Below are 57,671 nucleotides of genomic sequence, written 5' to 3'. Positions count from 1 at the left end.
TCGCATACCGCCGAATGGTTTGAAAGCCGCGGGCTGGTGGACGTGTTATTCCAGCCGGGGGAAGCATTCACCGCCACGCGAACGTTCATGGATGTTTTGCGACCAAAACTCAACGGCATCCGGGCGATGATCCGCGCACGTCAGCGTGTGCTGCAATTATCACGTTCAGAACTGATGGATATTACGGAGGATTGGGTGGATGCAGCGTTTACGCTGGAGGAGAAAGACCTGAGTTATATGGAGCGTCTGGTCATGCTGCAAAACCGGCATACGGCGTCATTGCGTAAAACCGGCTAGCAGCAGGCAGAAGCAGCCCGTCACTGGCGCTATTTCTGTTTTGCTTTATGTTTAAAAACATTGGGTGAAGCAATCATTTTTTCCTCAAGCCAGTGCTCCAGTTCATTTGCTGGCATTGGCTTGGCATATAAAAATCCCTGTTTGCTGTCCACACCGATTTCGTCAATCCGCTTCTCTTCTTCCGCCGTTTCCACACCTTCCGCGACCACTGTCAGTTGCAGCGTTTTGGCCACCGCCACAATCGCCCGTACCAGCGCCTGAGACACCGGATTATCATTGATTCCACGAATAAAGCTTTGATCCAGCTTGATGCAGTCGAGGGGGATTCTCGCCAGTTGTGACAGCGAAGAATAACCGGTGCCGAAATCATCCAGATGTACCTGTGCGCCCAGTTTATGCAACTGGTTAATCATGGTGATCGCTGCACCTTCGTCTTCCACCAGGCAACTTTCTGTCAGTTCGAAATCCAGCAGGCAGCCTTTCATGCCGGCATTTTTCATGGCATCCGACAGCGTCGTGATGAATGCACTATTGTTAAGCTGTCGTCCGGAGAGGTTTACCGCCACCCGCAAATTCAGCCCTTTTTTCTGCCATTCCGTCGCCTGACGGGTCGCGGTTTCGATCACCCATTTACCGACTGGCGTGATGAGACCGGATTCTTCGGCATAGGGAATAAAGCTCTGAGGTTGGATCAGACCGCGTTCCGGAGAATTCCAGCGCAGCAGTGCCTCCACGCTTTGCACGGTACCGTAAAGCGATACTTTCGGCTGATAGTGTAAGACCAGCTGATCTTTCTCAGACAAGGCTTTGCGTAAATGTGTATCTAACCACATGTATTCAGAGGCTTTCTCATTCATCTCTGGTGAGAAAACACAGTGTACATTTTTGCCCTTTTCCTTGGCTGCATACATGGCAGTATCGGCGTTTTGCAACAGTATATCGCCGTCGGTACCGTGTTCCGGGCAAATCGCGATACCGGCTGAACAGCCGGTATACACTTCAATCAGCCCGATGCGGAATGGCAAACTGAGCCTGCGCAAAACGCGCTGACTCAGCGCTTCCAGCGCTTTTATTTCAGCATGCGTGCTGAGAATAATGAATTCATCCCCGCCGAGCCGCGCCAGTTTATCGTTGGGCGACAGGCAATCCTGAATGGCATCAGACACCGCGCGCAGCAGGTGATCACCAAACATATGTCCGTAGGCGTCGTTAACTTTTTTGAAGTTATCCAGATCCAGATAAATCAGCCCGACGTTGTTTTCACCACGCTCGATAAGTGCTCGGGCAAGGGACTCCTGCAAGGCATTACGGTTAGCGAAACCGGTGACCAGATCAGTATTTGCCAGCACGCGCAAACGCTCCTGCGCCTTGCGTTCGTCAGTGATGTCAGAGCCGGAGCAAATCAGATATTTTTGCTGTTTGCCGCTGCCGCTGTGGACGAATTTATTGCGAAACAGGAACAGGCGCTGGCCTTTGACGGTGTTGATCCAGCGTTCCACTTCATAAGATTGCTGATGCTGGAAAAAACCATTGATATTCTGACGTGAGGCCAGGCCTTCTTCCATCGACATAAAAAGGTCATAGGCGCTGCGTCCGATAACATCTTCTTCGCGCAGGCCGGTATATTCCTCGCTCAGACGGTTAAAACGATGGATTTTGCCTTCCTGATCGATAATCACGATCACGGAGTTGGCTTCAGAAACCACCTGCTCAGCAAAGGTCAGACCGACTTCAAGGTCATGGGCGACAGACTCAGTGTCCTGATAGGCGGAGGCCGTACCGGCCCAGGCTTTACTGTCGATTTTTCGCCCGACAAGATACAAACGCGCAGGGGATCCGAATAGCGTGATATCCAGGGTAAAACTCGAGGTGATCCCGGTGAGTTGCCTTATTTTCCCTGCCTGCCACTGCGTCAGAGAGATAGCAATATTGACGACGCCTTTCTCTGCGGATAACTCCAGGGCATTGCTGTCTGAACCCAGTCGCCAATATGGGCGTGGTGTACCAAAGTGCAGGTACAGGAGGGAAGCATCTTGAGAGTCGACCATGAATGTTTCTCCGCAAAGAACGCTATACGCCGCCAGTGTGGCGACGGGCGACAGTCAGCACAGACGGAGCTTACTCTGTTCAGCACATTCGCCACGTTCCGTAAAAAAACGGACAAGGGCGGAATGGCGTAACACATTGAATTTAAGGTTAGCCACTGCCAGTTATATATCCAGTTACCGGACAGAAATTACTGCTCAGAACAGGCGGTCTCCGTTACCGGAATACCGCCTGAGAGAGAAGGTTTTTGATTCTCTTCCGGGCCTGATTTCAGGCCCGGAAAGTTATTTCAGCAGGAAACTGGTTTGTTTCACATCCTGAGAATCTAACCCCACGAATACATTGAACTTTCCAGGCTCTGAAGCCCATTTCAACTTATCGTTGTAGAAGCGTAAATCTTTTTCGGTGATCGCAAAGGTAACAACTTTCTCTTCGCCCGGCTGCAGGTTGATTTTCTCAAAATTCTTCAACTCTTTAACCGGACGACTGATCGACGCCGTGACATCCTGCAGGTACATCTGGACGATCGTCGCACCGCTGACTTTGCCGGTGTTTTTCACCGTCACGCTGGCGGTGAGCGGGTGTCCGGCATCCATCGTGGTGGATGACAAACTCACGTCAGACACACTGAAGCTGGTGTAGCTCAGGCCATAACCGAACGGGAACAGCGGGCCGTTGGTAATATCAAAATAACGGGTAGTGTATTTATCTGGATGCTGAGGATTAAACGGACGGCCGGTATTGAGCACGCTATTGTACAAAGGAATTTGCCCGACTGAGCGTGGGAAGGTCATCGGCAGTTTGCCTGATGGATTGTAGTCTCCAAACAGAACGTCGGCAATCGCATGTCCGCCTTCGGTGCCGCTGAACCAGGTTTCCAGCATGGCATCAGAAATTTCGTTTTCCCACGACAGGGTCAGCGGACGGCCATTCATTAACACGACAACCAGCGGTTTACCGGTGGCTTTCAATGCCTTGAGCAGGTCACGCTGGCTTTGCGGAATGTTAATTTCGGAACGGCTGGACGCTTCGTGCGCCATGCCTTGTGCTTCGCCGACTACGGCGACCACAACGTCAGCTTTTTCTGCTGTTTTCACCGCTTCGTCGATCATATCCTGCGGTTTGCGTGGATCGTTGATCACCTGTTTCTCGTAAGAGTTCAGGAAATCGACCAGAGCCTGATCGTTGGTGACGTTGGCACCGCGGGCATAGAGGATAGTGCCTTTATCACCGAGCACATCTTTCATCCCCTGCAACACAGTGACTGCCTGCGCTGCCTTACCGGCTGCCGACCAACTGCCCATCACGTCACGCTTGCTGTCAGCCAGCGCGCCAACGACGGCAATCGTGCCTTTTTTATTTAACGGTAACGTTTGATTGTTATTTTTCAGCAGCACCAGCGAAGTACGTGCCACTTCGCGCGCCTCCTGACGATGCAGACGGCTTTCGGCGTTGGTGTCAGCCGGATCGCTCGACTGCGGGCCTAAATGACGATATTCATCAACAAACAGCCCCATATCCCATTTCGCGGCCAGAACATCGCGAACGGCGCGGTCAATGTCTTTCTGGCTCACCATGCCGTCGGCAAGTAATCCTTTCAGGTACTTACCGTACATATTGTCAGCCATGTCCATATCGACACCGGCTTTCAGCGCCATCGCGGCAGCCTGACGATCGTCTTCGGCTACGCCATGTTTGACCAGTCCGCCAATGGCGCCATGGTCGCTGACAGTCAGGCCCTTGAACTGCCAGTCATCGCGCAGAATATCTTTCAGCAGCCAGGTATTCGAGGTGGCAGGAATACCGTTAACGCTGTTCAGTGCCACCATCACACCGCCGGCACCCGCATCGACTGCCGCTTTATAAGGTGGCATGTAATCGTTGAACATGCGGGTCAGGCTCATGTCCACAGTGTTGTATTCGCGGCCGCCTTCGACAGCACCGTACAACGCATAGTGTTTGACGTTTGCCATGACGGCGTCAGGGGCAGACGGATCTTTGCCCTGATAACCGGTAACCATTTCATGCGCGAGGCGCGAGGTCAGATAGGTATCTTCGCCGAAACCTTCAGAAACACGGCCCCAGCGCGGATCACGGGTGATATCGACCATCGGTGAGAACGTCATGTTCAGGCCATCGGCTGCCGTTTCCTGGGCTGAAATACGTGCGCTGGTCGCCACCGCCTGCATATCCCAGCTCGCCGCCAGACCGAGGCTGATAGGGAAAATCGTGCGCTGCCCATGCACCACGTCATAGGCATAAAACGGAGGAATTTTCAGGCGGCTGTACTGCACCTGATCCTGCATACGGCGGATATCGGGCTTAGTTACCGTGTTAAACACGCCACCGACTTTACCAGCGCGGATGTCAGCCATGATGGCTTCTTTTTGGTACTCAGGCCCCACAGTGACCAGATTCAGCTGACCGATTTTTTCATCAAGGGTCATTTTTTTCATCAAATCGGCAATGAACGCGTTGCGCTCTTTCACCTGATCCTGAGGAATGCCCGTTGTTTCAACGGCGAGAGAAGAAGCAGAACTTACCAGTAACACTAACGCGCCAAGCATGTGATGCGTATTCATCGGAATTCCTTCAACCATAAGCAGGGGAGCCAAATCAGAGAAAATTCAGCAGCCTGAAGCAAACAAAGCAATGATCATTCTAAGAAAAGTATAGAGTGAGAATCTAATACGTCCCTTCAACTATTAGCAATGAATAGTTTAGACGCCAGCACAATATCTTTTTACCTTTCGGTACATCCCGCAATTTACAGGTAATCAGGATGATAGATACAAAAAGACATTCGATGCGTCACGCAAATTTTTATATTTAGGATTACATGACATCCGGCTGAACAAATAATCATCAGAAGTAACACGGGGGAAAGCGCGGGATAACAAAAAGGGCAGAACATGCGGTTCTGCCCTTTAATAATCTGGAATATCCGCTAAGGAAATCGGATTAATAGTAGTAAGACATATCGGTCGGGGTTTTGCTCATGACATCAAAGAAAACGTCTTTGGTGTTTGCCCAGAATTGCGCGACGGCAACGGCGTTGTAGCTCATGCCCATCAGGCTCATGACAAAGAAACAGGTCACGGTGAGGCCGATACCACTGCAAACGAATGCCATGGTATTGCGGCTGGACTGGCGACAAACAATATTAAGCTGACTGGTGCAGAACATCAAAAAAGCGCTCAGCAATTCCCAGCGCATCATTAAAATCCCGGCAGTTAATGTACCCATCGATAAAATCCTTACTTACTACAGCCACTTGCACGAAGCCAAAATCAGCCGGAAGGCTGCTACGACGGGCGGGCAATGGGCTTTACAGAAGAAATGGTGAATTACAATTATGTGACGACGGTCACATTATATCACCGGATTTTATTTTTGAGTAAAAAATGTTCGCTAATAAAAAATAGGCATAACACATCAACTTATTTTGACGATGTGTTATGAAAAGCGGAGAAATCGTGATGTATTTTGAAGAGATAATTACGCGCCGTAACCCATCACTTGTAACAGGTGCTGAGCCTGCTGCACCGCTTCCTGACGGTGCGCAACACCCAGTTTCTGATACAGATTACGGATATGGGTTTTGATGGTCGTTGATGCAACGTCCAGCTCACCGGCAATCTGGTCATTACTGTAGCCGGAGTAAATCAGCCCCAGAACCTGCCACTCGCGCTGCGTCAGCGGGCTGGTACGGATTAGCTCCGGCACTTGCGGATGGGTCAGCAGTTTGTTCACAAAGCCTTCGTCGAAATGCGCAAACTTGTGACGGTGATGCTGGTTAATTTCGCGCAAAATCTGCTGGGCGCGGCGCTGTTCCAGTTCCGGTAGCAGATTAAGCTGGATCAACTGGCGCAGTTGTTGCGCCATCATTTCCCCTTCGATGACGAAATGACTGACAAAACCGGTACGGTTCGCCAGCGCCAGCGCTTCGATCAATGCTTTTTGGGCGTCACTTTTGCGCCCGGTTTGCCAGTAAAGTAAGTTACTCAGCAGCAAATTGCGGTTCAGATCGCTGGTCAGGCGCAACTGCCGGGCATTCTGATTCAGTTCATCGAGCACCACTTCAGCTTCATCAAACTGTTCCAGCAAAATCTGTACGCGGGCAATATTTCGCCACTGACCTTGCTGGAAATGGTTATCTGCCATGTCCGGTTTACGCGCCTGTTGCAGCCACTGGCGTGCAGCGTTTTTATCGCCAATCATCTGCCAGTAAATCACCCGCGGCTTATCGGTATTGGTCAGCCAGTCAATGTGATACTGACCGGTTTTCAGCAATGCTTCACAGCGTTGTAAATGATGATGGGCGTTGTCGAGCTGACCGCGTGCCAGCGAACATTTCGCCAGCATCGCCAGGCATTGCAACTGCTGTTGCGGCTGGAAATTGCTCAGCACATTAAGCCCTTCACGCGCAGCTTCTTCTGCATCATCGAGCCGCGACCATGACCACAACAGTTGGGAACGTAAGCGCAATAAAAATTCGTGCATCGGCAACTGTTCAAGATGCTGTTCGCGCACCAGTTCAAAAGCGCGATCCTGCATCTCAAACGCGGCCTGCAAAAAGCCCTGAGCAATCAGAATTTCACTCTGTTGCAGCAGCGCCCATAAGGCGTAGTGATAGGCTTCATAACGGCGGGCGATTTGCTCGGTCTGCTGCATCAGCGGCAGTGCGCGGGTGAGATCCCCTTTGCAGTGCTGGATTTCACCGGTCACGGACGTGGCCACAATGCGGCTGTAATAGCTTTCATAAGGCAGATAGCGCAGCGCCTCAGTGGCCAGTTTTTCCGCCTCATCCTGACGTCCGTCGTTGATAGCCACCTGTGCCCGCAGGGCATCAAACTCGGCCGCCAGTGCCTGTTCCATCACAATATTATGCTGTTTCATTTCGCTTTCAGCGCGGGCCAGCAACACCTCGACTTCAGCATAACGGTGCTGACTTTGTGCGAGCCATGCCTGCAACAACACCAGTTTAGGATTCTGAATCAGCCGGTCATAAGGCAGAGCGGCAAGACATTCTTCCAGCAACGCCAGCTCGCTTTGATTAAACAGGGCCCAGGCATGTTGCAGCAGAATATCGCGCAGCAAATTGGTGTCTTCGGCACCCAGCGCATGATGAATGGCTTCGGCCGGAAAACCTTGCGCCAGCCAGCCTTCGGCGGCAGCGCGGTGAATGGCAGGCAGCTCAGATGCCAGTTCCCACTGACAACGCTGACGCAGGAATGTGGCAAACAGCGGGTGGAAGTTAAACCATTCGCCGCTGTCATCCATACGGTTGATGAATAATCCCTGACGTTCCAGTTCTTCCAGCCGTTGCTGACCATTTTCGCTGCCGGTCAGGCGCACAATCAGCGCGTCGTTCATTGAGCGTAACAGCGAGCAGCGCAGGAGAAAATCACGCGTCGGGGCATCAACGCGATCCAGCACTTCATCCACCAGATATTCAGAAAGATGGCTGGCATTCAGCCCGGCCAGTTTGCGTGCGGACTGCTGCGTCGAATGCTGTGAAGGGTGGGAAGACTGCCGCGCCGATAACGCGATCAGTTGCAAGGCGGTGGCCCAGCCCGCGACTTCGTCGCACAGCCGGCTGCTGTCTGCCTGATCAATCGGGTCTTTCAGCCGGTTGTCGAAAAATTGCTGTGTTTCCGGATGCGTAAAGGCCAGATGCGAGGCGTTGAGTTCCAGCAGTTGATCCCGCACACGCATATTGGCGATGCCCAGCGGCGGCAGGGTGCGTGAAAGCACCACCAGTGACAGGTTTTCCGGCTGATGGCGCAGGAAAAAACGCATCCCTTCATGAATGGCGTCATTAGAAATCAGATGGTAATCGTCGATCACCAGCAGCAGCGGGCTGTGCCAGTCGGAAAGTTCCACAAAAAGCTGGGCAAACAGCGCAGGTAAACTGGCGTACTGATGCTTGAGACTCAGCGCTTCGCTTTTGATGCAATGCCCGCCGCAGGCCTGCTGTACAGCAGCAATCAGATAGCTGGCAAAGCGCTCCGGCTGATTGTCGCTTTCATCAAGAGAATACCAGCCCAGATCACTTTTACCTGCAGCCCAGTGCGCCACCAGCGTCGTTTTCCCATAACCCGCCGGACTGGCGACCAGGGTCAGACGATAATTTGGCGCAGTCGAGAGCTTCGTCAGCAGACGTTCCCGAACCACTGTATTTTGCTGCCGCACCGGGCGGCTCAATTTTGAAGGGATCAGCATTTTTTTCGATTCTTTTGACAGAAGGACAGAGGGGACGTTATTTATTTCACAGCGTGTAATTAATCACTTTTTCTAAAGTCCTCCTTTGAAACATTGATTGCAAGAATGTTACGTTTTTACATGCCGTTAAGTTGCTCTGCATCACACTTCTTAATACAAATTTTCAGGCATCTGCCCTGAACCTCCGTCTCCTCCGGCTACGCCCCGTTTCTCCTCCCTGCCTAATCTTTTACGGGAGGATGCCGCTCACCGACATACGCGTCAGCATAGTGATAATCAACACCAGACTTTCCCTACAAATTTCCGGATAAAGAGGCATGTGATGCAGGTGACTTTAGATAAGACGCAGTTTTTAGCCGCGCTGAAACGCCAGTGGCAAGGGTTCGGTTTGCAGCAGGCACAGGATATGACACCGCACCAGTGGTGGCAGGCCACCAGTGCCGCATTATCTGAACAACTGAGCGCGCAACCGGCACCGGCGGCGGCGAAACAGCCGCAACGGCACGTTAACTATATTTCGATGGAATTCCTGATCGGGCGCCTGACCGCGAATAATCTGATCAATCTCGGCTGGTACGACACGGTCAGTCAGGCGCTGAAAGAGCAGGGTGTCGAGCTGGCCGACGTACTGGAGCAGGAAACCGATCCTGCGCTGGGCAATGGCGGATTAGGCCGTCTGGCTGCCTGTTTCCTCGATTCCATGGCGACCGTCGGGCAACCGGCGACCGGCTACGGTCTGAACTATCAGTACGGTCTTTTCCGCCAGTCGTTCAGCGAAGGCAAACAACAGGAAGCGCCGGATAACTGGCATCGCGAATGCTATCCGTGGTTCAGCCACAACAGCTCACTGTCCGTCGATGTGGCGTTTGGTGGCAAACTGACAAAAAACGAAAAGGGTGCTGAACAGTGGCATCCGGCGTTTACCCTGCGCGGTGAAGCCTGGGATCTGCCGGTGGTCGGTTACAAAAATGGCGTTACCCAGCCGCTGCGCCTGTGGCAGGCCACTGACGTGCATCCGTTCGATCTGACGTTGTTCAATGACGGTGAATTTCTTAAAGCCGAGCAAAAAGGCATTGATGCGGCCAAACTCACCAAAGTGCTGTATCCGAATGACAATCACGACGCTGGCAAACGCCTGCGCCTGATGCAGCAGTATTTCCAGTGCGCCTGCTCGGTGGCCGATATCCTGCGCCGCCATCACTTCCTTGGCCGTAAAATTGAGGATTTACCGAAATTTGAAGTCATCCAGCTCAATGACACGCACCCGACCATTGCCATTCCAGAGCTGTTGCGTATTTTGCTCGACGAACACCAGCTTGAATGGGACGCCGCCTGGGCGATCACCCGCCAGACGTTCGCGTACACCAACCACACGCTGATGCCGGAAGCGCTGGAGTGCTGGGATGAAAAACTGGTGCGCAGCCTGCTGCCGCGCCATTTCTCGCTGATCAAAGCCATCAACGCCCGCTTCAAAAAAGTGGTCGAAAAACAGTGGCCGGGTGACAAAGCCGTCTGGGAAAAATTGTCTGTCCATCAGAACAAACAAGTGCGGATGGCAAATCTGTGCGTGGTCAGTGGTTTTGCGGTGAACGGCGTGGCGGCGTTGCATTCCGAACTGGTGGTCAAAGACCTGTTCCCGGAATATCACCTGTTATGGCCGAATAAATTCCACAACGTGACCAACGGCATCACACCGCGCCGCTGGCTGAAACAGTGTAACCCGGCGCTGTCATCGCTGATTGATGACACCCTGAAAACCGAATGGGTGAATGACCTGGACGCGCTGAAAGGGCTGGAAAGTTCTGCGGATAATAAAAAATTCCGTCAGCGTTATCAGGCCATTAAGCGTGAGAACAAAATCAAACTGGCGCATTACGTGAAGCAGGTGATGGGGCTGACCCTCAACCCTGACGCGATTTTCGACGTACAGATCAAACGTCTGCATGAATACAAACGCCAGCATCTGAATCTGCTGCACATTCTGTCGTTGTACCGTCAGTTGCGCGATAACCCGGAAATGGATCTGGTGCCGCGTGTGTTCCTGTTCGGCGCGAAAGCGGCACCGGGTTATTACCTGGCGAAAAACATCATCTATGCCATCAACAAAGTCGCGGAAAAAGTGAATAACGATCCGCTGGTGCGTGACCGCATCAAAGTGGTGTTTATTCCGGATTACCGCGTGTCCGTGGCTGAACTGATGATCCCGGCGGCTGATGTTTCCGAGCAAATTTCTACCGCCGGTAAAGAAGCTTCCGGCACCGGCAACATGAAACTGGCGCTGAACGGCGCGCTGACCGTCGGCACGCTCGACGGCGCGAACGTTGAGATTGCTGAAGAGGTCGGGGAAGACAATATCTTCATCTTTGGTAACACCGTCGATCAGGTCAAAGCCTTGCAGGCGAAGGGCTACGATCCGCTTAAAATTCGCAAGAAAGACAAGCACCTGGATAAGATCCTCAAAGAACTGGAAAACGGCTTCTTCAGCAATGGCGACAAACAGGCCTTCAGCCTGATGCTCGACAGTTTGCTGGGCGGCGGCGACCCGTATCTGGTGCTGGCTGACTTTGCCGATTACTGCGCGGCACAGCAAAAAGTCGACGCGTTGTATCGCGACCAGGATGAGTGGACGCGTAAAACTATCCTCAACACGGCCCGCGTAGGGATGTTCAGTTCCGACCGCTCGATCCGCGATTATCAGCAACGGATCTGGCAGGCGAAGCGATAAGGAGCCCGCATGGAGAACAAAGCACTGGAGCAGGCCGCCAGGGAGGCGGGGATTGCTTCTGGTTTTATTAATGCGCACGGCAAACAACAGGCAATCGCTTCCGAGACCAAGCGTGAACTGTTATCGGCGATGGGCTGGGTGGCGGGCAGCCGCCGCCCGGTTGCCACGCCGGTGCCGTCGGTCAAAGTGTTTGTCACCGGCAGCCGCCTGGCATTGCCGGTCGGCGGTGAAGGCGAATATGCCTGGACTCTGAAACTGGAAAGCGGCGTGACCCAAAAGGGGCGGATCAGCGGCAAAATGACGCTGGCGCTCCCGGGTAAAATTCCTGCCGGTTATCACCAGCTGACGTTGACGCAGGACGCGCAACAGTGGGAGTGCCGGGTCATTGTCGCGCCGAAACGCTGTTACGAACCGGATGCACTGCTGGCCGGTAAAAAACTGTGGGGCGCCTGCGTGCAGCTTTATACATTGCGCTCGGAAAATAACTGGGGCATCGGTGATTTTGGCGATCTCAATCTGATGCTGAAAAACGTTGCCGAACGCGGCGGCGCGTTTGTCGGGCTTAATCCGATCCACGCGCTGTATCCGGCGAATCCGGTGGCCGCCAGCCCTTACAGTCCGTCATCCCGCCGCTGGCTGAACGTGATTTATATCGACGTCGGCGCGGTGGAGGATTTCCGTCTCAGCGACGCGGCGCAACAGTGGTGGCATCAGCCGCTGACGCAGCAACGTTTGCAGGCGGTGCGCGCCAATGACTGGGTGGATTACGCCAGCGTTATGCCGCTGAAATTAGAAGGATTACGGCTGGCTTACGCACATTTTCAGGGGCGTAAGGCGCAGGATCCACAGGTGAAATCCCTGCGCAACTTCGTCAAACAGGGCGGTGAAAGCCTGTATCTGCAGGCTGCGTTTGATGCGCTTTACGAGCATCTGGCGAAAGAAAGTGATGTGGCACTTGGCTGGAACCGCTGGCCTGAAAAATATCATGATGCCCGTGGCCCGGCCGTGCGGGCGTTCTGCGAGCAACATGCTCAGGATGTGGAGTTTTATCTGTGGCTGCAATGGCTGGCGGAAACCCAGTTTACGCAGTGTTATCACACCAGCCAGCGGCACGAGATGCCGATGGGGCTTTACCGTGATCTGGCGGTCGGCGTGGTGGCAGGCGGATCCGAAACCTGGGGCGACGGCGAGCTGTATTGCCTGAAAGCCTCGGTGGGTGCACCGCCGGATATTCTCGGCCCGCTCGGTCAGAACTGGGATCTGCGCCCGATGGATCCGCATGTGATGGTGAGGCGCGGCTATCAGCCTTTTATCGATCTTCTGCGTTCCAACATGACCAGCTGCGGCGCGTTGCGCATCGATCATGTGATGGCGTTACTGCGCCTGTGGTGGATCCCGGCGGGTGAAACGGCGGATAAAGGTGCGTACGTGCAATATCCGGTGGATGATCTGCTGGCTATTTTAGCCCTGGAAAGCCAGCGTCACCGTTGCATGGTGATCGGCGAAGATCTGGGCACCGTACCGGTCGAGATCGTCAGCAAACTGCGCGAAAGCGGCGTGTATTCCTACAAAGTGCTGTATTTCGAGCGCGACGAGGAAAACAACTTCCGCGCGCCGCAGTCCTATCCGGTTCAGGCGATGGCCACGATTACCACGCACGACCTGCCGACGCTGCGCGGCTACTGGCAAAGCGACGATCTGGCGCTGGGAAAATCCCTCGGTTTGTACCGCGACGAGGCTGTTTTACAGGAGCTGTACGCCGACCGCGCCCGCGCACGTCAGGGGTTGCTTGATGGTTTGCATCATTACGGCTGCATCCCGAAGAAAACCGGGCATAAAGCTGCACTGATGGAAATGACGCCAATACTCAACCGTGGTCTGCAACGCTACGTTGCTGACAGTGCCTGTGCCTTGCTCGGCCTGCAACCGGAAGACTGGCTGGACATGGGCGCACCGGTTAACGTGCCCGGTACCAGCGATGAATATCCGAACTGGCGCCGTAAGCTTTCCCATACGCTCGAAGAGATGTTTGCCGACGAGCAGGTGAATAAGCTGATTAAAGACCTCGATAAACGCCGCCGGAAAGTATCGGTGAGCTGAAGCTGAAAGGAAGGAAGTGAAAAGGGGTTCTGCCTTAGGGCAGGACCCCTTTTTTATGGGCAACCGTTGGGATCGGATGGCCTGTATATGAATACTAAGGTGGTCTGGTGATCGCTATACAGTCCATTGCCTCTTGTGAGCTCGCTGATACCTTTGCACCGACTATTTGGTTATTCCCGATCCCTCCATGCATAAAAAAAGGCGGCTTATTCAGCCGCCCAAGACACAGGGAATTGATCAAGTATTACAAAGCGCATTAGCCTTACAGTTAACCTTTCACACCGCCTGCCGTTAAGCCGCCGACCAGCCAGCGTTGAGCAATCAGGAACACCGCCGTAATCGGGATAGCCGACAATATGGCTGCCGCCGCGAAATCACCCCACAGGTAATTTTGCGGGTTAAGATATTGCTGCATACCGACCGCCAGGGTGTAGCTGTTGACGTCACGCAGCAGTAACGACGCCACCGGCACTTCGGTGATGGCCGCGATGAACGACAGAATGAACACCACTGCCAGAATTGGCACAGACAGCGGCAGCAGCACCAGACGGAATGCCTGCCACGGGCTGGCACCGTCCAGCGCAGCGGCTTCTTCCAGCGAACCGTCGATGGTTTCGAAATAGCCTTTGATCGTCCAGACGTGCAGGGCGATGCCGCCCATATAGGCGAAAATCACGCCGCCGTGGGTGTTCAGCCCGAGGAATGGCACGTACATGCCGAGACGGTCGAACAGGGCGTATAGCGCCACCAGCGACAGCACCGCCGGGAACATCTGAAAAATCAGCATCCCTTTAAGCAGCGAACTTTTACCGCGGAATTTCATGCGGGCAAAGGCATAGGCGCTGGTGGTGGAAAGCGCGACGATGCCGACGGCGGTGATCACGGCGATCTTGATCGAATTCCACAGCCACAGCATCACCGGGAACGGCGGTGGCGTAACGCTGCCGTCGCTGTTGTTGACGGCAATGCCGAGCGCCAGTTTCCAGTGATCCCACGAGACCTGATCCGGGATCAGGCTGCCGGTGGCGAAGTTACCCGGACGCAGCGAGATGGCGAACACCATCAGCAACGGGAACAGGATCAGCGCCAGAAAGCACAGCAACAGCAGGTGTGTGACCAGCAATCTGACTTTCTGCGACTTCGGTTTAACCATAGGCATTGTTTGTTTCTCCTCAGTCGAATTTCATACGTGATGCTTTCAGGTTCACGACAGCCAGCGCTCCCACCAGCAGGAAGATTAGCGTGGCAATCGCTGCCGCCAGCCCGAAGTCCTGCCCGCCGCCGCCTTCAAAGGCGATGCGATAGGTGTAGCTGACCAGCAAATCGGTATGACCCGCTGGCGTGGTGGTGCCGAGCATGTCCGGCCCGCCGTTGGTCAGCAACTGGATCAGCACGAAGTTATTAAAGTTAAACGCGAAGCTGGCGATCATCAGTGGCGTCAGCGGTTTGATCAAAAGCGGCAGCGTGATGCGGAAGAAGTTCTGCATCGGCGTCGCGCCGTCCATAGCGGATGCTTCGTAAAGATCGTCCGGGATCGCTTTCAGCAGGCCCATGCACAGGATCATCATGTACGGATAACCGAGCCAGGTGTTGACGATGATGATCATGCTTTTGGCCGTCCATGGATCGCTGAACCACGCCGGTTTGATGCCAAACAGCGCGCTGAGCATCAGGTTGATCTCACCAAAACTCTGGTTGAATAACCCTTTGAAAATAAGAATCGAAATAAACGCAGGCACGGCGTAGGGCAGGATCAGCAGGATGCGGTACGCCGCTTTCCCTTTCAGTTCTTCCCACTGCACCACGCAGGCCAGCACCATACCGACAGCCACGGTGAGCACCACAGTCAGCAGGGCGAATACAACGGTCCAGACGAAAATCGACAGGAACGGTTTCTGGATCCCTTCGTCATGTAACACGCGAAGGAAGTTGCCCCAGCCGATGCCGACGGTAAAGCCGGGGCTGAGTTTTTCTGCCTGCCATTCCCCCTGAGCGTTCACTGCCTGATAGAAGCCGGTGTCCATGTTCGGGCGGTAAATCGTGCCGGTTTGCACATTGGTCAGTTGCTTCTTATCTTCACCGAGTTTGTACAGCGGCTGAGTGCCGGAGAACTGGCGCAGGGAACTCATGCGCAGCGTTTCGCCGTCGGGTAATTTCGCTGAGATCTGACCGAGGGCCAGACGGTTTTGTGTCACTACCCGCAACCCGGCTTTTTCAGCCGATGGCGCGGTTTGCGGCAGCATGTCCAGCGTTTGCGGCGCGGAAGCGTTGAAAGCAAAAGGCGGGGAAACCAGGGTCTCGCTGTTATCCGCCGACGTCAGTGCCAGTTGCCATCTATCGCCCGCAGGGAAGAGTGCGAAATTCAGCACCTTGCCGCCCTGAAATTCACGTCCCATGAGAACGGACTGCGCACGTTCAAAGGTCAGCTGGTTGGTGCTGCTGTAGTTAGTGAAGGCAATCGCGATGGTGCAGATCAGCGGGAACAACACAAACAACGACATCCCGGCCAGACCGGGGTACACGTAGCGCCACGAATACGCGCGGCGGTTGCCATAAATGTATAAGCCGACACCGGAGAGGATCAGGGTTAGAACGGCAAAGAGGTATTCACCCTGCGCATACATCAGCACGATCAGATAACCGGTAAAGCAGGCGAGCAGGGCGATGATCAGCCACTTAAGCGCATTGCTGAACGGCCTTTTTTTGGCTACTGGCATAGGGACAATCCTTGTAGTGGCGGTACGGAGCAGGTTGGCTCCGTACCGTTCATTGAGCTAAAACGCAGGCATTACTTGGTAATGCGGGTTTCTACATCTTTCAGTGCTTGCGGAACGGTCTGACGGCCATTCACCGCGTTGATGATGGCGCTGCGTTCTGCGTACCAGAAGGCGCTCATCTGCGGGATGTTTGGCATGATTTCACCGTTCTTCGAGTTCGCCATGGTGGCAGCAATGCGCGGGTCTTTTTCCAGTTTCTCCTGATAAGACTTCAGCGCCACGGCACCCAGCGGTTTGTCCTTATTCACGACGGCCAGACCGTCGTCGGTGATCAGGTAGTTTTCCAGGAACTCTTTCGCCAGCTCTTTGTTCGGGCTGGCGGCGTTGATACCGGCTGTCAGCACGCCGACGAACGGTTTAGACGGCTTGCCGTGGAACGTTGGCAGCAACGTCACGCCGTAGTTGATTTTGCTCTTGTCGAGGTTTGACCACGCCCACGGACCGTCGATAGTCATTGCGGTCTGGCCTTTGTTAAAGGCGGCTTCAGCGATGGAGTAATCGGTGTCGGCGTTGATGTGTTTGTTTTTCACCAGATCGATGATGAATTGCAGGCCAGCCTGTGAACCTGCGTTATTCACGCCGGTGTCTTTGATGTTGTATTTGCCGTTTTCATACTTGAACGCATAACCGCCATCAGCGGCGATGATTGGCCAGGTGAAGTACGGTTCCTGCAGGTTCCACATGATGGCGCTCTTGCCTGTGGCGCGCAGCTCTTTGTCCAGCGCCGGGATTTCTTCCCAGGTTTTTGGCGCTTCTTTAATGATGTCTTTATTGTAAATCAGTGACAGTGCTTCAACCGCGACCGGATAGCCGATCAGCTTGCCGTTGAAGGTGACCGCATCCCAGGTGAACGGGAACAGTTTGTCTTTGAAGGTCTGGTCCGGGCTGATTTCAGCCAGCAGACCGGATTGTGCGTAGCCGCCAAAACGGTCATGCGCCCAGAAGATGATGTCAGGGCCGCCGCCTGTGGCTGCCACTTGCGGGTATTTTTCTTCCAGCTTGTCCGGATGTTCTACCGTGACTTTAATGCCGGTGTCTTTTTCAAATTTCTTACCGACTTCCGCCAGGCCGTTATAGCCCTTGTCACCGTTGATCCAGATGACCAGCTTTCCTTCTTCTATTTTGGCGAACGCGGAAGATGACAACACCAGCGTAGCCAGCGCCGAGAGTGCCAGTGTGTGTTTAACAATCTTTTTAATGCTGAGGGTCATAATCCAATCCTTTTGTAGTCGGTTTTTTTATCGTCTGAGACGGAAAAGACAGGGTACGACGCCAGTGTGGATTTAACCTGTCACAGCTTCATCATCCCCCCCTCTACGCCCCCACCTCTCAGAATGTGATCCCACCGACACTCTCAGGCGTTATGTGGTTCATCACTCAAAAATATGGTTCGTTTTTTGCCATTCAGATCACGAATTTGATTTTTGCTGTGAACTTTCATCCGGTTGCGGTGAATCGTCATCCTCCCTGCTCCTCCCCCATGAAAAACTTTGTTACGGATGATTACGGTTACCGGCTAATCCTTCACTCTTCGTTGCATTGAGTTTTCTCGCTGGCAGCAAGTACAGGAGTTCAGGATGGCGAGCGTTTCCCTTAACAGCGTGTACAAAGCCTTTGGCGACACCGTGATTTCCAGCGACATCAACCTGGAAATAGAAGAAGGCGAGTTTGTGGTGTTCGTCGGGCCGTCGGGCTGTGGTAAATCCACTCTGCTGCGCATGATTGCAGGCCTGGAAGACATCACGTCCGGTGAATTGAAGATTGGCGATAAACGCATGAATGAAGTGCCGCCCGCCGATCGTGGTATCGGCATGGTGTTCCAGTCTTATGCGCTGTATCCGCATCTGTCTGTGGCAGAAAACATGTCCTTCGGCCTGAAGCTGGCGGGGGCAAAAAAAGCCGAGATCAATCAACGGGTGAATCAGGTTTCCGAAGTGTTGCAACTGGCGCATTTGCTGGACAGACGCCCGAAAGCGCTTTCCGGCGGACAACGTCAGCGCGTGGCGATTGGCCGTACGCTGGTTGCCGAGCCGACGGTTTTTCTGCTCGATGAACCGCTTTCTAACTTAGATGCTGCGCTGCGTGTGCAGATGCGTATTGAGATTTCACGTCTGCATAAGCGCCTGAAACGCACCATGATTTACGTGACCCACGATCAGGTCGAAGCGATGACGCTGGCCGACAAAATCGTGGTGCTCGATGCCGGGCATATCGCGCAGGTCGGTAAGCCGCTCGAGCTGTATCACTATCCTGCCAACCGCTTTGTCGCCGGTTTTATCGGCTCACCCAAAATGAATTTCCTGCCGGTGAAAGTCACCGCTGCTGAACCTGCGCGCGTACAGGTCGAATTGCCGAACCGCCAGCAAGTCTGGCTGCCGGTGGAAGGGACCGACGTGAAAGTCGGCAGCAACCTGTCACTGGGTATTCGCCCTGAACATCTTCTGCCAAGCGACGTCGCTGAAGTGACGCTTTCCGGCGAAGTGCAGGTCGTCGAGCAACTGGGTAACGAAACACAGATCCACATCCAAATTCCGGCAATTCGTCAGAACCTGGTGTACCGCCAGAACGACGTGGTGCTGGTAGAAGAAGGTGCAACATTCGCCATCGGTTTGCCGCCACACCGCTGCCATCTGTTCCGCGAAGACGGAACGGCATGTCGCCGGTTACACCCCGAACCTGGTGTTTGAAAGCACGCGATCCCCTACAGGAGAAAATGATGATCACAATGCGTAGTTCTTCCCTGGCGCTGGCAGTGGCTGCTGGCATCCTTTCTACACAAGCGATGGCGGTGGATTTCACAGGTTATGCCCGTTCGGGTATTGGCTGGACCGGCAGCGGCGGCGAGCAGCAATGTTTCAAAGCGACAGGTGCAGACAGCAAATACCGTCTCGGTAACGAATGTGAGACGTATGCAGAGTTGAAACTGGGTCAGGAAGTGTGGAAAGAAGGGGATAAGAGCTTCTACTTCGACACCAACGTGGCGTATTCCGTTTCTCAACAGAACGACTGGGAGTCAACCGATCCGGCTTTCCGCGAAGCAAACGTGAAGGGTAAGAACCTGATCGAATGGCTGCCGGGTTCGACTATGTGGGCCGGTAAGCGTTTCTACCAACGTCATGACGTTCACATGATCGACTTCTACTACTGGGATATTTCAGGTCCTGGTGCGGGCCTGGAAGATATCGATCTGGGCTTCGGTAAACTGTCTCTGGCCGCCACCCGTAACACCGAAAGCGGCGGTTCATACGGTTATATCGCTGACCAGCGTAATGAAGTGCCTACCTCCAACGACGTGTTCGACGTGCGTCTGGCAGGCCTGCAAACTAACCCGGGCGGTGTGCTGGAGTTAGGGGTGGATTACGGCCGTGCTAACGCGCGTGATGGTTATTCACTGGCTGACGACGCGACCAAAGACGGCTTCCTGGTCACTGCGGAACATACGCAAAGTATTTACAACGGCTATAACAAATTCGTGCTGCAATATGCCGCAGATTCCATGACGGATCCGGGCCAGGGCGCGGCGAACGGTCACTCGAATGGTGCCGCCATCAACAACAACGGCAGCATGGTGCGTGTGCTCGACCACGGTGCTATCGACTTCAACGACACCTGGAGCCTGATGTACGTGGCGATGTATCAGGACGTTGACCGCGATAACAACAACGGCACCACCTGGTACACCGTCGGTGTCCGTCCGATGTACAAATGGACCCCGATCATGAGCACCTTGCTGGAAGTCGGTTACGACAACGTGAAATCCCAGCGTACCGGCGACAAAAACGGTCAGTACAAAGTCACCCTGGCGCAACAATGGCAGGCGGGCGACAGCATCTGGTCACGTCCGGCCATCCGTGTGTTCGCAACCTATGCGAACTGGGATGAGAAATGGGGCTACGACACTGACAGCGGCGCAAGCAATGGCTTAGCGATGAACGATACCAGCACCCGTACCTTCAGCCGTGGTAATGACGACGAAGTCACCTTCGGCGCCCAGATGGAAATCTGGTGGTAAATTTTTCCTTCCTCCTTCGCGCTGCCGATGCGTTGGCTGCGCATCCTCGCCCCGGTCACGTAGTTGTCTACGCTCCCGGGGACTTGGACGCTTGCCGCCTTCCGGCAACCCGAAAGAGTTTGGAAAAATGGCAATGTAAGCTTTAAAAAAACGCAGTAAAGAAGATGTGCTGGCTGGCGGATTATCGCTGATGACCGCCAGCCTTCATGGTGATTTCAAAGGAAACAATAATGAAAAAGAATCTGCTGTCACTGTGTTTGTCGCTGAGCCTGTTGGCTGCTGCCCCTGCGGTGGTGAACGCTGCGCAAAATGATGCGAATACGGCACCGGCTATTTCCAGCCAGACCTTACGCAACCTTTCATGGACGCCGCTGGTTCCGCCAGTGACGCAGGATGTAACGCTGGGTACGTCCAGCGCTGAAATTAATCAGGGTGAGATTCAGGGCGCCGTCGGGGCATTCGCTTTACCTGCTGACCGGGGTTCGCTTGAAATTACGCTGACCAGTATTGCGACCGGTAAAACCGTGTATGCGCCAAATGTTCTGGTGCTGGATGAGCAGATGCGTCCGGCTGCGTTTTACCCTTCCAGCTATTTCCCGTATCAGAAACCGGGTATCGTCTCCAGCGACCGTCTGGAAGGCACACTGAAACTGACACCGGCACTGGGTCAGAAACAAATTTATCTGCTGGTGTATACCACCCGTCAGGACTTAGCTGAGACCACGCAGATGGTGAACCCGGCGAAAGCCTTCGCCGCTGGCGTGGGTAACGCGGTGCCGGATATCCCGGATCCGATTGCCCGTCATACCCCGACCGGCACACTGAGCCTGAAAGTCACTGCCGAGCAGAAAACCGGTAACGTGATGATTGGTCAGATCTTCCCGTCTTCCGCACCGGCAGCGGCAGCACCCGTGGTGGTCGGCAGCACACAAGCGCCTGCACCTGCGGCGGCTCCGGCCAAACCGAGCGAGCCAATGCTCAGCGATTCAGAAACCTACTTTAACGATGCGATTAAGAAAGCAGTGAAAGCAGGGGACGTCGATAAAGCCCTGAAACTGCTGGACGAAGCCGAACGTCTGGGTTCCAAAACCGCCCGTAAAACCTTTATTGAAAGCGTGAAGCACTGAGTTTTCTTAGCGCCTCCCCCGAGAAGAAGCTGGCAGTTTTTTCAGCTCCTTCCCCTGCGAAGGGGAGGCCGGGAGGGGGTTTTAATGGCTAACCCCTTGTTGAAGAAAACTTTAACTTTTTGATTTTGAACTTAATACCCCACCCCAGCCCTCCCCTTCGCAGGGGAGGGAGCCGCCCGAGTTTTATTCACTCCGCCTATTTGTTACCCTGTTGTTAATTCATTCAGCGGGGGATGTATGGCGTCTGCAAACTGGGTCGACTTATCGAAAGATAAAGACAGCGGGATCGAGACGATCCACGCCCATTTCGAAGGCCATGCGTACGATCCCCACTGGCATGACAGTTATCTGGTCGGTGTCACTCAGTACGGTTTGCAGCAGTTCAGTTGTCGCCGCCAGAAACATCAAAGCCTGCCGGGCAAAGTCTTTATGCTCGAACCGGGCGAAATCCATGACGGCGATGCGGTGCAGCCCGGCGGTTTTACCTATCACATGTTGTATCTCGATCCGCAATGGCTGAGCCGCGAGCTGGCGGCACGGCGCGATTCCCTTTCTCCGGCCGGTGATCCGAGTTTCGAAAATACCTTAGCGCAGGATCCGCAACTGGCGCAGGCGACGTCACGGGCTTTTCAGGCGCTGCACGGCAAAGACCTGCGCATTGTCCGCCAGACCGCGCTCGACGGCTTGCTCTGTGCACTGGGTGGCCATCTCACCTGGCAGCCACCGCGACTTCAGGGGCATGCGCCCTGGTCGCGGGTGGCGCATCAGGCGCGGGAATATCTGCATGCCCACTTGCACGAAGACATCGGCCTCGAACAACTGGCAGCGGCGACCGGCGAAAGCCGCTTTGTGGTCAGCCGTGCGTTTAAAGCTGAATTCGGATTGCCGCCGCACGCCTATCTTATTCAGCTGAAACTGACGCGCGCCCGTGAAGGGCTGGCGCTCGGGCGCACACCGGCTGACGTGGCGGCTGATTTAGGTTTTGCTGATCAGAGCCATCTCGGGCGCTGGTTCCGCCGCGCCTATCAGCTCACGCCAGCACATTACCGGCGTCTGTGCACAAATCTTCCAGATTGAGAAAAAGTGACGGGTTAAGCTCATGTTTCAACTGAACCGGAGCCTGCCATCATGAATACGCCTGTAACCATTCTGCCTTCGTCACCGGAACGCTGCGTGATTGTCATCAACCAGCAACTTGCCGCCGGACATGCCGCCAATGCCGCCGCCGTGCTGGCCCTGACGCTCGGGCAACGCCATCCGTCGCTGGTGGGCGAGCCGCTGATTGACGCTGATAACCGCGTGCATCCGGGGCTGATCCCGATTGGCATCAGCGTGCTGGTTGCCGACAGCGAACAGCTCACGCACCTTCATCAGCACCTGCTTAATGATGACGAAATGGACGGGATTATTTTTCCGGTCGAAGGACAGCAAACCACGGATTACGCCGCGTTTCGCGAAGCGGTGTCTGTTGTGCCGACGGACAACCTGCAACTGCTGGGGATTGCGCTGGCGGGTAAAAAGAAAGTGGTGCGCAAGCTGACCGGAAAACTCGGTTTGCTCGGCTGATGTTTGTCATTTAAGCGTCACACTTGTTCTCTACTCTCCTGATATTCAAACTAATATCAGGAATTTTCCCGTGCGTAAGTCCCTCGTTGCTCTGCTGCTTTTCACCCTCGGTTCCACTTTTGTCGTTCAGGCGGCTGACGAAGCCAAACCCTTTATCACCAGCCAGGAACTGGATCTGACGAAATATCTGCCCGCTCCACCGGCGGATGATTCGGCGCAGACCAAAGCGGAACTGAAAGAATTGCTGGAAATTCAGGCCACCCGTACGCCGGAGCAGGAAAAAGCGGCGATTGCTGATGCTGAAGAAAACGTCTGGCGTTTTGCCGATGTGATGGGGCCGGACTTTGATGCTGCGAAACTGCCGAAAACCGCTGCGCTGTTTGATCGTATTGTGGCGACCGAAGACGTGGTGGACGATCACGCCAAGAAAGCCTTTAACCGCCCGCGTCCTTATATGCTCGATGAACAAATTCATCCGCTGCTGAAAAAATCCAAATCCGGCTCATGGCCTTCCGGTCATTCCACTATCGGCTATCTGATGGCGACGGTGCTGGGCGAAATGGTGCCGGAAAAACGCAACGCGCTGTTCACCCGGGCGGCCGGTTACGCCGAAAACCGTCTGGTAGCGGGTTTCCATTACCGTTCTGATACCGTGATGAGCCGCACCGGTGCTGCACTGATCGCGCAAAAAATGGAAGAACAGCCAGATTTCAAAACCGAATTCGACGCGGCGAAAGCGGAACTTCGCGCACAGTTGGGCCTGAAATAATTTTCGTCAGTTCCTGCCTTTCCGGTAAAGTGTGGGGCGTAAAACTTGCAGAGGAAGGGACTGATGGAAAACAGATTCAAGCGGATGGCATCGCCGGTCGGGTTACTCACACTGGCGGCGAAAGGCGATAAGCTGACCGCCATTTTGTGGGAATGTGAAATCGACGGGCGCGTGCCGTTGGGCGATATGATTGAAGACCCGTCGTTTCCGATCTTGCTGAAAACCGAACAACAGCTGAACGAATATTTTGCCGGTAAGCGTACCCGTTTTGAGCTGGAACTCGATTTCACCGGCACCGAATTCCAGAAAGAAGTCTGGGCGGCGTTGCTGGAAATTCCGTTTGGTGAAACGCGCAGCTACGGTGAGATCGCCCGTCGTATCGGTCGCCCGAAAGCGGTTCGTGCCGTGGGCGCGGCCAATGGCCGCAACCCGATTTCTATCGTGGCGCCGTGTCACCGGGTGATTGGTGCTTCCGGGAAATTAACCGGCTTTGCTGGCGGACTGGACAACAAGTTGTTGTTACTGAAGCTGGAAGGTCGTAAATCTTAGGGTTTTTATTGGGAAATAAATTGCTTGATGTCCGCTTGTCAGTCGATGCATAGTCAAAAAATAAGCAGTAAATAAAAAAGACAACATCACTTACAAACGGAGTTTTACCTTAATGGATCAGATTCAATCCCTCGAACAGTTCTTATCCTCAGTTCAGCAACGCGACCCGCATCAGGTCGAATTCTCCCAGGCCGTACGTGAAGTTATGACCACGCTATGGCCTTTCCTCGAACAAAATCCGCAATACCGCCGTTCTGCTTTACTCGAACGTCTGGTGGAGCCGGAACGTGTCATTCAGTTCCGTATCGCGTGGGTGGATGACAAAAATCAGGTGCAGGTGAACCGTGGCTGGCGTGTACAGTTCAGCTCGGCCATCGGCCCGTATAAAGGCGGCATGCGTTTCCATCCGTCGGTCAATTTATCGATTCTTAAATTCCTCGGTTTTGAGCAGACCTTTAAAAATGCCCTGACCACGTTGCCAATGGGCGGCGGAAAGGGCGGCAGTGATTTCAATCCGAAAGGCAAAAGCGAAGGCGAGATCATGCGTTTCTGTCAGGCGCTGATGCTGGAACTGTACCGTCATCTCGGGCCGGATACCGATGTGCCTGCGGGGGATATCGGCGTCGGCGGGCGTGAAGTGGGATATATGGCGGGGATGATGAAAAAACTCTCCAACAACACTGCCAGCGTGTTCACCGGCAAAGGGTTGTCGTTCGGCGGCAGTCTCATCCGCCCGGAAGCCACAGGTTATGGCCTGATCTATTTCACTGAATCGATGCTTAAACGCCATGGCCTGGATTTCGAAGGCATGCGCGTGGCGGTATCCGGCTCCGGTAACGTCGCGCAATATGCGATTGAAAAAGCCATGTCACTGGGCGCACGGGTGATTACGGCGTCAGATTCTAACGGTACTGTCGTCGATGAAGCAGGCTTTACTCCTGAGAAACTGGCGCTGCTGACCGAAATCAAAGCCAGCCGCGATGGCCGCGTAGCCGATTACGCGCAAAAAATCGGGCTGACCTATCTCGAGGGCCAGCAGCCGTGGAACGTGCCGGTGGATATCGCGCTGCCTTGCGCCACGCAAAATGAACTGGATGCGGATGCGGCACGCGTGCTGATCGCCAATGGCGTGAAAGCGGTAGCCGAAGGCGCGAATATGCCAACGACGATTGAAGCGACGGATTTGTTCACCGACGCGGGCGTGTTGTTCGCACCGGGCAAAGCGGCGAACGCCGGTGGCGTGGCAACGTCAGGGCTGGAGATGGCGCAGAACGCTGCGCGTCTGAGCTGGAAAGCCGAAGAAGTGGATGCGCGTTTGCGTCACATCATGCTGGATATTCACCAGTCGTGTGTCGAATACGGCGGCGAAAGCCAGCAGACGCAGTATGTCCGTGGCGCCAATATCGCAGGCTTCGTCAAAGTCGCTGATGCCATGCTGGCGCAGGGCGTGCTGTAAGCCCAAAGTCAGGTTTCAGAAACAACAAAGCCACCTTTGCAGGTGGCTTTTTTTATGCGGGCAACATACTCAGAAGTGCGTATTCAGGCTCATATAGAACGTGCGGCCCGGCTCGTTGTAGGTGGCCGCGCCTGCTCCGTACATATAGGCGCCGGTGGTGGCATTACCCACAGTCTGGGCATTACCCGCACGGAACTGGCGTTTGTCGAAGACGTTATCAATACCCGCCGTGACGCTGACATTTTTGGTCGCGGTGTAGGTGCCGCTCATGCCGACCACAGAATACGGGCTGACTTCATTCTTCTCACTGCCGGTGACGGCTTCACCCTTGTAGTTGTATTTCTTCGGCTTCTGACGGCCATACCAGGTCAGGGTAGATTGCAGAGAGAGATCTTCCGTCGCCTGCCAGCTCAGCGTGGAGTTGATGGTAAATTCCGGGATGATCGACAGATAATCGCCGGTCTCTTTGTCTTTACTTTCAATCATGTACGTGCCGTTGTTATTCCAGGAAACGGTGCTGCTGACCGGAATATTCAGCGTGCCCTCCAGCCCCTGAACCACGGCTTTCGGCACGTTTTCCCATTTATATACATCAGTTGTGCCGGTGGAGGACGTGCCGGTTGGCAGATAACCGGATTCGATTTTGTTGCGATAATCGTTGCGGAAATAGGTCACGCCCGCCTGATAACCGTTGCGGTGGAATTCCAGTCCGATCTCTTTGTTAACGCTGGTTTCCGCATCCAGATCTTTATTCCCCACCAGATAACAACCGCCGCCGCTGGCCGCACAACCCTGACCTTTACTGTACAGCACGTAGTTCGGGTTGGTCTGATACAGGCTCGGCGCTTTATAGGCGCGGGCGATACCCATTTTCAGGGTGAAATCGTCGCCCAGTTCCTGAGACAGGTTCAGCGACGGGCTCCAGTTATTGCCGACAATGGAGTGATGGTCGAAACGCAGACCCGGCACCAGCATGGTGCTGTCGGTCAGCTCAATATTATCTTCGGCAAACAGCGAGAAAATCTCTGCCTGAGAATAGGGGCTGCGGTTGGTGCTGTCGGTACCGGCAATCGCGCCGCCGAGCATAGCCTGCGTGTTGGAAGACGGATCTTTCATCTTCTGCTGGTTCCATTCCGTGCCGAACGTCGCGGTTTGCGGCACGCCCAGCTCAAACGGAATACTGACTTCGCTGTGCGCCAGAATGTCGCCCAGAGCGATGGTGTTGAAGTCTTCGTCAGAGAAGATGCCTTCGGTACCGCCCGCCAGCCCTTCATCCATGCGCGAGTTACGGGTTTTTTCGTACTGCACGTAGTTGTTGGTGGTCACACCGTTATCCCATGCGCCTTTGTAGGTCACCGAGTAGGACTGGCGGTAAATGCGGTTAGTCTCTTCACCGTACATGCTTTTCACCAAATCACTGGTGTTGGTGTTCTGCGTGTCGCCTGCGTACAGGTTGCCCTGACGGCTGTTGGACACTTCAAATTCCAGCGACTGCATACGGGCAAAATCCCAGTGCAACAGGGCGTCGATATTCTTATCGATCACGCCTTCGCGACCTGCCGGAACGGTGTCGGCATAGGTGCCGGTACGCTCAGACTGATGACCGTCGTTGATGTACTGCGCGTCAGCCTGCGTTTTGCTGTAGCCACCGAACAGGCGGAAACTGAACTGATCGTTGAGCGGGCCGGAGAGGCTGAAATCGGTACGTTTGGTCGAGCCTTCATCTTTATGTTGTGGTGCGTTCAGATAGGTATTCCAGGAACCGTGCCACTCCTGAGTGTCTTTTTTAGTGATGATGTTCACCACGCCACCCGCCGCGCCGTTACCGTAACGCGCCGCCGCCGGGCCGCGGATCACTTCGATGCGCTCAATCATATCGGGCGGAACCCAGCTTGTGTCGCCGCGGGTATCACGCTCACCGCGCCAGCCCTGACGCACTGAGTTGCGGCTGTTCACCGGCTTACCGTCGATCAGGATTAAGGTATTTTCCGGGCCCATACCCCGGATGTCGAGCTGGCGGTTATTACCGCGCTGGCCGCTGGTAGAGTTGCCGGTAAGGTTTACGCCGGGCATGGTGCGGATAAGTTCGTTGATGTCGCGTGCCGGAGGGCGTTTTTGGATTTCATCAGAAGTGATGGTGGAAACGCCGGGAGCCTGAAGGTTTTGCTGTGCGGCGGTGACAACCAGTGTGTCGCTGGTGTCTTCCGGTGTTTCTGCGGTGTTCTGGCTGGCGTCTGTTGTGCGGGTTGTGGTGCTTTCTGCCGCGCTGACGGGCAAAGAAAGTGCTGATCCCAGCCCGATTAAGGTTGCCAGAGAATAGTGTGGTAGCCTGCTTTTCATAGTGGATTCTGCCCTGAAATCCATCCGTTCCTGCAAAACAGATTTAGTGAACAGGAGGATGGCCTGTTGTGTGTGTATTTTTATCGTCCCGTTTACGGGCGGTAATACACTATTGCAAATGCAAACAATTATCAATACGATTCCCATTCATAATTTGCAGGAAGCAGGTCAATTATTCTGCAAATTATGCCTTCTCTCACTGCCAAAAGACTGTAAAGCGTAAACATGATGAAATCGCAGTTTCCGGAAAAACCCACCGCGCAGGCGATGTTAGCAAGCTCTCAGGCGGGAAGTGCTGAATGGTGGAAAGACATTAAAGCGCAGGGTTCACCCTTGATCGAACGGCTGAATGATGACGTATGCAACGTGACGTTCTTCTGGCGGGATCCGCAGGGCAGTGAGGCGACATCGGATTTCCAGCGGGTGTGGATCAACATCAACGGCATCACCGATCACCATCAGTCTTTACCGCCGCAAAGTCTGCAAAGACTTGCGGGAACCGATGTCTGGTCGCTGAGTATTACGCTGCGCTCCGGCTGGCGCGGCAGCTACAGCCTGATCCCGCGCACCGGGCCCGGCAGAGAGTTCCCGCAGGATCCCGATGCTTATACCGCCATGCTGGCTGCGCGGGAATGGTGGAAAGATATGTTCGCCCATGCGATTTATGACCCGCTGAATCCGAATCAGCCGTGGCCGGGGGCGAAATCTCACGCTCTGTCGCCGTTGCATATGCCCGACGCATTGCCGCAGCCTGCCTGGCGGGAGTTTGATCTCCACGGTGCCGCGTTGCCACAGAAACCGGCAAAACTGCAAACCTATCAGTGGAACAGTGCGCGTCTGGGCAACCGGCGCAAGGTCTGGATCTACACCACCGGCGAAAGCCAGGATCCGGCATCGCGCCCGCTGGCGCTGTTGCTCGACGGCCAGTTCTGGGCGCAGCAGATGCCGGTCTGGCAGCCGCTGATGCAACTGACGCAGGAAGGCACATTGCCGCAGGCCGTCTACGTGCTGATTGATGTGATCGATACACAGACCCGCAGCCGCGAACTGACCTGTAATGCAGATTTCTGGCTGGCCGTTCAGGAGGAGTTATTGCCCGCCGTGGCGACGCTCGCACCGCACAGCAGCGATGCGAACAAAACAGTGGTGGCGGGGCAGAGCTTTGGCGGGCTGTCAGCGTTGTACGCCGGTTTGCACTGGCCGCAGCGCTTCGGTCTGGTACTCAGTCAGTCCGGTTCTTTCTGGTGGCCGCGACGTAATAAATCGCAGCAGGATGAAAATCCTGACGAGGCGGATTTGTTACTGCGTGAGGTGAGTAACGGGCTGGGGGCTGCCAGCCATCTGAAAATTTTCATGGAAGCGGGCAGCAATGAACGACTGATTTATCAGGTGAATAATCAGATGGATGAGCTGCTGAGCCGCACCAAAAACAGCGTGCATTATCGCGTGGTCGATGCCGGTCACGATACGCTGAGCTGGCGCGGCGGATTAGCCGATGGCCTTCAATACCTGTGGAACGAAGAGCCGTGCAGCGCCGGAGATTCAACCGTTACCCAGCGGGATAATTAACGGTGTATGCGAAACCGGGCAGTCGATAATGGCGCAGCGCAGCCCGAAAACCTGTTCGATCAGTGCCGGTGTGACGATGTCTGCCGGTGCGCCCTCAGCCAGTATTTTTCCATCGCGCATGGCAATCAGATGCCCGGCGTAACGACATGCCTGATTCAGGTCGTGCAACACCACCACCAGCGTGCGGCCGTTTTCCTGATTCAGGCGACACATCAGTTCCATCAAATCAATCTGATGCGCGATATCCAGCCAGGTTGTCGGTTCATCCAGCAATAACAACGGCGTTTGTTGCGCCAGCACCATGGCTATCCACACCCGCTGGCGCTGTCCGCCGGAAAGTGAATTCACCGTGCTTTCCGCCAGTTCGAATACTCCCGTTGCGTGCATGGCGTCGTTCACCGCCAGCGTATCTTGTGCTGTCCAGCGGCTGAACAGGCTTTGATGCGGGTAACGCCCGCGGGCCACCAGATCCGCCACACTGATATCGCCCGGTGCCGTTGAGCTTTGCGGCAGCAGGCCGAGGCGTTTCGCCACGTCCCGGGTGCCGTAATCGCCAATCAGCTTACCGTCGAGAAATACCGTGCCGGATTGCGGCGGCATCAGGCGGCTGAGCGTGCGCAATAATGTGGATTTACCGCAGGCATTCGGCCCGATAATCACGGTGAGTTTTCCCTGAGGGATAGAGACGGAGAGTTCGCGGGCGACGATTTTTTTATCGTAACCCAGCGTCAGATCTTTCGCGTACAAAGGGGAAGAGTGTTCAGTATTCATGAGCGTCGCGACTCCCGGATCAGCAACCCAATCAGATAAATGCCGCCCAGACTGACGGTCAGCACGCCTACGGGTAACTGATAGGGCGTGAACAGCCGTTGTGCAGTGACATCGGCGGCGAGCAACAGCAGCGCGCCGGTCAGCGCCGCGAAAAATAAAGCGTGCTGCTGGCTGGCGCAAAGACGACGCGAAATTTGCGGTGACACCAGCGCAATAAAGGAAATTGGCCCGGCCAGCGCGGTGGCCGCGGCGGTCAACGCCACGCCCGCCAGCATCAGCAATAAACGTGAACGCGCTACCGGTACGCCCAGCGCACAGGCGGCATTATCGCCCATTTCGAGCAACCGCATCGGAGCGGATAAGCAACGCGCCAGCATGCAGGCGACGATAATCATCCCGGTCGCCGGCAGGCTTTTCTCCCATGTTATGCCATTGAGCGAACCAGCATTCCACAAGCCAGCCGTCAGCGCCGATTCCAGCGAGGCGTGAATAATCAGCCAGGTATTGACCGCAATCAGCAGCGCCCGTACGCCGATACCGACGATAATCAGGCGGAACGTTTCGATGCCCTGACGCCACGCCAGGGCGTATACCACCAGTGCGGTCACGACGCCGCCTGCCATCGCGCCGGGGAGAAGGTCGCCCGCAGCGCCATTGAACAACACGATAATCAGCAGAACGCCGGTATACGCGCCGGTGTTAAAACCGATAACGTCCGGACTTCCCAATGGATTGCGCAGCAGCGACTGAAAAATCGCGCCGCTGATGCCGAGTGCGGCACCGAGAACCATCGCCATCACCACGCGCGGCAGACGCCATTGCGTGACAATAATGCTCAGGTTTTTCGGCCCGTCGCCGAGCAGGGCGCCGACAACCTGCGACGGCGTCAGTGCCAGTGTCCCGCTACCCAGCGCGTAAACCGCCAGCAGGATCAGGCATAACACCAGTCCGCAGGCGGTCAGAAAGGGGCGCGACAGCAGCAAAGGTTTTTTCAGCGGGCGAGGTTCTGTAAGAGTCTGGCTCATGGTTAACCTCTGTGTAATCCACCGGGACGGCGTACCAGGAAAATAAGCACCGGCGCGCCGATAAAGGCGACCACCACGGAAACCCGCAATTCTCCGGTCACCAGAAAACGCCCGGCGATATCGGCTGCCAGCAACAGCGTCGGGGTTAACACCAGCGTCCACGGCAGCATCCAGCGCGGATCCGCACGACAGATCCAGCGCGCCATATGCGGCACCATCAGGCCGACAAAGGCGATGGGGCCGACAGCCGCTGTGGCGCTGCCGCACAACAACGTAATCGCCAGTAATCCCAGCAACTGCGTGGTGGCGATTTTGGTGCCGAGTGCCGTCGCCAGTTCGTTGCCCATCGACAGATTATTCAGGGAACGGGTCATCAGTAAGCTCAGGGCAACCGCAAAAGTCACCGGCGGTGTGATGGTTTTAATCACGGTAATATTGCGGATATCCAGCGAGCCAGCCTGCCAGAATCGCAACTGATCGTAGACGGTCGGGTTGAGCAGGGAAATCCCCGCAGACATGCCTTCCAGCACAGCGCCGAGCGCGACGCCCGCCAGGGTCAGGCGTACCGGATCCAGCTTTCCGCGTCCCAGCGCGCCGATCATGGCGACCAGCAATGTTGCCAGCAAGGCACCGGCAAACGCGAACCACAAATAGTGGCTGACATCCGTTGCGCCAAAAAAGGCGATACCGATAACCACCGCGAAAGCCGCACCCGCATTAACGCCAAGAATACCGGGATCAGCCAGCGGATTGCGGGTGAGGATTTGCATCAGTGCGCCGGATAATCCGAGCGCCATCCCCGCCAGCAAACCGGCCAGCGTGCGCGGCACACGGGCATCGGTGACAATCACACAGTCCGCCCCTGTGCACTGGCCGTTAAGCGCTGACATCACGGTGCCGGACGACAGCGATTTCTCGCCCAGCACCAGACTCAGCGCCATCATCAGGCAGAGCAAAAACAAGGCAACCAACAGCGCTGTGAGATTTTTTATTGAGCGGGACATCAGTGAGTTACGAACAGTTTTTCAAGCTGATTCAACATGTTGCTGGCGCTGTAATAATCGAGCCTGAACGTGTCGTCACCCATGGCATACACGTGCCCGGCCTGCACGGCAGGTAACTTCGCCAGAAAAGGATTGGTCAGCAGCCGTTGTGCATCAGGCTGACTGGCGGAAAATAACAGCAGCGTCTGGCCGTTCATCGCCTCCGGCATTTTCTCACCGGCAAGCTGGATGATGTCATGGCGTTTGCCCTGACTGTAACTGGCGGCGAAATTCAGCGGAACCGGCGCGAGAGTGAATCCTAACTGCCGGAGCAACTGACCTTGCGGTGACGCGGGCGTCCACAGATTGGCGCTTTTGCCATCTGATCCATAAACCAGCGCGGACACCGGCTGCGGTGGCAAATGTATCGCTTTTTTCAGACTGTCTTCACGGGCTGAAAACTGCGCGATAACCTTGGAGGCATCGGTTTCTTTACCCGTCGCCCGGCCTAATTCGGTGGCGAGTTCCTGCCAGCTTTTATCGTCGTAATTGACCACCATGACCGGCGCAATGGCCGACAGCTGATCATAGAGTTTCAGTGCGGAATCCCCGCCTGTGGCGGCAATAATGATGAGATCCGGTGCCTGTCCGGCAATGGCTTCAGCATTCGGTTCGCCGATATAAAGCCGCTGCACACCGCGTTGTTTCGCGACATCGCCCCACTGGCGGAAAAAGCCCTGAGCATCGGAAACCCGATTATTGGGCGCAGTCGCTCCGCTGGCGATGACCGGCGCATTAATCGCCAGCAATGTGCCGGTGACGGTGACGCTGGTGGAGACAATCCGCTGCGGCGGCTGTTGTAATGTGATGCTTCCCTTTGAGGTCATAACTTGCCGTGGCCAGCCTTCTGCGAAAGCCTGCGTGGCGACAAGCAGCGATAACAACAGCGCAACCATCCCTGAAAAACGGCGAAAACCAGCCCTTGTCATTGGATCCATTCCTGAATTTTTAATGTTAATGGTTATCATTATTATATGCAGGGCGAATGGGGTCAATGACGAGAGAGGCTCAATCCGTGTAAAAGTCAGGGGAAGACAGGTATTCACGCAACAAAAAAGCCACTCCGTATGAAGTGGCTTAATCGTTTGAATCTCAAACTAAAATTTGGTGGCCCTTGCTGGACTTGAACCAGCGACCAAGCGATTATGAGTCGCGTGCTCTAACCAACTGAGCTAAAGGGCCGAGGTGCGGGATTATACGGTAAACTCTGCTTACAGGTCTATATGTCTTCGGTTTGTATGCGCGTTTTGTGCACAGTTTTAGTCTGTTGTGTTCACTGCGTTTTTTACCTATAACTCAGGTAAATACATCTTAAGGGATAATAATGATTACAGATATTATCGCCCGGGATCTTTCTGTCGTGTTTTGCGGCATCAATCCTGGCTTATCCACTGCTCATCATGGTTTCCATTTCGCTAATGCCAATAACCGCTTCTGGAAGGTTATCTATCAGGCGGGTTTTACCGGGCGTTTACTTAAGCCTGAAGAAGAACAGCATTTGCTGGATACAGATTGCGGGATCACCATGCTGGTGGAACGTCCGACCGTTGAGGCAACGGAGCTGGTTCGCGATGAGTTGCGCGAAGGGGGCGCAGCGTTGATGGCAAAAATTGAATACTATCAGCCGCGTGCGCTGGCTGTTTTAGGCAAACAGGCATTCAGTAAAGCGTTTGGCGTCAGTAAGGTGAACTGGGGACGTCAGGCGTTGAAAATCGGTGACACGGAAGTTTGGGTGCTGCCTAACCCAAGCGGCCTGAACCGGGCGACGCTGGATGAACTGGTATCCGCATACCGTGAACTATTCTTATCATTAGAAAACACAGCATAATCCCGTCACCTCCTCTTATTATTCCATCTGATATAAAATCTCGCCAGGATGATTATTTTATTAATAATCGTCTTGGTTTTGGTTGATTTACCAAATTATTTCGCTATTAAAGCAGCTTTATACTCTCTGAACCCCACCTGAATACATTTGCATATTTAATGTAAGAGGAATGCTTCCCCCGTGTGAATGCGCTCAACTGAACTAAAACTTATTCCATCGCCTCATTCGGGGTGAGCAGCAAAGTAGTCAGGCAGTTTGATTCTTCAGGAGCAGGAGATATGGCTAATGTTGAAACCGAAGAAAGACAGGAAAATCTGGAGGAATGGTTCGAACTATTTTCAGGACTACCGCTCCGGCATTCAGAAAGAGAAACAAGATTAATCAGCTTTTGTGAAAAAAACAGCGTCTGCATCATGTCGGTGATGCCCTGGATAGCATCGGAATTTGCTGAACATGGTGGTTTCGCCGGATTATTTCATTTTATTCATCTCCATGGAGGGAGAAAAATATACATGCCCAAAGAGGCAGAGAAGTTTTATCAGATCTACGGGATTAATATCCCGCAAAATAAATATAACAGAATTTATAAAAAAATTGATTCTTCTGGATATCTGGATACGCCATCCAACTGGGGGGTGTTTATCGCTATTCGCCGGGCAGCAATGCAAGTGGCGATGAAAGAAGATATTCCGGCAAAACTACTCACACAAACTTTTGGTATTACGATGAGAAGTATTCGGCTAATTAAATCACGTAACGCGTGTCTGTAAAGGAGGTCGAGGAAGTTAAGAGAAGGCAAAGACTACACACAATTATTTTCTCATTCATTTTAATATAAAAGGTAAATATTATGACTCAATATTCTGTCACTGTAGCAAATAACTCTGTAAATACCGGTGCAATTTGTATTTATCAAACCTCTCCGGATATCACCGATCCCAAAGTGATGTCACTGGCGTGGTTCTCCAAAGTGGCACATCCAAAAACCAAAGTGCAGTTTGACTGGGGAATTGATTACAGTTTTGTTTGGGATGAAACCGGTGTGCTGATCCCCGGTGTGAAATTCGATGCCTCTCAAACCCTTCCTGCCAGCCTGACGAACAATAATCAGGTGACGCTGAGCTATTCCGAGGGGGCGTTTGAATTCGAACAACAGACCACCGGCGGAAAGAACGGTACGTTGTATGTCACGAACGACAGCAGTTTACCGCTGAATCAGGCCTCTGTCGGGGTCGGTATGTCGGGGGCGGGTACCTTTGTTGTTCAGGCACAGCCGAACATCAACCTGACCTTCACACCGCATCCAACTTATTGGATCACTTTTGGTAATTATACGCCGGGTCAGGTGCTTGATATTGGTCAGATCACCAATAAGCAGCAGCTTGAGTTTGCGCCGAATACTTACAACCTGAGCGTTCAGCTGAAAAATGATAACACCTGGTCTGTTGGCTGAGTCATCAGTTTAATTTACTTACGGAGTAATATTATGATTCTTATCGTCTGTACTGATGATCCGGAACTGGAACAAATTGCCAGTGCTTCAATGGCAAAGTACCAGTCTGTTTTTAAATCGAGCTATAAAATATTTCATTCTGAGTTGCGGTTACTGGAACAGAATGAAAATCTGTTTATTATCTCCCACGGTGCTTTTCAGGGGGATAATGACCGGCCGGTCATCGGTGATAAAGCCCAGGCCTTTTATGTTAATGGTGATACGCTTTATTTAAACGTGAAAAGTATTTTCCCACCGGGTTATACGGGTAACGTTTATATTGATGCCTGCGAGTCAGCAGACAGTACGGAAGTTTTACTCAGTTTTGCTCAGACGTTTTATCTGGAATTGCATGCTGATTCGCCGGCCTCGAAAGTATTTGGTATTACCGGGGCCAGCAGCGGGCTTATTCCATTACCGGATAATACTGCCTGGGTTAATGTCAGTTTAGAAAACCAGTAATAAAAAAGCCCCGGCATTTCTGCCGGGGCTTTTCTGTTCGTGACTGACAACCAGAGAACGATTAATCGTCCAAGAAGCTGCGCAGCACTTCGGAGCGGCTTGGGTGGCGCAGTTTACGCAACGCTTTCGCTTCGATCTGACGGATACGTTCACGGGTAACGTCGAACTGTTTGCCCACTTCTTCAAGCGTGTGGTCAGTGTTCATATCGATACCGAAACGCATACGCAGAACTTTCGCTTCACGTGCGGTCAGGCCAGCCAGAACGTCATGTGTTGCAGAACGCAGGCTTTCAGAGGTTGCAGAATCCAGTGGCAGCTCGAGGGTGGTGTCCTCGATGAAATCACCCAGATGCGAATCTTCATCGTCGCCGATTGGCGTTTCCATGGAGATTGGCTCTTTCGCAATTTTCAGCACTTTGCGGATTTTGTCTTCCGGCATCAACATACGTTCAGCCAGCTCTTCCGGCGTCGGCTCGCGGCCCATCTCTTGCAGCATCTGACGGGAAATACGGTTGAGTTTGTTAATGGTCTCAATCATATGCACCGGGATACGGATGGTACGCGCCTGGTCGGCGATGGAGCGGGTGATAGCCTGACGGATCCACCAGGTCGCATAAGTTGAGAACTTATAACCACGGCGATATTCAAACTTATCAACGGCTTTCATCAGGCCGATGTTACCTTCCTGGATCAGGTCAAGGAACTGCAGACCACGGTTGGTGTATTTCTTCGCGATCGAAATAACCAGACGTAAGTTTGCTTCAACCATCTCTTTCTTCGCGCGACGGGCTTTCGCTTCGCCGATAGACATGCGACGGTTGATGTCTTTTACCTGTTCGATAGTCAGGCCAGTTTCTTCTTCGATCTGACGCAGCTTCATCAGGCCGCGCTGTACGTCTTCGGTGACTTCTTTCAGCTTCTCAGACCAGGGTTTACCCATTGCCAGAGCAGCATCAAACCAGGTATCGCTGGTTTCGTTACCGGCGAACAGATTGACGAAGTTTTTCTTCGGCATTTTGCACTGTTCAACGCACACTTTCATGATCAGACGTTCCTGAGCACGAACGCGATCCATCATGGAACGCATGCTGTTAACCAGGAAATCGAACTGTTTTGGCACTAAACGGAATTGTTTGAACACATCGGACAGCTTCAGGATTTCTTCTGCTGCGCTCTTGTGGCTACGGCCGTTTTTCTTGATGACCAGACGCGTCGCTTCATGCTGTTCACGCAGTTCGGTGAACTTCTGGCGAGCCAGTTCCGGGTCGATGCTGTTGTCGTCTTCAGCATCGTCGTCTTCATCTTCGTCTTCATCATCATCATCCTGCTCTTCGGTGGTCAGTTCAGAACCCACGTGAGTCGCAGTTGGTGCGATTTCTTCTTCGGCGTTAGGGTCAACAAAACCTGTGATCAAGTCAGACAGGCGGACTTCGCCAGCTTCTACACGGTCATATTGCTCTAACAAATAAGTGATAGCTTCAGGATATTCAGCAACGGAGCACTGAACCTGGTTGATACCGTCTTCGATACGTTTGGCGATGTCGATTTCGCCTTCACGGGTCAGCAACTCAACGGTACCCATCTCGCGCATATACATACGCACAGGGTCGGTGGTACGGCCAATTTCGGATTCAACGCTGGAAAGTACCTGCGCCGCCGCTTCTGCAGCGTCTTCGTCGGTATCAGGGCGGTTTTCGGCCAGCATCAAATCATCGGCGTCCGGTGCTTCTTCAAGTACCTGGATGCCCATGTCGTTAATCATCTGGATGATGTCTTCGATCTGGTCGGAATCGACGATATCTTCCGGCAGATGGTCATTGACCTCAGCATAGGTCAGATAGCCTTGCTCCTTACCACGGGTGACAAGTAGCTTAAGCTGTGACTGCGGGTTTTGCTCCATAAGACGGTATCCACACTTCAGAGTATTTGGGTTGGTGTCGGTCGGGTAACATCGCCAACAATAACGTTAGGGGCGTTTATTGTGCCGCGGCCCACCAGGGCGGCTCTGCGCAGGGCCGTGCCCCGCTTTATATCGGCACTTAAGCCGTTTTTTAGTAGTAACGCCTGACGCATTACTTTTTATGTTCTTGTTATTTAACTTGTTAACTCTTTCTCGCTAACACCTGATTCAGGGAACTGACTTCGGTCCGTTCCTCCGGACTCAGGCCATGCGTCCTGGCTTTTGCAATCAAAGTTTCAAGCCGTTGCTCTAAAATCGAGTCATACAGGCTGGCTAACGTGGCGCGAAATTCCTCCTCGACCATGTCCTCTACGATCATGTGGTTCCATGTCGCCAGAGTTTCAAGCTGCTGGTAGAACTTATTGTCGCGATAAAGTTCCAGTAACTGGCCCGTCGTCAGCCCCGGCTGGGCTAAGCAAGTGGTTACTAACTCGCTGAACAGATCCAGTCCTGGTTGCTTCGCTTGCTCCAAACCTTGCAGTGAGGGTATAAGTGTAGCCAGTTGTGGATTTTGTACCAGTAACCCTATAAGTATACGCATGGTTGTGCGTTTTAGCTGGGGCGCCTGATAGACATTGCTACTTTCTGCCTGTTTAGGCATCAGCTTTTCCAGCTGGCTGTCATCCAAAATACCGAGCTTATTCCCTAACTGCTGACGCAAATACATTCGTAACGTTTCACCGGGAACCTGGCGGATCAGCGGCAATGCCAGCATGCTCAATTTGGTCCGCCCGTCAGGGCTGCTCAAATCTACCTGCGGCAACAGCGAATCAAACAGGAAAGTGGACAGCGGCATCGCCTGTTCCATACGTTGTTCGAACGCTTCTTTGCCTTCTTTACGCACCAGCGTGTCTGGATCTTCGCCGTCGGGTAAAAACATAAAACGCAGCTGGCGGCCATCATTGAGATACGGCAGTGCCGTTTCCAGTGCGCGCCATGCGGCTTCACGTCCCGCGCGGTCACCGTCGTAACAGCAAACGATGTTGTCTGTGCTGCGGAACATCAGCTGAATATGATCAGCGGTCGTGGACGTGCCCAATGAGGCAACGGCATAATCAATGCCGAACTGCGCCAGTGCGACGACATCCATATACCCTTCAACCACCAGCAAACGCGCTGGCGTCGGGTGCTTTAACTGTGCTTCATACAGGCCATACAACTGGCGGCCTTTATGGAAAATTTCGGTTTCCGGTGAGTTCAGGTATTTCGGCGTACCGTCACCGAGAACCCTGCCGCCAAAGGCAATTACGCGGCCACGTTTATCACGAATAGGAAACATCACCCGTTCGCGAAAACGATCATAGCTGCGGCCATTGTCATTGGTGACCAACATACCGGCATCAATCAGAGACGCTTTATCATCGGCATTTTTACCGAAACGCTTTAATGCGTTGTCCCAACCCGGTGGGGCGAAACCAATGGCGAAATGGCTGATGACGTCTTCACTTAAACCGCGCCGGGCAAGATATTCCCGTGCGGGAGCCCCTGCAGGCTGTTTAAGTGATTGCTGATAGAACTCGCTAAGCGGTGCCATCAACTGGTAGAGGCTTTGACGCTGATGACGCTCCATCTGGCTCGGACCGGTGCCTGCTTCGTACGGCACTTCCAAACCCTGCATTGTCGCCAGTTCCTCAATGCTTTCGACAAACTCAAGCCTGTCATAGTTCATCAGGAAATCGACGGCGTTGCCGTGGGCACCACAGCCGAAACAGTGATAAAACTGCTTATCGCCATTTACGGTAAATGAGGGTGTTTTCTCATGGTGGAAAGGGCAGCACGCGTGATAATTTTTACCCTGTTTCTTGAGCTTTACCCGAGCGTCGATCAAATCGACGATATCGATGCGAGCCAGCAAGTCATTGATAAATACGCGCGGAATTCTCCCAGCCATAAGCCCCTTACTCACTAGCCTATAAACGAGAACAAGCCGCGCATTCCTTTCGGAAAGCACGGCCTTCGTATGCTACTACGCAGTCTGCGCGTTCTTAATATTGCAAATCACGCGATTTGGGGTTGCCCCCGAAGATTAATACAGACGAGTGCGGCGTGCGTTTTCGCGAGCCAGTTTCTTGGCGTGGCGTTTTACTGCAGATGCTTTAGCGCGTTTACGTTCGGTAGTCGGTTTTTCATAGAATTCACGACGACGAACTTCTGCCAGAACACCTGCTTTTTCGCAGGAACGCTTGAAGCGACGCAGAGCTACGTCGAACGGCTCGTTTTCACGTACTTTAATTACAGGCATGTGCCTCTCACCTCGATAAAATCGGTTTGTTTGCTGATGTTGTACCAGCACATTTCAAAATGGTGCGGAATTTTACTCCAATTCGCGTCGTCTTGTAAAGCATAACGGCAAATTGAAACAGGCGCTTTCTGCAACCCTTCTGCAACATTGTGCGCTTGTTTTGCGTCGGGCGGCGATTATATACCAATCAATCAAAATTGCTCGACATTAATTGGCCTGCGAAGCGAGGAATTCCCACTCCGGTGCAGCACCCGCCGAAGCTTGTGTGCTAAACTGCGCGCCGCGAGTTAGCGCGAAAACATGATGGAAAGAGTGATGCGAGTACTGGGTATTGAAACGTCCTGCGATGAAACCGGAATTGCAGTTTATGACAGCGAAGCCGGTTTATTAGCCAACCAACTGTATAGTCAGGTAAAACTGCATGCAGATTACGGCGGTGTGGTGCCAGAACTGGCATCGCGTGACCATGTACGTAAAACAGTACCCTTGATTCAGGCTGCGCTGAAAGAAGCCGGGCTGACTGCTCAGGATATCGATGGCGTGGCGTACACCGCCGGCCCTGGTCTGGTCGGGGCGTTGCTGGTGGGCGCAACCATCGGGCGTTCTCTGGCATTTGCGTGGGATGTGCCTGCCGTGCCGGTGCATCACATGGAAGGCCATTTGCTGGCACCGATGCTGGAAGATAATCCGCCGGATTTCCCGTTTGTGGCGCTGCTGGTTTCCGGTGGACATACGCAGTTAATCAGCGTCACCGGAATTGGCGAATATACCTTGCTCGGCGAATCCATTGATGATGCTGCCGGTGAAGCCTTTGATAAAACAGCTAAATTGCTCGGCCTTGATTATCCGGGGGGGCCGTTACTGTCGAAAATGGCTTCTCAGGGCGTTGCCGGACGTTTTACCTTCCCGCGCCCGATGACAGACCGGCCGGGGCTGGATTTCAGTTTCTCCGGCCTCAAAACTTTCGCAGCGAATACCATTCGTGGCAATGACAGCGACCCGCAGACACATGCCGACATTGCCCGCGCTTTTGAAGATGCGGTGGTGGATACGCTGGCCATAAAATGCAAACGCGCATTGGATCAGACGGGTTTTAAACAGCTGGTAATGGCCGGTGGTGTCAGCGCGAACCGCACATTACGCGCCAAACTGTCTGAGGTGATGGCAAAACGTGGCGGTCAGGTATTTTATGCGCGCCCTGAATTCTGTACCGATAACGGTGCGATGATCGCGTATGCAGGCATGGTGCGGCTGAAAAGCGGTGCAACTCCTGATCTCGGTGTGACCGTTCGCCCGCGCTGGCCGTTAGCGGAGCTTCCGCCAGTCTGAGCGGGGCTGCGACTGCGTTGTTGCGTCGACCCGAAATGCTCATATACTCAAGTATGCTGCGCTTTCAGGTCTCCTGACGCCTTGTCTCGCTCCCGCTCAGTCAGGCTGAGCTGAAAAAAACCAATAAAAAACGACCCGCCTGAGGTCGTTTTTTTATGTCTGCAATCTGCATTTTACTGACTATTCGGTCTTATCTTCTTTCGCCGCTTTACGTTTTTTCTTCAGCCTATCCCAGATTTTTCCTTCCTGACCACGCCACAGGCGCTGAATATTGTCGTGATGACGCAACAGGATCAGACAGGAAAGCATGGCGACCGGGAAGGTGAACTCCGGTTTGAACCACCAGACATAAAATGGCGCAATCAGTGCGCTGACGATCGCACCCAGTGACGAATAGCCGCTCAGCAGCACGGTCAGGAGCCATGTGCCGGTCATCAGGCCGGTTAAGTCCCAGCCGATGGGGGCGATAGCACCAAACGCCGTGGCAACACCTTTGCCGCCTTTAAAGCGGAAAAAGACTGGATAGATATGGCCAAGACATGCCGCGATGGCCGTCAGGCCAAGATACATAGGCGGAATGTTCAGACGGTATGCCAGCCAGACCGGCAGCATGCCTTTGAGGACATCGAAAATCAGAACAGCGGCAGCGGCCAGACGGCCACCCAGGCGTAAAACGTTGGTGGCGCCGGGATTGCCTGAGCCCGCTGTGCGCGGATCGGGTAAACGGGCTACCCGGCAGACCAGAATAGCACTGGAAATCGAGCCGCAGAGGTAGGCGAAAATAATCATTCCAAGCGCGGTAGCACTCATAAAGCCGTTCCGTCTAATAAGGGTCGTTTTAATCGCAACATCCATGGATAATACGCATTTTCTGCTGGAAGTGGTATCCGGCTGGGCCAAAAACAGAGAATCACGTGATGGATATCGTATTTATTGAGCAACTAAATGTAATCACTACCATTGGCGCTTACGAATGGGAACAGACCATTAAACAGAAACTGGTATTCGATATCGAAATGGCCTGGGATAACCAAAAGTCCGCCTCCACTGACGATGTGAATGACTGTTTAAGCTATGCTGATGTCAGTGATGCGGTGATCGGGCATGTTTCTTCACAAAATTTTGCGCTGGTTGAACGCGTAGCGGAAGAGGTGGCGACATTGCTGCTGAGCCGGTTTAATTCTCCGTGGGTTCGGATTAAGCTCAGCAAACCGGGCGCTGTTGCTCAGGCAGCGAATGTCGGCGTGATTATCGAGCGTGGAAAGCGTTTTTAAATCCTGTTATGGATACAATTTAGAAAACGCTTGTCTATTGAATGTCATAAAGAAGCGTTAAAAGGAAAGTCCGGGTTGCCGGGTTTTCTTTACTGAAGCGGCTCAGCATGATGCCGCTTTTTTATTGTGTGTATTGTAAGCATATTTCCCATCAGCGGATCTTTTAAAGGGTAGGGTGCGATAATGATCGTCGAAAGTCATTCTTTGCTTGTTGCGGCTATTTTGGGGGTGGTTGAAGGACTCACCGAGTTTTTGCCTGTTTCTTCTACCGGTCATTTGATTATTGTCGGCAATCTTCTTGGCTTTACGGGAGATACCTCAAAATCATTTGAAGTGGTTATCCAGTTAGGTTCAATTTTGGCCGTGGTCGTGATGTTCTGGCGTCGTTTGTTCAACATGATAGGTTTGCATTTTGGTAAACCGCCGGTTCATGAAGGCTCAGGTTCTCGTCGTTTAAATTTATTGCATATTATTTTGGGGATGATTCCGGCAACGGTACTGGGGCTGCTTCTGCACTCTCAAATCAAAGCGTTGTTCGAGCCAAAATATGTCATGTATGCACTGGTGGTCGGCGGTATTTTGCTGATTGCTGCCGAATTGCTGAAACCTAAAAAACCGCGTGCCGAGGGGCTGGATGACATCACCTACGTGCAGGCGTTTATGATTGGTGTTTTTCAGTGTCTGGCGCTCTGGCCGGGGTTCTCCCGCTCAGGGGCAACCATCAGTGGGGGGATGTTAATGGGGATCAGCCGTTTTGCGGCATCTGAGTTCTCTTTCCTGCTGGCGGTGCCGATGATGATGGGCGCGACGGCTCTGGATTTGTACAAGAGCTACAGCTTCCTGAATATGGCGGATTTACCGATGTTTGCCACAGGGTTTGTCTCTGCGTTCATTGTTGCGTTGATCGCGATTAAAACCTTCCTGGCGGTGATTAAACGCATTTCGTTTATCCCGTTTGCGATTTACCGTTTCTTCGTGGCAATTGCCGTGTATTTTGTGTTTATCGCCTGATTTTTGCTTCCCTGAGGCAATAAAAAGCCCCGCACGGTGAATCACCGGCGGGGCTTTTCTTATGAATAAAGCCAGCGTTTAAATCGCCACGTCCTGAGTTTGTTTCCAGTCGGCCAGCGCCTGAGTACGGCGTTTCTTCAGTTCATCACGGATAGCCATGCCCTGGAAACCCGCATCCAGCACCTCTTTGTTTGAAACGCTGCTGGCGACTGCAAAGGCTTCACGCAGGTAATCGCCTTGCGGATAGGGATTATTTTCAAATGTCGTTCGCCCGCGCGCATCGGCTTCACTGGTCATGATCATCTGCTCAAGACGCTGCGGTTTGCGCCAGACATCAATGGTATCGAACAGTTTTAACAAGGTTTCCGGACGCAGTTTATTGACGGTGTGGATCAGGTCATGGAACTCCGCGACCAGTTTCGCTAAATCACGAATGTGCGTCGGCACTTTCAGCCGCTGGCAGAGTTCCTCCACCAGTTTCACGCCCGCCGGGCCATGACCGTGATGGGCAGGCCAGAATTGCGGCGGCGTCAGAGCCTTACCCAAATCATGGCAAAGCGCCGAAAAACGCACATCGACGTCAGGCGTCAGGGTACTGGCGATTTTCAGCGTCATCAGCGTATGTATGCCGGTATCAATTTCCGGATGCCATTTCGCCGGTGCAGGCACGCCAAATAATGCATCGATTTCAGGAAACAGCACTTTCAGGGCGCCACAATCGCGCAGCACCTGGAAATAGACCTGCGGATCCTGCGTTTGTAACGCTTTCTCAGTTTCTTTCCACACACGTTCAGGTGTGAGGGCTTCCAGCTCACCGCTTTCCGCCATCTGTTGCATCAGCGCCTGTGTTTCCGGGGCGACCGTGAAATCTAAATGCGCGAAGCGTGCAGCAAAGCGGGCAACGCGCAGAACCCGCAGCGGATCTTCGCCGAAAGCATCGGAAACGTGGCGCAAAAGGCGTTGTTCGATATCACGCTGACCATGATAGGGATCGAAAAGTTCGCCATCGTTGCTTTTGGCGATGGCATTAATGGTCAGATCCCGACGCATCAGATCCTGTTCCAGCGTGACATCCGGTGCGGCATAACAGGTAAAGCCGTTATAACCGGAGCCAGATTTCCGCTCAGTACGGGCCAGCGCATATTCATCGTGAGTGACCGGATGCAGGAAGACCGGAAAATCTTTACCGACCTGCTGATAGCCATTTTCGAGCATATATTCAGGCGTCGCGCCCACTACCACCCAATCGTGTTCAGACACAGGCAGGTTTAATAAACTGTCTCGGACTGCGCCGCCGACCAGGTAAATCTCCACGCGATAACTCCTGAAATTAGCCAAAGGACTCTGTCTTCATCATAGCAAAGTTGCGCTGAAGATTTCCTGATTGATGGAAACACGAAAAGGCACCGAAGTGCCTTAGGGAAACGATCAGGATGCTGAGCTGTCAGCTCATCCAGCGATCTTTTTTCCTGCGACGTGGAATGAGATGTGGCAACAGCAGGCCCAGCACCAGACCGACACCCGCGACACCGCCGCCATACATAAACCATTGTAAAATAATGGTTCTTTGTTTGTCGTCGAGCTGCACATTGACCGCGTCAACCTTCTTCTTCGCCACGATCAGCTGATTTTTCAAATCCTGATTTTCTTTCTTCAGGCCGTTGATGATGCCGTCACTGGAAGAGACTTTGGCCTGCATTTCTGCCGTGCGCTGGTTCCAGCTGGAATCAATATTGGTCAGCTTGTCGGTCAGCGTTTTCACCTGTTGTTCCAGATCCGGAACGCGGGTACGCAAGCTCGGCACATTGCTTAACTGATCAAGCGGGATCCAGGCTGTTTTACCTTTTGAATCAACAATCTCACCGTATTTCGTGCTGTCGTTGACACTGCGCAGGGTGACTTCTTCACCGGCATTCAGGGTGCCAACGATGCGATACTGATTACCTGGACCACTGTGGATATAGGTAATCAAATCGTCGGAGATATAGCGCTTCTCATCAGCGTGAGCGCCCCATGTCATGCTTAAACCAAGCAAAGCGAAACCAATTAGGCGTAATTTCTGCATTATTTCATCGTTTCTTTGTGAATTTAGGGAACGTGAAGTGTGGATCCGTTTTATCAGGATACGTCTTCTGGCAACCGCCACTGTCCGGCCATTGCACTCATATAAGTACTAAAAGTTGGAGACCGATAGTAAGGGCAACAGTGTGACGACGCAATGTATAAACCGGAATGAGAACTATCTTACAATCCCGCAACATGCGGCTTGCGCGCTGTGCTTATGATAGAATTGGCAGCGACGCGTTAATCCCTTTTGGCAGCAAAGAATCGGTGTGAAGACTCATATGACCGTAGAAATAGAATTAAAATTTATCGCCACCCCGGCCGCAATCGCCGAATTACCTTCGCAACTCGCTGGTTTTAACAGCGAGCACACCGCGCCTTCGAAACTGACCAACATCTATTTTGAGACTGCGGAAAACTATTTACGTTCGCATGACATGGGTCTGCGGATCCGTGGTTTTGACGATCAGTATGAAATGACCATCAAAACCGGTGGCAAAGTGGTGGGGGGGTTACATCAGCGCCCTGAATACAACGTTGAGCTGAAAAAGCCGGTGTTGAAACTGAGCGCGTTCCCGAAAGATATCTGGCCGGAAGGGTGCAAACCCGCTGCATTGCAGAAAGAACTCGCTCCGCTCTTCCGCACGGATTTCACCCGCGAGAAGTGGGTGATCACTTACGGCGAAAGCGAGATCGAACTTGGGTTAGATCAGGGCGAAGTGGTGGCTGGCGAATTAAACGAACCACTGGCTGAAATTGAACTTGAGCTGAAAAAAGGTAACACCGCTGATTTACTGGCGCTGGCGGCTGAAATTGGCGCGCACGGCGGCTTGCGGCAGGGTGGTTTCAGCAAGGCGGCTCGTGGTTATCATCTTGCAAAGGGCAATCCTGCCCGTGACATCAAACCGCTGCCGGTGTTTAAAGCGAAACCGAAAGCTACGGTTGAGCAGGCTATGTCTGCGATGTTCGAACTGGCGCTGGATCACTGGCAATATCATGAAGAATTGTGGGTTCGCGGCGACAAAACTGCGCGCCTGACTGTGTTGCAGGCCGTGGAAACCGTGCGTCAGGTTCTGGTGCTGTTCGGCGGACTCGTGCCGCGTAAAGCCTCTTCTGAGCTGCGTACCTTACTTACTGATCTGGTGCCGGTTCTGGAACAGAAATCGGCGGATGCTCAGGAAATCTGTTACAGCGCGACATATCTGAAATGCAAGTTAGTGCTTACTTCCTGGCTGGCAACATCAGGCTGGGCGCCATTTATTGATGATAAATCCGCGAAAAAAATGGACGGTTCCTTCAAGCGCTTTGCTGACATCATGCTCGGCCGCACTGCCGCCGATCTGAAAGAAGCCTTTGCACAGCCGCTGACGGAAGAAGGTTATCGTGACCAACTGGCGCGCCTTAAACGCCAGATCATTACCTTCCATTTGCTGGCCGGTGCTTACCCTGAAAAAGACGTTGCCGCGTATATTGCCGGCTGGGCCGATCTGCAACAGGCCATCGTTCAGCAGCAACACGCCTGGGAGGATTCGGCCCGTTCTCACGCGGTGATGATGGATGCTTTCTGGTTAAACGGACAACCTCGTTAATTGACTGATAAGCCTGGGCAAATTGCCCGGGCTTTTTTTTGCAAGGAATCTGACTTCATGTTGCCACTTTCTTCTGTTTTGCAAAGCCATGCGCAGAGTTTGCTTGAACGCTGGCGTGAACATCCTGAAAACCTGCCCCTTCCCGATGATGCGCAACTGTCCGTGCTGAGCAGCAGTGAATTCGTAACGGACAGTTTGCTGGCTTTTCCGCAGTGGTGGCATGAAATTGACCAAAATCCCCCTCAGGCGCAGGAGTGGCAACTTTACCGCCAGTGGCTGGAGGAATCGCTGACACAGGTGACCGATGAAGCCGGGCTGATGAGAGCGTTACGTCTGTTGCGTCGTCGTATTCTGACCCGCATTGCATGGTCACAGTCCGCGCAAACCAGTGAAGCGAAAGACACGCTTCATCAGTTGAGTGAACTGGCTGAACTGCTGATCGTCAGCGCCCGCGACTGGCTTTACGACGCCTGCTGTCGCGAGTTTGGTACGCCGGTCAATGCTGCTGGCGAACCGCAAAGAATGCTGATCCTCGGGATGGGTAAACTGGGCGGCGGCGAGCTGAATTTCTCCTCGGATATCGATCTGATTTTTGCCTATCCGGAAAATGGTCAGACCCGCGGCGGGCGGCGTGAGCTGGATAATGCACAGTTCTTCACCCGTCTCGGCCAGCGGCTGATCAAAGTGCTGGATCAGCCCACTATTGACGGTTTTGTATATCGCGTGGACATGCGTTTGCGCCCGTTCGGCGACAGCGGCCCGCTGGTGATGAGCTTCCCGGCACTGGAGGATTATTATCAGGAACAGGGGCGTGACTGGGAGCGTTACGCGATGGTGAAAGCGCGTCTGATGGGCGGGGCGGAGGACATCAGCAGTCAGGAATTGCGCAAAATGCTGATGCCATTTGTCTTCCGCCGTTATATCGATTTCAGCGTGATCCAGTCCCTGCGTAACATGAAAGGCATGATCGCTCGTGAAGTACGCCGCCGGGGTCTGAAAGACAACATCAAACTCGGCGCAGGCGGTATCCGTGAGATTGAATTTATCGTGCAGGTATTCCAGCTGATCCGTGGCGGACGCGAACCGGCATTGCAGCAGCGTGCGTTGCTGCCAACGCTTCAGGCGCTGGAAAATCTGGGGCTGTTGCCGGTAGAACAGGTGTTGCAGTTGCGTAACAGCTATCTGTTCCTGCGCCGTCTGGAAAATCTGTTGCAGGCAATAGCGGACGAGCAAACACAAACCTTACCGTCAGATGAACTGAATCAGGCGCGTCTGGCGTGGGGGATGAATTATGCTGGCTGGCCGCAGCTTCTGGATGCAGTGAATGCTCACATGCAGGCCGTGCGCTCGGTGTTTAACGAGCTGATTGGTGATGACACACCAGATGCTGAAGATGATGTGCAACTCTCCCAGTTCAGCAGTTTATGGATTGATGCGCTTGAGCCTGCCGAACTGGCGCCACTGGTGCCGCAACTTGACGAAAACGCGCAACGGCATGTTTTATATCAGATTGCCGATTTCCGCCGTGATGTAGATAAACGCACGATCGGGCCGCGTGGCCGCGACCAGCTGGATTTGCTGATGCCGCGTTTGCTGGCGCAGGTCTGTACCTATAAAAATGCCGATGTGACATTGCAGCGCCTGATGCAGTTGCTGCTCAATATCGTCACACGTACGACGTATATCGAGCTGCTGGTGGAATACCCCGGTGCGCTCAAACAGTTAATCCGCCTGTGCGCCGCTTCACCGATGGTCGCGAGCCAACTCGCCCGCCATCCTTTATTGCTCGATGAACTGCTCGACACACGCACGCTTTACCAGCCGGTGGAGCCGGGTGCGTACCGCGACGAACTGCGTCAGTATCTGATGCGGGTGCCGACGGAAGACGAAGAACAACAGCTTGAAGCGGTACGTCAGTTCAAGCAGGCACAGCATCTGCGCATCGCAGCCGGGGATATTTCCGGCGCATTGCCGGTGATGAAAGTCAGTGACCATTTAACCTACCTTGCGGAGGCCATTCTCGACGTTGTGGTGCAACAGGCGTGGGAACAGATGGTCGTAAAATACGGTCAGCCAGCGCATCTTCAGCACCGTGAAGGGCGCGGTTTTGCCGTGGTCGGTTACGGAAAACTCGGTGGCTGGGAGCTGGGTTACAGCTCGGATCTGGATCTGGTCTTCCTGCTCGACTGTGCGCCGGAGGTGATGACCGATGGCGAACGCAGCATTGACGGGCGTCAGTTTTATCTGCGGCTGGCGCAGCGCATCATGCATTTATTCAGCACCCGTACGTCGTCAGGCATTCTTTATGAGGTTGACCCGCGTCTGCGACCTTCCGGTGCCTCCGGCATGCTGGTCAGCACCATCGAAGCTTTTGCCGATTATCAGGCCAATGAAGCCTGGACATGGGAGCATCAGGCGCTGGTTCGCGCGCGCGTGGTTTACGGTGATCCGCAACTGACGCAGCAATTTAATGCCACGCGTCGCGACATTCTTTGCCGCCAGCGCGATGGTGAAGGACTGCGTAAGGAAGTCCGTGAAATGCGCGAGAAAATGTATGCCCATCTGGGCAGTAAAAAAGCCGACGAGTTCGATCTGAAAGCCGATCCGGGTGGCATTACGGATATTGAATTCATTGCACAATATCTGGTTCTGCGTTTCGCGCATGATGAGCCGAAGCTGACGCGCTGGTCTGATAATGTGAGGATTTTTGAGCTGATGGCGCAACACGACATCATGCCGGAAGAAGAGGCTCGAAATCTGACGCAGGCTTATGTCACGCTGCGCGATGAAATTCATCACCTCGCTTTGCAGGAACATAGCGGAAAAGTGGCCGCAGATAGTTTTGCGGCGGAGCGCGCGCAAATCCGCGCCAGCTGGGCGAACTGGCTGGGCTGAGGGTTTTTATTCGGGTAACAGGCGCTTGTGATATTATCCGGCGCATTGTATTTACCCGATTTGATTTATCTGTTTTGGAGTCTTGGGATGAAAGTGACTTTGCCTGATTTTCACCGCGCGGGTGTGCTGGTTGTCGGTGACGTAATGTTAGACCGCTACTGGTATGGCCCGACCAATCGTATTTCACCGGAAGCGCCGGTGCCGGTGGTGAAGGTCAATACCATCGAGGAACGCCCTGGCGGCGCGGCAAACGTGGCGATGAACATTTCGTCTCTCGGTGCTTCTTCGCGTCTGATCGGTCTGACCGGCGTTGACGATGCCGCCCGTGCCCTGAGTGAGCGTCTGGCGGAAGTGAAAGTAAACTGCGATTTCGTGGCATTATCCACGCATCCGACCATCACCAAGCTGCGTATATTGTCCCGTAACCAGCAACTGATCCGCCTCGACTTTGAAGAAGGTTTTGAAGGTGTTGATCTCCAGCCGATGCTGACCAAAATCGAACAAGCTTTACCACAAAGTGGTGCACTGGTGCTGTCAGACTACGCCAAAGGTGCACTGACTGAAGTGCAGAAAATGATCCAGCTGGCGAGAAAAGCTGGCGTACCGGTGCTGGTTGATCCTAAAGGATCTGATTTCGAACGTTACCGTGGCGCGACTTTACTGACACCAAATCTGTCCGAATTCGAAGCCGTTGTCGGTCGTTGCAAAAACGAAGATGAAATTGTCGCCCGTGGTATGCAACTGATCGCTGATTTCGAACTTTCCGCGCTTCTGGTCACCCGTTCTGAACATGGCATGACCTTGTTACAACCAGGCAAAGCGCCATTCCATATGCCAACGCAGGCGCAGGAAGTGTATGACGTGACCGGCGCCGGTGACACGGTGATCGGTACGCTGGCCGCGGCTCTTGCCGCCGGTAATACGCTGGAAGAATCCTGCTTCCTGGCGAACGCAGCCGCCGGTGTGGTGGTGGGTAAACTCGGCACCTCAACCGTTTCGCCGGTTGAACTGGAAAATGCGATCGGCGGGCGTTCAGACGTTGGTTTTGGCGTGATGAACGAAGAACAGCTAAAAGCCGCCGTGGCGATGGCGCGTCAGCGCGGCGAGAAAGTCGTGATGACCAACGGCATCTTCGACATTCTGCATGCCGGACACGTTTCTTACCTGGCAAACGCCCGCAAACTGGGCGACCGCCTGATTGTCGCCGTTAACAGCGATGCTTCGACCAAACGCCTGAAAGGCGAAACCCGTCCGGTGAATGCGTTGCAAAACCGCATGATTGTGCTGGGCGCACTCGGTGCCGTGGACTGGGTGGTTTCTTTTGATGAAGACACCCCGCAGCGTTTGATCGCCGGGATCTTGCCTGATCTGCTGGTGAAAGGTGGCGACTATAAGCCTGAGCAAATCGCCGGTTGTCAGGAAGTCTGGGCGAATGGCGGCGAAGTCCGTGTGCTGAATTTTGAAGATGGTTTGTCCACTACCAAAATCATCAATCAGATCAAAGCGCAGGACTGATTTCCTCCGGGAAGATCATGTTATCTGCACTGAAGGGCTTATCTGATAAGCCCTTTTCTTTTTGATTTTTCAATCAATAACGCAAAACGGAAGTGGCTCTGTTGTGAGCGGATTAAAACAGGAACTGAGTCTGGCGCAGGGCGTCGGGCTGCTTTCAACCTCATTACTGGGGACTGGTGTCTTTGCGGTGCCTGCACTGGCGGCTCAGCTGGCACAAAATGACAGCCTGTGGGCGTGGCCGGTGCTGATCCTGCTGGTGTTTCCGATAGCCATCGGGTTTGCTGCGCTTGGGCGGCATTTCCCCAGCGCGGGCGGTGCAGCGCATTTTGTCGGCAAAGCTTTCGGGCCGCATATGGCGCGGGTCACCGGTTGGTTATTCCTGTCAGTTATTCCGGTCGGATTGCCCGCCGCATTGCATATTGCTGCCGGTTTCTGGCAGGCCGCCTTTGGCTGGAGCAGCATAAACCTGCTGCTGGTGCAGTTGGGTACGCTGTTTGTTATCTGGTTCCTCGGCACACGCAGTGCCGGGTCCAGTGCCAATATTCAAACGCTAATCGCTTGTCTGGTGATCGCGCTGGTGGTGGCAATCTGGTGGAAAGGGGATATTTCTCTGCCTGAAATTCCGCTGCCTTCGGTGCGTGACGTCTCACTATCGAACCTGTTTGACGCGCTGGCGGTGATGTTTTGGTGTTTTGTCGGGCTTGAGGCTTTCGCGCATCTGGCGACCGAATTCCGTCATCCGGAACGGGATTTCCCGCGCGCGTTGTTGATCGGCATGCTGGTGGCTGGCGCAGTTTACTGGGGATGTACGGTAGCGGTGCTGAAATTCCATGCCTGGGGAGAAGGGCGGGAAGCAGGCGCATCATTGCCGGGTATCGTCGTGCAGCTTTTCGGGCAAAAAGCACTGTGGGTTGCCTGCATCATTGGTTATCTGGCGTGTTTTGCCAGCGTCAATATTTACACCCAGAGTTTCGCCCGCCTGGTGTGGTCGCAGGCTCAGTTGAAACCAAAAAGTAAACTGGCGCAACTCTCAGCCCAGCAGGTGCCGGTGGCGGCGCTGAATTTAGTGGTGGGCTGCTGCGCGTTGTTTACGTTACTGATTTACTGGCTGCACCTGCCGCTCGGCGCGCTGATCACTTACGCCAATGGGATTTTCATCCTGATTTATCTGTTATGTATGCTGGCGGGGATCCGGATCCTGGCTGGACGCTCGAAATGGATGGCGATGCTGGGCGCTGTATTGTGCTGCGGATTGCTGGCGATGGTCGGCTGGAAAGCGCTGTATGCAGTTGTGGTGTTTGCAGGATTGTGGTTGTTATTGCCACACGCCAAAACGGTACTTCATGTACGGTAACGCCGATTTCGCACAGCAAAAAGGCCTGCTGAGCAGGCCTTTTCTGATGATATCATTCGCAATAATCAGGCCGGATCTTGCGGCTTTTCCGTTTCAGTCAGCTTGCCTTCCAGCGCAGCAAGACGTTGTTCCAGTACAGCCAGTTTTTCACGGGTACGCAGTAAAACCTGGGTCTGAACGTCAAACTCTTCGCGATTGACTAAATCCATGCGGCTGAACTGCGCCTGCAATACCTGACGGATTTTCTTTTCGGCATCTTCACCAAACTCACGGATCCCTTTAGGCATAGATTCGTGAACCTGGCGGGCAATTTGTTCAATTTTTTTCGGGTCAATCATGTTATTTCCTTTTCTCGAAGGAGGTGCTTTTCCTTAGTGTAATCGCTGATGCTGTTTCTATAAACCTTCAGGGGCACTAATTGGACAAACCACAGGATTGCTCTGCTCATTTATTGGCGCTATAGTTGTTTTGCTTATTCTCAGGGCGGGGTGAAAGTCCCCACCGGCGGTAAACCACGGAATATCGGAAGGATCATAATCCCTTCCATGTGGAAGCCCGCGAGCGCTCAATCCTTCGGGGTTAGAGGTCAGCAGATCCGGTGTAATTCCGGGGCCGACGGTTAAAGTCCGGATGGGAGAGAGTAACGATTCAAGCCGGGCAAATATTGCCCGCTGCGTTATTTTTTATAACTGTAGCACGCCATCTGGCGGCTGCAGCTAGCCTCCTCAAGACGCCCTGATTCTGGTAATCCACATACAGAACATGAGGTTATTTTTACCATGAATCAGACCCTACTTTCCGAATTCGGTACATCAGCTGAACGCGTTGAGCGTGCTATTGACGCCATGCGTAACGGCGTGGGTGTGTTGGTGCTGGATGACGAAGATCGTGAAAACGAAGGCGATTTAATCTTTGCCGCTGAAAACATGACCGTTGAGCAAATGGCACTGACCATTCGCCACGGCAGCGGTATTGTGTGCCTGACCATGAACGAAGACAGCCGTAAAAAGCTGGATTTACCAATGATGGTTGAGAACAACTCCAGCCCGTTCCAGACGCCATTTACCGTGACTATTGAAGCGGTTGAAGGTGTGACTACCGGTGTTTCTGCTGCCGACCGTATCACCACTATTCGTGCAGCCATCAAAGATGGCGCGAAACCTTCTGACCTGAATCGTCCGGGGCATATCTTCCCGCTGCGCGCGCAGGCCGGTGGTGTGCTGTCCCGTGGCGGTCACACTGAAGCGTCGGTTGATCTGGCGACGCTGGCAGGCCTGAAGCCTTTCGGCGTGCTGTGTGAACTGACTAATGACGACGGCAGTATGGCGCACGCGCCTGAAGTTATTGTCTTTGCCCGTCGGCATAATATGCCGGTAGTGACCATCGCTGATCTGGTGGCCTATCGTCAGGCGCAGACACGTCAGGCAAGCTAAGTAACGGGTTGTGCGTAACAGAAAAGGCCGCTTATGCGGCCTTTTTGCTTTTTATTGCTGCTTATTGCCAAAATGGGTCTTTGCAAAATAGACTCCTCCGGCCTTCTTTGATTTTTTTCATCAAATTTATTGAATATCTCCTTCATGGTTATCCGGCTGTCAGCGGTAATCAAAAAGAGTACCGTATGGTCATCACGCGGCAGGTGACTCACTGGCTGCACTCTTTTATCTTGCGGTAAGGAATTCATGATGACGACTCAACGTATGCCCGCACTTTTCTTAGGCCACGGCAGCCCGATGAACGTGCTGGAGGACAATGTGTATACCCGTGCCTGGCATGCGCTGGGCGAAACATTACCGCGTCCAAAAGCGATTCTGGCCGTGTCAGCGCACTGGTTCACGCGCGGCACTGCAGTAACGGCAATGGAGAATCCGCGCACCATTCATGACTTTGGAGGGTTCCCGCAGGCGCTGTTTGATAAGCGCTATCCGGCACCCGGTTCACCGGCGCTGGCAAAACGTGTTCAGGAATTACTCAGCCCGGTAAATGTGATTTCCGATACCCACGAGTGGGGCTTCGACCACGGTACCTGGGGTGTGCTGATCAAGATGTATCCTGACGCGGATATTCCGGTGATCCAGTTGAGTATTGATGGCACGCAACCCCCTGAATTCCACTATGAATTAGGCAAGAAGCTCGCTGCTTTACGTGACGAAGGGGTAATGATTGTCGCCAGCGGTAACGTAGTTCATAACCTGCGGATGGTAAAATGGGACGGTAACGCCGAAGCTTATCCGTGGGCGACATCTTTCGAGACATATGTGAAAGATAATCTGAACTGGAAAGGTGAGGCGAAAGAGCATCCTCTGGTGAAATTTATGGAGCATGAAGGCGGCGCGTTATCCAATCCGTCTCCGGATCACTATCTGCCATTACTGTACGTTTTAGGGGCGTGGGATGGTGCTGAGCCAATCACGCAGCCAACGGACGGGATCGTAATGGGATCGCTTTCGATGCTTTCCGTTCAGGTAGGTTAATTTGGCGAATAAAAAGGATAATGAATTTATTCATTATCCTTTTTTAGTTTTTTTATCCGACAATAGTATGCGGATAGAAACGTGACAGATCCTGGGTGATCAGTGCTTTATCTTCGCGGATGCCGATCCCGCAAGGTTGATCGTTGACCAGCCAGCTGCCGATCAGCGTGTAACTGCCTTCAAACACCGGCAGCGGATGGAACTGCTGCACGATCATGCCTTCCGCGCCATACGGGCCATCAACGCGGGCCACTTCCTGGCCTTTCTCGATGACTTTAATGTTCGCGCCTTCGCGGGAAAACAGCGGCTTCACCACGTAGTGATCCAGTTCCGGATGCGGGTCTTCGGCAAAATAAGCCGGTAACAGGTTCGGGTGATCCGGGAACATTTCCCACAACAGCGGTAACAAGGCTTTATTCGACAGAATGGCTTTCCAGGCCGGTTCCAGCCAGCGAACACCGGCATCTTCCAGCTTGGTCGCGAAGACTTCGCGGAACATGAATTCCCACGGATACAGCTTGAACAGATTCGAAATCACCTGATCCTGCGTATCGGTGAATTGTCCGCGTTCTCCCAGCCCGATTTCCTCGATAAACAGGAATTCGCTGGCCAGTTCTGCTTCCAGTGCGCAGTCCTGCAAATATTGCACCGTACCGCGATCTTCTTCAGTGTCCTGACAGCAGGCGATGTGCAGCAACGAGAAACCATGCTGATTTTTCAGCTCGGCAAAACGCTCAATCAGCTTTTCCTGCAGACTGTTGTACTGATCAGCGTCTTGCGACAAATTGCCTGCCGCTATCTGATCTTCAAGCCATAGCCACTGGAAGAAAGCGGCTTCATACAAAGACGTCGGCGTATCGGCGTTATTTTCCAGCAGCTTCGGCGGATTGACGCCGTCATAGGCCAGATCCAGACGTGAATACAGCGAAGGCTGTTGCGTGCGCCATGAACTGCGGACAAATTCCCAGACATGTTTTGGGATCTGGAATTTCGCCATCAGTTTGTCGTCATTCACCACGCGCTCAACGACCTTCAGGCACATCTGATGAATCTCCGCTGTCGCGTCTTCGATCTCTTCGATCTGCGTCAGCGTGAACTGGTAATAAGCATCTTCACACCAGTAGGGTTCGCCATACATGGTGTGGAAGTTGAAGCCAAACTCCGTGGCTTTTTCGCGCCAGTCCGGGCGCTCGTTAATGGCTAAACGTTTCATCAGAGTCTCTTAGCCACCCATGCTGCGGCCAGGGCTGCGTGACGTGGCAGAAGAGCTGCGTTGCATTGACGTTTGTTTTGCCACGCTGTCGCCAAAACCGCCACGGGTGATGGTGTTGGTCACGGCAGGTTTAGGGGCCATCGCCGTTCTCGGAACGTTCATGGTCCGGCCGCCCGCAGTTGCCGGGCCGTAGTTTTTACCGGTCGCATCGACGAATTTACCGTTCGCCGGGCTGGCCGGGTTTTTTGAGCTGAATAATGGCTGTTGCGCGTAACCGCCACCGCTCATCATGCGGCCCATCATGTAACCTGCCATCAGCGGCATCCACATGCTGCCACCGCTGCTCTGGTTTTCAGCCGTCGCGACGCCAGACTGTGCCGGAGCCTGAGTACACTGGCCTTCGCCGAATTCAGCGATACAGTCTTCGCGGCTGGCATATTTTGGTGCGGTTTTAGCCGCTTCCTGTTTCGCTGCATCATACGCTGCGACACATTGCGCGCTGCCGGAAGGATTGGCTTTCGAGCAGTCATCAGCGTTCTGATACAGAGAAACGGTTTCGTCGGTTTTCTCGCAGC

General features: G+C 53.6%; 47 protein-coding genes, 1 tRNA gene and 1 riboswitch (2 of these 49 cut by a window edge). Of the genes, 25 read left to right on the top strand and 23 right to left on the bottom strand.

The genetic code is table 11. The annotated features are described in order from the left end of the window. Positions 1 to 297, top strand: partial view of a crotonase/enoyl-CoA hydratase family protein gene (locus tag AACU55_RS25430; RefSeq protein WP_013573863.1) — the end only. 570 nt of this gene lie to the left of the window's left edge; 297 of the gene's 867 nt are visible here — the last part of the coding sequence; its start codon lies beyond the left edge, outside the window; its stop codon occupies positions 295 to 297. 29 nt (positions 298 to 326) lie between these two features. On the opposite strand, the gene pdeR is transcribed toward AACU55_RS25430, so the two are convergent. The 4 genes from pdeR to malT all read right to left on the bottom strand — a co-directional run bounded on the left by pdeR (position 327) and on the right by malT (position 8,568). Further along, positions 327 to 2,345 (bottom strand): cyclic di-GMP phosphodiesterase, encoded by a 2,019-nt coding sequence (gene pdeR / locus AACU55_RS25425; RefSeq protein WP_134706390.1) that lies wholly within the window; start codon positions 2,343 to 2,345, stop codon positions 327 to 329. A 282-nt stretch (positions 2,346 to 2,627) separates the two neighbouring features. Then, on the bottom strand, positions 2,628 to 4,925 hold the full coding sequence (gene bglX / locus AACU55_RS25420) for a beta-glucosidase BglX (protein ID WP_134706388.1): 2,298 nt from the start codon (positions 4,923 to 4,925) through the stop codon (positions 2,628 to 2,630). A 379-nt stretch (positions 4,926 to 5,304) separates the two neighbouring features. After that, positions 5,305 to 5,589 carry a YjcB family protein gene (locus AACU55_RS25415; protein WP_013573866.1) on the bottom strand — a complete coding sequence of 95 codons (285 nt, stop codon included), beginning with the start codon at positions 5,587 to 5,589 and terminating at the stop codon, positions 5,305 to 5,307. A 252-nt stretch (positions 5,590 to 5,841) separates the two neighbouring features. Next, complete coding sequence (malT, locus tag AACU55_RS25410; RefSeq protein WP_013573867.1) at positions 5,842 to 8,568, bottom strand: HTH-type transcriptional regulator MalT; 2,727 nt, start codon at positions 8,566 to 8,568, stop codon at positions 5,842 to 5,844. Between the two features lie 322 nt (positions 8,569 to 8,890). On the opposite strand from malT, the gene malP reads away from it, so the two are divergent. Further along, the gene (gene malP, locus AACU55_RS25405; RefSeq protein WP_112197553.1) at positions 8,891 to 11,293 is read left to right on the top strand and encodes a maltodextrin phosphorylase; all 2,403 of its coding nucleotides are present in this window, start codon (positions 8,891 to 8,893) and stop codon (positions 11,291 to 11,293) included. Between the two features lie 9 nt (positions 11,294 to 11,302). After that, entirely contained in the window at positions 11,303 to 13,393 is a 2,091-nt protein-coding gene (malQ, locus tag AACU55_RS25400; RefSeq protein WP_134706386.1) for a 4-alpha-glucanotransferase, read from the top strand. Positions 13,394 to 13,661: 268 nt separating this feature from the next. Here malQ and malG read toward each other — a convergent pair whose 3' ends face one another. The 3 genes from malG to malE form a co-directional block, all read right to left on the bottom strand. Then, complete coding sequence (gene malG, locus AACU55_RS25395; RefSeq protein ID WP_134706384.1) at positions 13,662 to 14,552, bottom strand: maltose ABC transporter permease MalG; 891 nt, start codon at positions 14,550 to 14,552, stop codon at positions 13,662 to 13,664. 13 nt (positions 14,553 to 14,565) lie between these two features. After that, positions 14,566 to 16,110: a maltose ABC transporter permease MalF gene (gene malF, locus AACU55_RS25390; RefSeq protein WP_013573872.1), complete on the bottom strand. Its 1,545-nt coding sequence runs from the start codon at positions 16,108 to 16,110 to the stop codon at positions 14,566 to 14,568. 71 nt (positions 16,111 to 16,181) lie between these two features. After that, entirely contained in the window at positions 16,182 to 17,381 is a 1,200-nt protein-coding gene (gene malE / locus AACU55_RS25385) for a maltose/maltodextrin ABC transporter substrate-binding protein MalE (RefSeq protein ID WP_013573873.1), read from the bottom strand. 366 nt (positions 17,382 to 17,747) lie between these two features. On the opposite strand from malE, the gene malK reads away from it, so the two are divergent. From malK to gdhA, 8 genes are all read left to right on the top strand, one after another. Further along, positions 17,748 to 18,857, top strand: coding sequence for a maltose/maltodextrin ABC transporter ATP-binding protein MalK (gene malK, locus AACU55_RS25380; RefSeq protein WP_013573874.1), 1,110 nt, complete (start codon positions 17,748 to 17,750; stop codon positions 18,855 to 18,857). Between the two features lie 26 nt (positions 18,858 to 18,883). After that, entirely contained in the window at positions 18,884 to 20,182 is a 1,299-nt protein-coding gene (locus AACU55_RS25375; RefSeq protein ID WP_167686158.1) for a maltoporin, read from the top strand. A gap of 230 nt (positions 20,183 to 20,412) precedes the next feature. Continuing rightward, positions 20,413 to 21,309: a maltose operon protein MalM gene (gene malM, locus AACU55_RS25370; RefSeq protein WP_037034195.1), complete on the top strand. Its 897-nt coding sequence runs from the start codon at positions 20,413 to 20,415 to the stop codon at positions 21,307 to 21,309. Between the two features lie 237 nt (positions 21,310 to 21,546). After that, positions 21,547 to 22,386 (top strand): AraC family transcriptional regulator, encoded by an 840-nt coding sequence (locus tag AACU55_RS25365; protein ID WP_037034194.1) that lies wholly within the window; start codon positions 21,547 to 21,549, stop codon positions 22,384 to 22,386. Positions 22,387 to 22,437: 51 nt separating this feature from the next. Then, entirely contained in the window at positions 22,438 to 22,875 is a 438-nt protein-coding gene (locus AACU55_RS25360) for a DUF2000 domain-containing protein (RefSeq protein ID WP_037034193.1), read from the top strand. A 70-nt stretch (positions 22,876 to 22,945) separates the two neighbouring features. Then, a complete protein-coding gene (locus AACU55_RS25355; RefSeq protein ID WP_013573879.1) occupies positions 22,946 to 23,644 on the top strand; it encodes an acid phosphatase in 699 nt (232 codons plus the stop codon). 63 nt (positions 23,645 to 23,707) lie between these two features. Further along, complete coding sequence (locus tag AACU55_RS25350; protein ID WP_013573880.1) at positions 23,708 to 24,193, top strand: methylated-DNA--[protein]-cysteine S-methyltransferase; 486 nt, start codon at positions 23,708 to 23,710, stop codon at positions 24,191 to 24,193. Between the two features lie 112 nt (positions 24,194 to 24,305). Beyond that, on the top strand, positions 24,306 to 25,649 hold the full coding sequence (gene gdhA, locus AACU55_RS25345; RefSeq protein ID WP_134706379.1) for an NADP-specific glutamate dehydrogenase: 1,344 nt from the start codon (positions 24,306 to 24,308) through the stop codon (positions 25,647 to 25,649). A gap of 69 nt (positions 25,650 to 25,718) precedes the next feature. Here the strand turns inward: gdhA and AACU55_RS25340 are convergent, their stop codons facing one another. Beyond that, on the bottom strand, positions 25,719 to 27,989 hold the full coding sequence (locus tag AACU55_RS25340; RefSeq protein ID WP_134706377.1) for a TonB-dependent siderophore receptor: 2,271 nt from the start codon (positions 27,987 to 27,989) through the stop codon (positions 25,719 to 25,721). Between the two features lie 228 nt (positions 27,990 to 28,217). Here AACU55_RS25340 and fes point away from each other — a divergent pair, with 228 nt between their 5' ends. Next, complete coding sequence (gene fes, locus AACU55_RS25335; RefSeq protein WP_167686160.1) at positions 28,218 to 29,558, top strand: enterochelin esterase; 1,341 nt, start codon at positions 28,218 to 28,220, stop codon at positions 29,556 to 29,558. Here the strand turns inward: fes and AACU55_RS25330 are convergent. The 5 genes from AACU55_RS25330 to AACU55_RS25310 all read right to left on the bottom strand — a co-directional run bounded on the left by AACU55_RS25330 (position 29,532) and on the right by AACU55_RS25310 (position 33,579). Continuing rightward, positions 29,532 to 30,329 carry an ATP-binding cassette domain-containing protein gene (locus AACU55_RS25330; RefSeq protein ID WP_013573884.1) on the bottom strand — a complete coding sequence of 266 codons (798 nt, stop codon included), beginning with the start codon at positions 30,327 to 30,329 and terminating at the stop codon, positions 29,532 to 29,534. The genes fes and AACU55_RS25330 overlap by 27 nt on opposite strands. After that, a complete protein-coding gene (gene fepG / locus AACU55_RS25325) occupies positions 30,326 to 31,354 on the bottom strand; it encodes an iron-enterobactin ABC transporter permease (protein WP_134706373.1) in 1,029 nt (342 codons plus the stop codon). The genes AACU55_RS25330 and fepG overlap by 4 nt, the downstream gene beginning before the upstream one ends. A gap of 2 nt (positions 31,355 to 31,356) precedes the next feature. Next, complete coding sequence (gene fepD, locus AACU55_RS25320) at positions 31,357 to 32,358, bottom strand: Fe(3+)-siderophore ABC transporter permease (protein ID WP_134706371.1); 1,002 nt, start codon at positions 32,356 to 32,358, stop codon at positions 31,357 to 31,359. Beyond that, complete coding sequence (gene fepB, locus AACU55_RS25315) at positions 32,358 to 33,326, bottom strand: Fe2+-enterobactin ABC transporter substrate-binding protein (RefSeq protein ID WP_134706370.1); 969 nt, start codon at positions 33,324 to 33,326, stop codon at positions 32,358 to 32,360. The genes fepD and fepB overlap by 1 nt, the downstream gene beginning before the upstream one ends. A gap of 176 nt (positions 33,327 to 33,502) precedes the next feature. Continuing rightward, positions 33,503 to 33,579: transfer RNA gene (locus AACU55_RS25310), tRNA-Ile, on the bottom strand. Positions 33,580 to 33,721: 142 nt separating this feature from the next. Here AACU55_RS25310 and mug point away from each other — a divergent pair. The 4 genes from mug to AACU55_RS25290 all read left to right on the top strand — a co-directional run bounded on the left by mug (position 33,722) and on the right by AACU55_RS25290 (position 36,179). Then, the gene (mug, locus tag AACU55_RS25305; RefSeq protein WP_134706368.1) at positions 33,722 to 34,225 is read left to right on the top strand and encodes a G/U mismatch-specific DNA glycosylase; all 504 of its coding nucleotides are present in this window, start codon (positions 33,722 to 33,724) and stop codon (positions 34,223 to 34,225) included. A 278-nt stretch (positions 34,226 to 34,503) separates the two neighbouring features. Continuing rightward, positions 34,504 to 34,995: a hypothetical protein gene (locus tag AACU55_RS25300; RefSeq protein WP_037034188.1), complete on the top strand. Its 492-nt coding sequence runs from the start codon at positions 34,504 to 34,506 to the stop codon at positions 34,993 to 34,995. A gap of 80 nt (positions 34,996 to 35,075) precedes the next feature. Next, complete coding sequence (locus AACU55_RS25295; protein ID WP_037034187.1) at positions 35,076 to 35,678, top strand: hypothetical protein; 603 nt, start codon at positions 35,076 to 35,078, stop codon at positions 35,676 to 35,678. A 33-nt stretch (positions 35,679 to 35,711) separates the two neighbouring features. Then, complete coding sequence (locus AACU55_RS25290; protein WP_037034185.1) at positions 35,712 to 36,179, top strand: hypothetical protein; 468 nt, start codon at positions 35,712 to 35,714, stop codon at positions 36,177 to 36,179. Between the two features lie 61 nt (positions 36,180 to 36,240). Here the strand turns inward: AACU55_RS25290 and rpoD are convergent, their stop codons facing one another. From rpoD to rpsU, 3 genes are all read right to left on the bottom strand, one after another. Further along, on the bottom strand, positions 36,241 to 38,079 hold the full coding sequence (gene rpoD / locus AACU55_RS25285) for an RNA polymerase sigma factor RpoD (protein ID WP_013573945.1): 1,839 nt from the start codon (positions 38,077 to 38,079) through the stop codon (positions 36,241 to 36,243). A 202-nt stretch (positions 38,080 to 38,281) separates the two neighbouring features. Next, positions 38,282 to 40,030 (bottom strand): DNA primase, encoded by a 1,749-nt coding sequence (gene dnaG / locus AACU55_RS25280; protein WP_037034183.1) that lies wholly within the window; start codon positions 40,028 to 40,030, stop codon positions 38,282 to 38,284. 135 nt (positions 40,031 to 40,165) lie between these two features. Further along, the gene (gene rpsU / locus AACU55_RS25275) at positions 40,166 to 40,381 is read right to left on the bottom strand and encodes a 30S ribosomal protein S21 (RefSeq protein WP_001144069.1); all 216 of its coding nucleotides are present in this window, start codon (positions 40,379 to 40,381) and stop codon (positions 40,166 to 40,168) included. A gap of 315 nt (positions 40,382 to 40,696) precedes the next feature. On the opposite strand from rpsU, the gene tsaD reads away from it, so the two are divergent. Further along, entirely contained in the window at positions 40,697 to 41,710 is a 1,014-nt protein-coding gene (gene tsaD, locus AACU55_RS25270) for a tRNA (adenosine(37)-N6)-threonylcarbamoyltransferase complex transferase subunit TsaD (protein ID WP_037034181.1), read from the top strand. 180 nt (positions 41,711 to 41,890) lie between these two features. Here the strand turns inward: tsaD and plsY are convergent, their stop codons facing one another. Continuing rightward, positions 41,891 to 42,520 carry a glycerol-3-phosphate 1-O-acyltransferase PlsY gene (gene plsY, locus AACU55_RS25265; RefSeq protein ID WP_013573948.1) on the bottom strand — a complete coding sequence of 210 codons (630 nt, stop codon included), beginning with the start codon at positions 42,518 to 42,520 and terminating at the stop codon, positions 41,891 to 41,893. A 107-nt stretch (positions 42,521 to 42,627) separates the two neighbouring features. On the opposite strand from plsY, the gene folB reads away from it, so the two are divergent. After that, positions 42,628 to 42,984, top strand: a complete 357-nt coding sequence (folB, locus tag AACU55_RS25260; RefSeq protein ID WP_134706367.1) for a bifunctional dihydroneopterin aldolase/7,8-dihydroneopterin epimerase — start codon at positions 42,628 to 42,630, stop codon at positions 42,982 to 42,984. A 186-nt stretch (positions 42,985 to 43,170) separates the two neighbouring features. Next, the gene (gene bacA / locus AACU55_RS25255; protein ID WP_037034331.1) at positions 43,171 to 43,995 is read left to right on the top strand and encodes an undecaprenyl-diphosphate phosphatase; all 825 of its coding nucleotides are present in this window, start codon (positions 43,171 to 43,173) and stop codon (positions 43,993 to 43,995) included. Positions 43,996 to 44,073: 78 nt separating this feature from the next. On the opposite strand, the gene AACU55_RS25250 is transcribed toward bacA, so the two are convergent. Continuing rightward, positions 44,074 to 45,309, bottom strand: a complete 1,236-nt coding sequence (locus tag AACU55_RS25250) for a multifunctional CCA addition/repair protein (RefSeq protein WP_013573951.1) — start codon at positions 45,307 to 45,309, stop codon at positions 44,074 to 44,076. 130 nt (positions 45,310 to 45,439) lie between these two features. After that, the gene (locus AACU55_RS25245) at positions 45,440 to 46,060 is read right to left on the bottom strand and encodes a TIGR04211 family SH3 domain-containing protein (protein ID WP_013573952.1); all 621 of its coding nucleotides are present in this window, start codon (positions 46,058 to 46,060) and stop codon (positions 45,440 to 45,442) included. 280 nt (positions 46,061 to 46,340) lie between these two features. On the opposite strand from AACU55_RS25245, the gene AACU55_RS25240 reads away from it, so the two are divergent. The 4 genes from AACU55_RS25240 (at position 46,341) to yjeH (ending at position 53,412) form a co-directional block, all read left to right on the top strand. Continuing rightward, the gene (locus AACU55_RS25240; RefSeq protein ID WP_013573953.1) at positions 46,341 to 47,648 is read left to right on the top strand and encodes a CYTH domain-containing protein; all 1,308 of its coding nucleotides are present in this window, start codon (positions 46,341 to 46,343) and stop codon (positions 47,646 to 47,648) included. 57 nt (positions 47,649 to 47,705) lie between these two features. Beyond that, positions 47,706 to 50,543: a bifunctional [glutamate--ammonia ligase]-adenylyl-L-tyrosine phosphorylase/[glutamate--ammonia-ligase] adenylyltransferase gene (gene glnE, locus AACU55_RS25235; RefSeq protein WP_134706365.1), complete on the top strand. Its 2,838-nt coding sequence runs from the start codon at positions 47,706 to 47,708 to the stop codon at positions 50,541 to 50,543. Positions 50,544 to 50,630: 87 nt separating this feature from the next. After that, entirely contained in the window at positions 50,631 to 52,058 is a 1,428-nt protein-coding gene (hldE, locus tag AACU55_RS25230) for a bifunctional D-glycero-beta-D-manno-heptose-7-phosphate kinase/D-glycero-beta-D-manno-heptose 1-phosphate adenylyltransferase HldE (RefSeq protein ID WP_037034176.1), read from the top strand. Positions 52,059 to 52,161: 103 nt separating this feature from the next. Beyond that, the gene (gene yjeH, locus AACU55_RS25225; protein ID WP_037034175.1) at positions 52,162 to 53,412 is read left to right on the top strand and encodes an L-methionine/branched-chain amino acid transporter; all 1,251 of its coding nucleotides are present in this window, start codon (positions 52,162 to 52,164) and stop codon (positions 53,410 to 53,412) included. 65 nt (positions 53,413 to 53,477) lie between these two features. Here the strand turns inward: yjeH and ubiK are convergent, their stop codons facing one another. Then, the gene (ubiK, locus tag AACU55_RS25220) at positions 53,478 to 53,750 is read right to left on the bottom strand and encodes a ubiquinone biosynthesis accessory factor UbiK (protein WP_013573957.1); all 273 of its coding nucleotides are present in this window, start codon (positions 53,748 to 53,750) and stop codon (positions 53,478 to 53,480) included. Positions 53,751 to 53,882: 132 nt separating this feature from the next. Next, a riboswitch (FMN riboswitch) is annotated at positions 53,883 to 54,058 on the top strand. Between the two features lie 133 nt (positions 54,059 to 54,191). On the opposite strand from ubiK, the gene ribB reads away from it, so the two are divergent. Further along, a complete protein-coding gene (ribB, locus tag AACU55_RS25215) occupies positions 54,192 to 54,845 on the top strand; it encodes a 3,4-dihydroxy-2-butanone-4-phosphate synthase (protein ID WP_013573958.1) in 654 nt (217 codons plus the stop codon). On the opposite strand, the gene AACU55_RS25210 is transcribed toward ribB, so the two are convergent. Next, positions 54,842 to 55,093 carry an ABC transporter ATP-binding protein gene (locus tag AACU55_RS25210; protein WP_134706363.1) on the bottom strand — a complete coding sequence of 84 codons (252 nt, stop codon included), beginning with the start codon at positions 55,091 to 55,093 and terminating at the stop codon, positions 54,842 to 54,844. The genes ribB and AACU55_RS25210 overlap by 4 nt on opposite strands. Before the next feature lies 1 nt (position 55,094). On the opposite strand from AACU55_RS25210, the gene ygiD reads away from it, so the two are divergent. Then, positions 55,095 to 55,883, top strand: coding sequence for a 4,5-DOPA dioxygenase extradiol (ygiD, locus tag AACU55_RS25205; RefSeq protein ID WP_037034172.1), 789 nt, complete (start codon positions 55,095 to 55,097; stop codon positions 55,881 to 55,883). Between the two features lie 52 nt (positions 55,884 to 55,935). Here ygiD and AACU55_RS25200 read toward each other — a convergent pair whose 3' ends face one another. Together AACU55_RS25200 and AACU55_RS25195 are read right to left on the bottom strand one after the other, a co-directional pair. Next, entirely contained in the window at positions 55,936 to 57,096 is a 1,161-nt protein-coding gene (locus tag AACU55_RS25200; RefSeq protein ID WP_134706361.1) for a glutathionylspermidine synthase family protein, read from the bottom strand. Between the two features lie 9 nt (positions 57,097 to 57,105). Next, positions 57,106 to 57,671, bottom strand: partial view of a DUF1190 family protein gene (locus AACU55_RS25195; protein ID WP_013573962.1) — the 3' portion only. 106 nt of this gene lie beyond the right edge of the window; 566 of the gene's 672 nt are visible here — the last part of the coding sequence; its start codon lies beyond the right edge, outside the window — the gene reads right to left on this strand; the stop codon is at positions 57,106 to 57,108.

Origin of the sequence: Rahnella sp. CJA17(1/100) (assembly GCF_963881615.1) — a bacterium.
Taxonomy (GTDB): Bacteria; Pseudomonadota; Gammaproteobacteria; order Enterobacterales; family Enterobacteriaceae; genus Rahnella; species Rahnella aceris.
This window is presented reverse-complemented; position numbering and strand designations above follow the sequence as displayed.

Coding starts and splice junctions, on each gene's coding strand:
- AACU55_RS25375 (WP_167686158.1), top strand. CDS start 18,884: ATGATGATCACAATGCGTAGTTCTTCCCTGGCGCTGGCAGTGGCTGCT.
- gdhA (WP_134706379.1), top strand. CDS start 24,306: ATGGATCAGATTCAATCCCTCGAACAGTTCTTATCCTCAGTTCAGCAA.
- AACU55_RS25415 (WP_013573866.1), bottom strand. CDS start 5,589: ATGGGTACATTAACTGCCGGGATTTTAATGATGCGCTGGGAATTGCTG.
- malK (WP_013573874.1), top strand. CDS start 17,748: ATGGCGAGCGTTTCCCTTAACAGCGTGTACAAAGCCTTTGGCGACACC.
- AACU55_RS25245 (WP_013573952.1), bottom strand. CDS start 46,060: ATGCAGAAATTACGCCTAATTGGTTTCGCTTTGCTTGGTTTAAGCATG.
- AACU55_RS25240 (WP_013573953.1), top strand. CDS start 46,341: ATGACCGTAGAAATAGAATTAAAATTTATCGCCACCCCGGCCGCAATC.
- AACU55_RS25330 (WP_013573884.1), bottom strand. CDS start 30,329: ATGAATACTGAACACTCTTCCCCTTTGTACGCGAAAGATCTGACGCTG.
- rpoD (WP_013573945.1), bottom strand. CDS start 38,079: ATGGAGCAAAACCCGCAGTCACAGCTTAAGCTACTTGTCACCCGTGGT.
- fepB (WP_134706370.1), bottom strand. CDS start 33,326: ATGACAAGGGCTGGTTTTCGCCGTTTTTCAGGGATGGTTGCGCTGTTG.
- pdeR (WP_134706390.1), bottom strand. CDS start 2,345: ATGGTCGACTCTCAAGATGCTTCCCTCCTGTACCTGCACTTTGGTACA.
- ygiD (WP_037034172.1), top strand. CDS start 55,095: ATGACGACTCAACGTATGCCCGCACTTTTCTTAGGCCACGGCAGCCCG.
- malE (WP_013573873.1), bottom strand. CDS start 17,381: ATGACCCTCAGCATTAAAAAGATTGTTAAACACACACTGGCACTCTCG.
- AACU55_RS25210 (WP_134706363.1), bottom strand. CDS start 55,093: ATGAATTCCTTACCGCAAGATAAAAGAGTGCAGCCAGTGAGTCACCTG.
- AACU55_RS25300 (WP_037034188.1), top strand. CDS start 34,504: ATGGCTAATGTTGAAACCGAAGAAAGACAGGAAAATCTGGAGGAATGG.
- fepG (WP_134706373.1), bottom strand. CDS start 31,354: ATGAGCCAGACTCTTACAGAACCTCGCCCGCTGAAAAAACCTTTGCTG.
- AACU55_RS25200 (WP_134706361.1), bottom strand. CDS start 57,096: ATGAAACGTTTAGCCATTAACGAGCGCCCGGACTGGCGCGAAAAAGCC.
- malF (WP_013573872.1), bottom strand. CDS start 16,110: ATGCCAGTAGCCAAAAAAAGGCCGTTCAGCAATGCGCTTAAGTGGCTG.
- hldE (WP_037034176.1), top strand. CDS start 50,631: ATGAAAGTGACTTTGCCTGATTTTCACCGCGCGGGTGTGCTGGTTGTC.
- AACU55_RS25295 (WP_037034187.1), top strand. CDS start 35,076: ATGACTCAATATTCTGTCACTGTAGCAAATAACTCTGTAAATACCGGT.
- AACU55_RS25290 (WP_037034185.1), top strand. CDS start 35,712: ATGATTCTTATCGTCTGTACTGATGATCCGGAACTGGAACAAATTGCC.
- malT (WP_013573867.1), bottom strand. CDS start 8,568: ATGCTGATCCCTTCAAAATTGAGCCGCCCGGTGCGGCAGCAAAATACA.
- mug (WP_134706368.1), top strand. CDS start 33,722: ATGATTACAGATATTATCGCCCGGGATCTTTCTGTCGTGTTTTGCGGC.
- AACU55_RS25350 (WP_013573880.1), top strand. CDS start 23,708: ATGGAAAACAGATTCAAGCGGATGGCATCGCCGGTCGGGTTACTCACA.
- AACU55_RS25365 (WP_037034194.1), top strand. CDS start 21,547: ATGGCGTCTGCAAACTGGGTCGACTTATCGAAAGATAAAGACAGCGGG.
- tsaD (WP_037034181.1), top strand. CDS start 40,697: ATGCGAGTACTGGGTATTGAAACGTCCTGCGATGAAACCGGAATTGCA.
- AACU55_RS25360 (WP_037034193.1), top strand. CDS start 22,438: ATGAATACGCCTGTAACCATTCTGCCTTCGTCACCGGAACGCTGCGTG.
- malQ (WP_134706386.1), top strand. CDS start 11,303: ATGGAGAACAAAGCACTGGAGCAGGCCGCCAGGGAGGCGGGGATTGCT.
- malG (WP_134706384.1), bottom strand. CDS start 14,552: ATGCCTATGGTTAAACCGAAGTCGCAGAAAGTCAGATTGCTGGTCACA.
- malM (WP_037034195.1), top strand. CDS start 20,413: ATGAAAAAGAATCTGCTGTCACTGTGTTTGTCGCTGAGCCTGTTGGCT.
- fepD (WP_134706371.1), bottom strand. CDS start 32,358: ATGTCCCGCTCAATAAAAAATCTCACAGCGCTGTTGGTTGCCTTGTTT.
- rpsU (WP_001144069.1), bottom strand. CDS start 40,381: ATGCCTGTAATTAAAGTACGTGAAAACGAGCCGTTCGACGTAGCTCTG.
- bglX (WP_134706388.1), bottom strand. CDS start 4,925: ATGAATACGCATCACATGCTTGGCGCGTTAGTGTTACTGGTAAGTTCT.
- dnaG (WP_037034183.1), bottom strand. CDS start 40,030: ATGGCTGGGAGAATTCCGCGCGTATTTATCAATGACTTGCTGGCTCGC.
- fes (WP_167686160.1), top strand. CDS start 28,218: ATGAAATCGCAGTTTCCGGAAAAACCCACCGCGCAGGCGATGTTAGCA.
- AACU55_RS25340 (WP_134706377.1), bottom strand. CDS start 27,989: ATGAAAAGCAGGCTACCACACTATTCTCTGGCAACCTTAATCGGGCTG.
- folB (WP_134706367.1), top strand. CDS start 42,628: ATGGATATCGTATTTATTGAGCAACTAAATGTAATCACTACCATTGGC.
- plsY (WP_013573948.1), bottom strand. CDS start 42,520: ATGAGTGCTACCGCGCTTGGAATGATTATTTTCGCCTACCTCTGCGGC.
- ubiK (WP_013573957.1), bottom strand. CDS start 53,750: ATGATTGACCCGAAAAAAATTGAACAAATTGCCCGCCAGGTTCACGAA.
- glnE (WP_134706365.1), top strand. CDS start 47,706: ATGTTGCCACTTTCTTCTGTTTTGCAAAGCCATGCGCAGAGTTTGCTT.
- ribB (WP_013573958.1), top strand. CDS start 54,192: ATGAATCAGACCCTACTTTCCGAATTCGGTACATCAGCTGAACGCGTT.
- malP (WP_112197553.1), top strand. CDS start 8,891: ATGCAGGTGACTTTAGATAAGACGCAGTTTTTAGCCGCGCTGAAACGC.